This window comes from Ancylobacter sp. VNQ12 (genome assembly GCF_049445835.1).
GTDB lineage: Bacteria > Pseudomonadota > Alphaproteobacteria > Rhizobiales > Xanthobacteraceae > Ancylobacter.
This window is the reverse complement of sequence record NZ_JBMSDU010000019.1, coordinates 1-55862: the sequence shown is the minus strand read 5'-3', so window position 1 is coordinate 55862 and position 55862 is coordinate 1. Positions and strand designations below refer to the sequence as shown.

Below are 55862 nucleotides of genomic sequence, written 5' to 3'. Positions count from 1 at the left end.
AGTGAACTGGCTTGGCCATGGACTGTTCCTTTCGGCTATCCCGAGGCCCCGGATCGGCCCTGCCGTCCTTCCCTCGGGTGCGGTCAAAAAGAACCGGCGCCCGGCGGGCGCCTCAGGGTCCGGGGCCGCCAAAGCGAGCGGGGGCGGTTTGCGGCCAAGCGGGGCGTGAGCCCTGCGCAGGACGCGAGCCATCCCTGCCGAGCGCGGCGGTCCCGGCCGCAACGCGGCGCGCCAGCGGCCTTGAGGCGATCGCCAGCCGGTTTAGACCGCGCCAAACCCGAGGGGAGGTCGGCAGGGTTGGCGCCGCCATCGTTGGGTGCCGATGGATACGTCCACGGTCATGCCGCGCCGCCCCGGAACTCAGCCTGTCGATCCCGCAGCACCTGAGCCGAAATCGAACCAATGCCGCAGACCACCCGTGGAATGCACGAGCCGAAGCTGCGCCCCAATGACATGGCATCCTTGAGATGGCCGACCGCGCTCAATCGCCACGTCGAGATACAAGCGACTAGGCCGCATGATCGTGCGGGGGAGAACATCGCGCTCGCATGGCCTCGATCGCACGGTCCTGCCGCGCCAGCTTTCGTGATAGTGCGTCGATCTCCGGCTGCCGCTCGGCCGTGATGGCGGCAAGATGCGAGCGATAGCGCTCGAGGAAACCGCCCGGGTCGAGGCCATCGCCGCGTCTAAAGACGGTTCGCTTCGGCTTGAGCTGAGAGATCATCGCCGTCATGTGGCGGGTGATCTGCCGGTCGATCATTTCGAGCTGTTTCTGGATCTGCCGACGCGCCTCCTCCATGCGGTACAGCCGCACGGCTGGGTCGGAAAAAGCGGTCATCGCGCCGTCCTCCCCCGCCGCGGGAGAAAGCTCGACGGATCGTCATAGCCATGATGCCGCGCCTCATCGACGACGAAGCCGAAGGGGCCGCTGTTGTATTCCTCGGACGGAACGAGGAACCGACGCTCCTCGGCGCCGGGGCCGCGCTGGCCGCCTCTCGCGGCAACGACTTCGACGAAACCTTTCTCGCGGCTGGAGGTGATCGCCGAGGTCACGATCCAGTCGCCGGCATGCTGTTGCTCGAACGCCCGGCGATCCTTCTCGCGGGATTCTCCGGGGGCGAGAATGGTCCCGAAGATCTTCTCCCATGCCTCGGGCCAGCTGTCCTTGATCGTTCGCTCGGCGCAGCGCCGCTCGAAGGCGGTGAACAAATGCGGGAAGGTGATGGCGACGATCGCCCATGCTTCATCTTCCTCGTACCAGCCTCCCTCGGCGCGCAGCATGGGGTGGACCACGCGGTTGCGCGTCGCCGAGAGGTGGATGCCACCATGGCCGGCCGTGGAATGGAAGACGACATCCTCGGCATAGAGGGTCGCGCCCTGCGACGGTCCCCAGGGCGTGCTGGCAGTCGCGCGGATCTCGCGGCGGCCGAGGGCGCGCTTCTCGCGCTGATGCTCGGCGTTCTCCATGACCTTCGCGCGAAAGGCCGCCTCATCGGCGAGCTCACCGGAATGACCGTAGAAATCGGCGCGCGTCCACTGCTCCATGGGACGGCCGATGCGCCAGGCGCTCGCAAGATAGTGGCGCCCGTCGCGCGAGGGCAGCATGGCGAACGCGGTGTCGGCCACGCTGGCGACGGCAAAGCCGTCGGCGCTGCGGCCGAACGCCACCTCCGGAAATCCGGTGGTGGCACCCGCAACGTCGTTGGGAGATTCGAGCATGGTCATGCGACGATCCTCCCCTCGACGACGTCGGCGCCGACCTCGTCGGCGGTGACCTCCTCGAGCACGGCGCGCGGATAGCCATGACGGGAGAGCCATTCGTCGGCGGCCTGCCGGTGCGCGGCGAGATGGACGAGCTCGGCGCCGACGCCGGCGCGGTCGAAGACTCGGACCGAACCGATGGCCGGGCGTTCGAGGATCGCGAAGTGCAGCTTCGAACCCAGCGAGAAGGTTCGGTGGACGCGGATGGCGATGACGCCGCCAGCACCATAGTCCGCCTCGTGCAGGGTAAAGCTGGCAGACAGGCCGACGCCGGCGATCCCGCGTTCCCCCTGTTTCTGGATCAGGCGGCCCGTGCTGTTGTGGGTTTGCCAGGCGGACAGCTTCCTGCTGAAGCGCTCGGGCGGGCGCAGCGTTCCGTCGGACCAGGCGACGAGGGAGCCGATCGGCGCGTTGTCGTAGATCGTGTGCGCGGACATGATGTCCTCCGTGGTTGCGCAGGCGTGGAAACGAAAGCGCCGCCGGCGGTGCCGGCGGCGGGATAGGGTTCGCAACGGGGAAGTGAGTGCCGCCTATTCGGCCGCGACGCCGTAGGCCTCGTCGTCGGGTGTCTCGGCCGGCTCGGTGCTGTCCGGCTCGCCCGACCCCTCGTCGAAATCGTCGTCCTCGGTCGCCTCGTGCTTCACCAGCCAGCTCGCGAGCTTCGCCGTGTCGGGCGCGAACAGCGCCGACGGATGAACGAACCGCTCCTCCTTGAAGTGTTCGACGAGAGCGGCGCGGGTGTCCTTCACCTTCTGGCGCGGCAGGACATTGGTGTCCCTGCACGAGGCTTCGAGCGCAGCGCGGGACAGGCACGAGAGGAATTCGTCCGTGCCCATGTTCGGAAGGAAGCCGTCGGCGCCGATGGCGTCGCCGGCGAGCCGTGCGACGATGCCGGAGTCGGTGCGGTTCTCCCGGCATGACAGCACATCGATAAGGACGCCGCGGGCCGCCTGCTGCAAGGTCTCGCGGTCGAACTCGAGCTTGCCCTCACTGCCGACCAGCCGTGCGGCATGACGATCCATCCGGGCGTAGCCATAGACGTCACCCCCAGCACCGGACGCGATGGAGATGTTTCGGCCGGCGAACGCCAGGACGAGCAGCGCCAGAAGCGTGTCGTCCTCGATCGGCGCCCGGGCGAGCGCCTCATGCAGCGCATCGGTCCGGAAGTCGCCCACCATCTCGACGCCCTTGCGGGTCACGTCCGGGCGCGGCTTCGTAGCCACGATGGCGTCGTCACCAGCAGCGCCACCCGCCGGCCCGGCCTTGCCCTTGGCCTTCTTCGGCTCGGGCAGGCGGTAGTGGACCGTCTGCACCTTGCCCTCGCGATCGACGAACATCGCGGTGTGGTCCGACTTGCCGGGCTTGCCATAGACGCGCTCAGCCTTGGGAGGCAGCTTCGCGCGTCCCCAGGTGTCGGCCTCGACGATGACACCGCGCTTCGGCAGGTGGTTCGACATCCACTCCTGCTGGGCGCCGAGAAAGGCCTCTACATCGGTGGTGTAGCGGCTGTCCTCGTCGGCCGAGGCGAACAGGTCCTCGACCCAGGCGATGCCGTAGGCCTTGGCGAGCTCGTCGTCGAAGCTCGCATCCTTCGCGAACATCCGGGTCTTTTCCAGGCCGTTCGTCACGCTGTACCAGGCGACCTGCGGATCGGCCTTGGACGGCTTGTGCTTCTTCCAGACCTCGCGCTGCTCCTCGAGCGAGGCCGCCGCAATGGTGCGCAGCTGCTTTTCGTTGGGCATATCGCCCTTCGCCATGTGGTCGAGCATCGCCGGCAGGACGTTTGCCAGCAGGCGCAGCTTCTTGATCTGGCGAACCGGCAAGGCCAGCGCGACACCGATCGCCTCCTCGGTCCAGCCGAGCGCGACGAGGCGCTCGATCGCGCGCCACTGGTCGACCGGATTGAGCTGCTCGCGCGCGATGTTCTCCACCATGGAGCGCATCGCGCCATTGTCGTTGGCCGCCTCGTCGACGAGGACCTCGATCTCTTCGAGGCCGGCGGCGATGGCCTGCTTTACGCGTCGGTGGCCGCGATCGATGATGTAGCCGTTGCCGCCATCGGTCTGCGGCGCGACCACGGGGGGCTGCACGATGCCGACGGCCTTGATCGTCGCCAGCAGCAGGGCGTCCGCCTGCGGCGTGGACTTGGTCTGGCGCGAACGGTCGGGATTCTCCTTCAGCGCGCGCGGATCGACCTTCATGAGATGCATGGGACTGCTCCATTTCGGGGGTGCGGACGCGGCTCTCTCGCCGGTCCTTTTCCGTCTTCTTTCCGAAGACACCCCCCGGCCCGCGGAGCGGACGGGCCGGCACAAATGCGGGCGAGCATCCCTGCCCGGCCGAACGAGCAGGGCATTCAGCCCTGCGAAGGACGACGGGCCGGGATCGCGCAGCGCCGCGCTTGAGCGTCAGCGGTGCCGGTTCGGCCGGTCTGCGAGCAGGACTTGCCCCCCTCTTCCCCTTCTTGAACTCCGCCCCTTCTGACGCTATATTGCGTCAATATTATTGGCATAGAGACATGAGGATCTGAGCCATGGGCCTTGCCCAATACGCAGATGACGGCATTTTTGCCCCGCGCCGGATCGCGGAGGCCTTCCGCACGACAAGCGAAGAGATCGCTCGTACGGCCGGGCTGGGTAAGGATGCGATCCAGCGCAGGGACCGGATCCGTTCGGACAAGACGCAGCGCCGCCTGCGCGAGATGATCGAAGTGATCAACAAGGTCGAGCCGCGCTTCGGCACCGCGCTGATGGCCTATGCGTGGTATCGCTCCGAGCCGTTGCCGGGATTTTCTGGCCAGACGGCGATGCAACTTGTGCGCAGTGGCCGGGCCGACGATGTGCTCGACTATATCGACGCTGTCGACGCTGGCGTCCACGCCTGAACGTCCGCATGCGCTATGACGGCAAGCTCTTCCGGGCACTGAACCCGATTTATGCACGCGAGCCGCTATCGGGCCGCGGAGCCGAACTCTATGGCGGCCGGTTCAATCCGAAGGGAATGCCGGCCCTCTATACCTCCTTGTCCGTCATGACGGCACTGCGTGAAGCCAACCAGGTAGGAAACCTGCAGCCGACGACACTGGTCTCCTACGAGGCGGAGATCGACAGCATTGTCGACTGCCGCGACCTGGCAGCGCTCGCCGCGGAGGGAATGGACGCTGCGAGCATCGCGGACACAACCTGGCGCGATCAGATGAGGGCGAAAGGAGAGGCAAGAACGCAGGCCTTTGCCCGACGCCTGGCTGGCGCCGGCTACAACGGCCTGCTCGTTCCCAGCTTCGCCGCTGGCGCAACGGCCGAGGATCTGAACCTTGTGCTGTTGCGATGGAGCGACGGTCCGCCGGCACGTCTCACCCTCATCGACGACGAAAAGCGTCTGTCGCGCTAAGACGGCTCCGGTGCATTGCGGAAAGCGACAGCAAGACGCGCCGGCGTCCAGAAGGACGTCCGGCGCGCTCGCTGGTTGCCGCCTACGCTGCGATGGCGCGGCCATCGACGTCGAGCGCCTCGCTCGCAAGCAATCGCTCGACCTCCCCGAGCTGCCGACGTTTCTCCGCCAGATCACCGGCGAAGGCGAAGTCGCCACCTTCGCGCGATCGATAGGACACGAGACGCCGCCGCGCCTCGTCGAGCCGTTGCCGATAGCGGGCCAGCTCATCGTCAAACCCGGCAAGGGCGTGCTCGAGGCGTGCGATGGCGCCGAGCGGCGTCACCGTGACCGGCAGCTCGATCTCGTAGCTGGCACCCGTCCGCAGAAGCGTGGTGGCATAGCGATAGCCGTCCCGGCCGAAGCGCTCTCCCCCGTATTCGAGGTCGAATCCTCCGATCGACGCGATGACGCTCTCCCCCTCCTGCTGGAGCTGCACCAGCGTCAGGATCTCCTTCATCAGCGCGCGGCCAGCGAGCTTGCGCTCGACATACGCCTTGCCGTCGACGATCGCTTCGAACGCCTCCGCCGTTGTCGGTACGAGGCGGGCGATGTCCTTGCCGATCTCACCGATACGGCGCTCCGCATATTCGATATCGCGCTCCGCCTCGCGCACCTGCCGGCGGATCGCGAACTGATCGTCCTGGTGAGCGGCGCGAAGCCGTTCGAGGCGTGCGATGTCCGCCTCAAGTCCCGCCTTCTGCATCAGGCGCTGGTCGCCGCTGGCAATTGCCTTCGCCATGGCGAACTGGTTGGCCTGGCCTTCGCCGAGGTCTTCCAGCCGGCGGATCGAGGTGTCGCCGGATAGCGCCGCCGCGATGAAGCGCGCCTTGCGCTCATTGTTCTGCCACATCGTGGCGTCGAGCGAGCCCTCGGTAGCGTAGGCGTAAATGTCCACTTCATCGTGCTGGTTGCCTTGCCGCACGATGCGACCTTCGCGCTGTTCAATCTGGGACGGGAGCCAGGGCACGTCGAGATGATGCAGCGCTTTCAGCCGGAGCTGCGCGTTGACGCCCGTTCCCATGGTGTCTGAGGAGCCGACCAGGAAGCGCACCCTGCCGGCCCGCACGTCCGCGAACAGACGCTGCTTGGCCTCGGACTTCTTGTAGTCCTGCATGAAGGCGATCTCGGCCGCCGGCACGCCGCGGCGCACGAGCTCGTCGCGGATCCACCGGTAGGCCGAGAAGCCGCGCGTCCTCTCCACCGAAAGGGTCCCCAGATCGGAGAAGATCATCTGCGCCGCGCCGGCGAGCTCGAAGGGCTTGCCGTCCGGCTGGACATAGGCGTTTGCGGCAGTCTCGTGCCAGATCCGCACGGCAGTTCCGATCAGCAGGTTGAGCTTGTTCTCCGGCTCGTTGTCGTTGTCGGGATCGACGAGCCGGAGGTCGATCGCCGCGTGGCGGCCGTCGGTGATCACGGAAAGCAGGATGTCGTCGCCCGGCTCAGCCGGCCGGTCCCGCATCTCGATCGCCTTGATGCGCTCGTCGAGCAGGACCTGGTAGCGCCTGAAGGCTGGTGAAGGCTTGGCGGTGAGGATCTGGCGCTTTCCCGTCGCGATCGCCGGCACCTTGACGGTGCGCCGCAGATCTTCAGGCATCACGACATCCGCGAAGGATCGGAACATCGCGATGAGCTCCGGGACATTGACGAAGCTCGCAAAGCGCGAGACCGGCTTGTACTTGCCGTTGGGCTGCAGTTCGAGCTCGGTCGTGGTGTCGCCGAAGGTCGAGGCCCAGGCGTCGAACTCGTGCAGCCCACGCTCCGCCAGGGCCGCGTGGCCCATCAGGCGCTGCACCGAGAACATCTCGCCGAGCGTGTTTGTTATCGGCGTTCCTGAAGCGAGGACGAGGGCTCGTCCCGGGTTCCTCGTCTCGACAAAACGAGACTTCACATAGAGGTCCCAGGCGCGCTGCGAGCCATTCGGATCGACGCCCTTCAGCGTGCTCATATTGGTCGCGAAGGAGAGCTTCCTGAACTCCTGCGCCTCGTCGACGATGATCTGATCGACGCCGATCTCCGAGATCGTGAGCAGGTCGTCCTTGCGGGTCGAGAGCGCTTCGAGACGTTCCTTCAGCCCCTCCTTGAGCCGCTCGAGGCGCTTGCGCGAGACGCGGTCCTCGCTGTCGACCTTGGTCAGCAGGGTCTCATAGAGCTCCAGCTCGTCGTGAATCATTTGGCTCTCGAACGCCGAGGGGACATCGATGAAACGGAAAGCTGAGTGCGTGATGATGATCGCGTCCCAGGTCGCGGTCGCGGCGCGCGCCAAGAAGCGATGGCGCTTGTCTTTCGTGAAGTTGGTCTCGTCGGCGACCAGGATGCGGGCGTTCGGGTAGAGGGCGAGGAATTCCCGCGCCGCCTGCGCCAGGCAATGCCCGGGCACGACCATCATCGCCTTGGCGATGAGTCCGAGCCGGCGCTGCTCCATCACGCTTGCGGCCATGGTCATCGTCTTGCCGGCGCCGACGGCATGGGCGAGGTAGGTCGACCCGGCAGCAACGATGCGCCAGATGCCGCGCTTCTGGTGCTCGTAGAGCACGAAGGCGCCGGACGTGCCAGGCAGCTTCAGATGCGAGCCGTCGAAGGCACGCGGCGCGATGTTGTTGAAGCGGTCGTTGTAGATCCGCGCCAGCCGGTCGGTGCGGTCGGGATCGGACCAGATCCAGGCCTGGAAGGCGGTCTTGATCTTGGCGAGCTTTTCCTTCGCCGCCTCGGTGTCCACGACATTGAGCACCCGCCGCTCGCTCGTGCCGTCCTTGATCGTGTCGAAGATCTGCGGGACGCAGGAATTCAGGGCGTCGTCGAGGAGTTGGCCGGCATGGCGGCGATCGGTGCCCCATTCGGACGTGCCGGCCGCCATGTAGGCGAGCTGGCGTGCCTCGACCGTCCAGGATGCGAGCTCCGGCATATGATGGATGCGGATATCCGCGCCCATCATCTCCTTGACGAAGGCGACGACGTCGGAGGCGGGGATCCACGGCGCACCGAAACGGGCGGTGATGTCGGAGGGCGCGAGATCGGCCGGCTGCACGGCGACGAGCGCGCGAACGTTGCGCGCGAACGCCGGATCCAGCGCCGCGGCGGCCTCGGCCGCCTTCAGCTTGTCGCGAACCGGACCGGAGAGATAGGCGTCGGCGGTCTGCCATGATCCGTCGGCCGGGTCCCGGAAAATTGCCTCACCGAGCTCGTCGATCACTTCGGGCACGTCCCGATGGACCAGCTCCGCGATGTGATCGAGATCGACCCGGCCACGTTCGTTCAACACCACGATGAGGGCATCGGCGGCGCAGGTGATGGCAGGCGGGGCAGGGGGCGCGATGACACGCTCGCTGAAGAGCGGGCCGGGCTTGGCCGTGTCCGTGTCGAGGTCGTAATCCTCGATCGATGCGACCAGCCAGCAATCGGGGTCGTCCAGGAAGGGTTGGAGATTCGGCCTGCGATGGCTCTCGCGCACTTCGCCGGTCGTCTCGTCTTCCACGACCGACACGACGGTGTGGTTGATCGGCCCGAAATCGCGCACGAAGCTGGACCAGGCAATGCGAAGCCGGACCTGAGCGTCTTTCCAGGGCCGGTCCTGCTCCTGGCATTTGAGCACCTCGCGCACGGCATCGCGGATCGGGATCAGCTTGCGGATGATCCGGGCGGGCTTGTCGGGAATGCCCTCCGAGCTGCGCCCCTTGCGGGTCCTGATCGACACGGCCCCGCCGTCGACGAGCTGCATCAGGCCGTGGCGGCCGTCGAAGAAGTAGCTGCCCTCGCGGACGCGGGGCCCCTCAGGGCGATCAATGATCGGGGCCGGGCTCTCCTCGTCGTCGAGGCTGACCGGCTGGGGCTCTCCATCATAGACGGCTGTGGGAAGTGAGAGGATCGCCGGTCCCAGCGCCGCATCGAGGTCGAAGCCCGGCTGCGGCAGGCAGGTGTAGGTCTCGCCGAACGGGCCCGAGGACAGGGCATGGGTTCCGAGTACGCAGGCCGGATGGCGCGCGAGCCAGCGATTGACTAGGATCGCCCCTTCGTCGCCCGTGGCGGACCGAACCTCCTCCAGTTCGAGCCAGGTCCGGTCGCCCTCGGGCTCACCCGCCTTCCGCTTGCGGAAAAACAGGATGTCCACGACAACGTCCGTGCCGGCATCGGGCCGGAAGCTGCCGCCCGGCAGGCGGATGGCAGCAAGGAGATCGGCCGACAACGCAATGCGCTCGCGCGCGGTTCGATCCGCCTTGTCCAGCGTTCCGTGCGAGGTGACGAAGGCGGCAAGTGCGCCGGGCTTCAGGAGCTCGATCGCGCGCACGAGAAAATAGTCGTGCAGCCGCAGCCCGAGCGAACGATAGGCGCGGTCCGATCGGACCGTGCGGTCGGAGAACGGCGGATTGCCGATCGCCAGGTCGAAATTCGCCGGCAGCTCGGTGCGCGCGAAGTCGCCGGTGACGATCCGGGCGCGCGGATGCAGGAGCCGCGCGATGCGGGCGGTGACCGGGTCGAGCTCGATGCCGGTGATGTGCGCGCTGCCCCGGACGGGTTCCGGCATGAGAGCCGCGAACAGGCCCGTGCCGATGCCCGGCTCGAGGACGCGGCCGCCACGCCAGCCGAGACGCGCGAGCCCGGCCCAGATCGCCCGGATGATCGCCTCAGGCGTGAAGTGGGCATATTGCGTGCAGCGTGCGAGGGAGGCGTAATCGCTCTCCGACACGACATCCTGCAGCTCGGCGCCGATCTCTTCCCAGCCCTTTGCGAAACCCGTCTCGCCGGGCCGCCGGAACACGCCATTGGCGAGGTCGCCGCCGCCGAAGCCGATGAAGCGGATGAGCCGGCCCTGCTCCTCGACGGTAGCCGGCCGGTCGTTGGCCTCGATCTCCATGGCCAGGCGGATGGCGGCGATGTTGTCGCGGGCCCGCTTCGTCCAGCCCCGCGCGAGGCCGCGGCCGCCGGTGAGGTGGAAATTCTCACCGCGCGCCACGGGGAGGGCGGCCGGCGCCCGCGCAGCTGGGCCGGCACTCGGAGGCGTCGGGTCGGGCTCATCGTCCTGGTCGACATTGAGGTTGCCGGCGAAGGCGGTGACGCCAAGCCCGAGGCTGGAGGAGAGGGCGGTGTTGCCGAAGAGGTCGAGGGTGAAGGGATCGTCGTGCGCCATGGCGGCGGTCTCCTGTGATGAGGGCGCGCGCCATCGACCCCGCCGGAGGGCCGGGTCGAAAGCGCTGGATTGTCGGGAGAGGGCGGGCCTTGGCGGCCCACCGGGTCAGCGTCGGATCGGGGTGAGCACCAGGCTGGTGTCGGTCGTCGCGATTCTCAGGTGCGTGGCGCCCGGTGAGGCGGCGAACAGTCTGGCAAGCGCGGCCGCATCGAGAAAATCGATGCCGTCATCCGCGCCGAAATGCTGGCGCTTGTAGTGCCAGTAGTCGGGGTTGGTCTTCGGATCGCATTCCTCGGCATAAACGACCAGTGGGCGTTGGCCCTCGGCGAGCTTGCCGTTCGAGAGGAGGTAGACGCCCTCATCGCCGACCAGCCACAGGCCGGGCTGCTCGTCCTTGCCGGGAGCAAGGCCATAGTTCGGGTTGCGGAAGCCGCCATTGAGGAAGGCGTCGATGCGTCCGCGTGTGATGATGCTGTGGACTGCCGTCATGGAGAAGGTGAACATGGCGGCACCTACGCGGCGATCGTGTCGGGCAGGTAGCGCAGATGAACCGGCAGCTTGGCGGCGATCTGCGTGTTGGTGAGATGGTCGAGCAGCTTGAAGTCGCGGCAGCGATCCGCGCCATAGACGATGACGATGCGCTCGCCACGCAAGGCGTGGGGGAACCGCCCGTCGGCATAGCCGCGATAGTCGTCGTTCGTCACGCTCCAGATGTGCTCGAGGCGTTCCGCGCGGGTCATCGCCCTCACCGGCCTCGCCTCACGTTCTACAATCGCGGCGCGCAGCACCTCAGGCGAGCGCCGATCCGACACGTCGCAATAGCCGTGGAAATACCGTGGCCGGCCGTCAATCGTCAGCGCGAAGAAGACGCTGGTGATGCTGCCGGTCAGGAACTCGCGCATCGCGAAGATGTCCCCGCGCATCCACAGCGGCGGCAGAACGTCGAACATGTAGTTGTGCTCGGCTTCGCCGATCTCGAACCATTCGCCGCAATAGAGCGCGCTGTCATCGTTCTCCCATCGGCCAGGTCGCTGCGCGTGACGGTCGAACATGCGAAACATCTGGCGCCGGTCGGCGACGCCTTGGAACACCTTGCGGATGGGGGCGGAGAGGGTCATGGCGGGGCTCCTTCAGCCTCGTCGGGCGGGAGCGCGGCTCATCCTCTTGGATCGCCATCATCTTCAGCCCTTCAGGACCCCCTTCCACGGCCGCATCGTAGTCCGGCCGGGTCAAGGGCCGGCGCAGCCGGGCGAAGCTTCACCCTTGACGCGGCCGGCGAGCATGCGGCAGCGCCGTTCCTCTCGTTCGTTCCCCTCCCTTTCCTCCTCATTCTGCTCGCCGCGGATGCGAGCTTCACCCTGTCGCCGCGACCGGCTCGCTCGCCCAGCGCCGCATGAGCACCGCGAGGTCCTCGTTCCAGTCGTCACCCCTCGGCTGCGCACGGGCAAAGGCGGCGCCGGCCTCCTGCGCGAGGGCACGCAGGCGCCCGGCAAAGGCCTCGCCCTGCCGGTTGTGATCAGTGGCGGCCACGAGGGTGCTGCCACGCCGCCCTGCAAGGGCGCGGATGGCGCTGTCGGTCGCGGGAGACCAGCCGCCACCTGTGCTCACATAGAGGGTGTCCGGCCGAACGACCTCGATGGCGGCGAGGCTCAGGGCATCGATGGCCGCCTCGGTGACGCAGACCCGACGCGCTTCCACCGGACCGAAGCGAAACAGACGCTTCGCTCCGCCGGAAGCAAAGCCGCGCCATTCCGGCCCGCGCTCCTCCCAGCCGACGACCGCCCCAGCGTCGTTGGTATGGGCGGCCCACATGCTGCCATGTGGCCCCTCGCGCAGGCGATCGGCGCCGACGGCGCGCTCGATGACATGATCGGGAATGGCACGAGCTTGCGTGAGATACCGCCACGCGGACGAACCCGGTCGCGGCGGCAACCGCCAAGTCCAGCGGTTCGCGACCGTCGACGCCAGCAACTGCCGCGCTGGACGCCTCCATTCCAGTTGCGTGGGGATGAAGCCCACCAGCTCACCGACCTGCTTCAGCGCCTCGGCGAAGTCGCCAGCACCGAGATGGACCGCGAGCGAGAAGACGTCGCCCTTCGCGTCGGACAGAGGATCGAACCAGCCGCGTCCGCCATGAATGACGATGACGATCTCGCTGGCGCCGCGCCGGTACTTCACCGCCTTGCGCGTGCTCTCCTTGAGGTCGACGGCGAAGCCGCCCCTTTCCAATACCGCTGCGCAAGGGATCCTTTCTCGCAGCGCTTCGATGTCCCTCTTCTCCATCGTGTCTACGCCGAACCCGCCACGCAGGCATTGTCCAGCCCTTTCTTCGGTTGCCTTCCTTTTCCCGCATGTGCGGCACCAACCCCACCGGCCGCGAAGCCGGCCGGCCGCAAGGGCGCGCTGACCAACGATCCGTCATGCGGGATATCCGGCGCGGCGCAGCCTCCCTTGCGGCCGGCATGGCGCCAGCGGCAGCGCAAATTCGACGGTCTTGCCGACCGGGCGGGTTGGCCTGGGCGGCTTTCGTGGGCCGGAGCCGGCCGCGGGTGAAGGGCCGCGGCGAAGGCCGGTTCAATGAACCGGCCGCCCGCCTGCATAGGGATCATACTCGAAGAGGATGATGACATCGTCGCCGTCGAGCTCGTCGGACGGGAGGACGCCGAACTCGTCGCCGGAGCGGAAAAGCGTGACGGGGACCATCAGGGTGCGGGCAAGCTGGAAAGCGGCGTCTTGGGCGAGGGAAAGATCGTTCGACATCGTGAGGCTCCATCGGGAGCGGGCCAATTCCCGCTCGATGGCTCCCCAGTCGCTCCGCGTAGCCGACCCCGCAGCGGGTTGATCGTGGAAGATCCGGGAACGGGCCAGGAGACATCGCAAGAGAGCGGGATTGGGCTGTTTCCCGTTGGACCTGCCTCCCCGAACGAACACAGCGCCTGACGTATCGGCTTCGACGCCTGATGGTGCTTGTCGCGCCGGCTCTCAGGAAGAACCTTGCGAGGGCTCGTCCCCGCGCCGCAGCTCCTCGTCGACGATCGCCTGGACTCTTGCGAGATCCATCTCGGCGCGTGGCGAGATCCGCGCCACCTCCGCAGCGACCTTGGCCCAATGCGCGAACTCCCCGGCCCTTCCCTCGACCGTGGCGCGGCCCGCCAGGCGCTGTGCCTCATAATAGGCAGCGCGCTCATCACCCTGCACAAGACGGCAGGCATCCGCCTGCCAGCGACGGCGCATGGCGCGGCGCCGCTCCAGCCAGGATTTCAATGAGCCGAACACACCGTTCTCCTCTCCGACGGCGGCTCGATTAGGGTTTCTCCAGTTGCGCGTGCCACCGGAGTTCATAATGCGCACCGGTTCCCCCGGACCACGAGGAGACCATGTGTCCGGTTGTGGGCGTGTCGTTGCGACGCTCGGGTCGCGTTCTCGTCGCCGGCGAAGGCCGGTTCCGCGTCAGGGATAGCCGTCCGAACGGGGGAAGACCCGCGCGGGGCTTCAGCGCAGCCGCCAGCCCGGTCCCGACGGGGAGACGCCCATGATCCTTCAGAACGATCATGCGTTTAGCGATCTGAACTGGAACGCGCGCGCCTTGTGAAGTATGAGTCGCGTTGAGGCAGTACGCGCTGCCTCGGGGCGTCGAAACCCCTGCTAGCGGTTGGTGCCGGCCGTTACGGCACCAAACTCCTTGACCTTATGGTCGGGGAGCCTGCGGCGTATGCAACAGGTTCACCCGAACTAAAGGCCACAGGGCCGTCTAGCACGGTTTCGAACTCCCCGATCACCAAGAGTCAGAGAGATCGTTTGCGGGGGCGTACCGCAGACAACGGCTTCGGGGACCCGCAAAGGTGGATCCGCACGACCTTCTCCGCAAGACGCTGGAGCAACGCACGATTGCGGCCCATCGCGCCTATATCGATGCGCTGGTCGCCTGGGAAAGCGCGATCCGGGCGGCAGCGCCTGAAACTGGGTCGCGCGAAGACCGGGAGCGCCGATGCGAGAGCGCGAAAGCCGAGAAGGAACGCTGCCGGGTTGCTTTCCGTGACCTGTGCAACAAGCTCGGCTACGTGCCAAGCGGCCACGGAGTCGGCCTTCCCACCGAAGCAACAACGAGCAGCGAAGGCCGTTTTCGCTGAGCATGATGCGATCTTGTAGGGGGCTGCAGCAACGAAGGCCCTCAGGAAGTCGCCAGAGATGGGGCGGGTTGCCTTGTCGCTTGATTGCACAAAGGTGAACTTGGACACGCGATCGATGGCTACCAGAAGATAGAGCTTGCCCCGCTCGATGGCTCGATATCCGCTTGGCGAAGGCCGATTATCCGGGTCGCGGCCCTCAGGGTGGACCGACACACCGTCTGTGGACAGGATTGCCTACAGAACTGTCGCTCCGAACACATGGCGGGTCGGTGCTGAAAGGCGCCAGCGTCAAAAACACGCGACGCAGCCGCCCGCCCCCCAGCAAACGCGTGATCGCCCCAGATCGAGCGTTTACATAAGGCCAAGATCCTTTCGCGGCATTGCCACTAGCGATAGGATTTGCTCGCCGCCGAGAGTTGCAACGCGAGCACGAGGCTTGCTGGCCTGGATTTTTAGGGGGATGATTGGTGGTGCACTGTTGGAGTTCCTCGCTCCGGGGCACGATACCATGATTGTCTCTAAGCATTCGTTGGCACCACAGTATATTCCATATTTCCTGCATCGGCCGGGCGAAGTGGACTATCTCCTGATAGCTATGGCCATTTTCCTCGTGGTCTTTGTGCTAGCCCTCGGCATCCTCTACCTGCGGCTGCATGCCCTCCCGGACCAAATCGCTCATAGGTCCCAGAAGATTCAGTATCAGATTGTCTGTGTCTTGGGCCTGCTAGCGATGTTCACTCATGTCAATGCTTTTTGGATCGCCGGGCTGCTACTTGCACTGATTGATATACCTGATTTGGAAACGCCCCTAGCACGCATTGCCGGAGCACTTGAAAGGCTCGCTATGTTCGAGCGTCGCCCACTACAACAGGTGACCAGCCGCCTTCTAAGGTCAGATGAAGCTTCCGGTGTACCACCGGGCGCATCGCTTTCGCCCCGCCCCTCACCGATCAGTAACACTGCTAAGCTTAACGATGAGCGCTGAAGCTCCCATTCCTGCCGGATGAAGATGCTTCGGGCCACTGTAACCCTGCTCTGCCCAATGCTGAGCAAGGACAGCTTCCTACCCAACCAAGACACTCGTCGTGCTGAACGCCTTGAGTTCTAGCACCCAATAGAGGCGCTGGCCGCCTTCACGTGCGCGCCGCAGCCGCAGTTTCGGACGCAGGTCACGGTCATTCTGGGAGGGGCTACGCTGCGCGGGAGGGGCGCGAGAAGAGGAGCGCGGCTGCTCCGGCGGCACCTGCCATCAGCGTCGGCGGTTCAGGTGCGATGTCTGCGTCGTCAGGTTTCTCCTTGCATTGACTTGCCGATTGCTGCGGTCAGCAGTTGGGGCTGGTCCGGGCCATGATCCCGCGCTGCGTCGGGAAGATGATCGAGGTGCAGAGGAGCGGGCGGAGAGAATGCATAGCTCACCTCACCGGAAGAACACGTATTTCACCAGCGCGGCAATGACCAGCACCGCGATCGCGATGCCGATCATGCCGGCGAGGCCCATGAGCCAGCCCATGCCCGCGTCCATGCTGCTCATCATGTCGTGCATCATCGGAGCCTCCTCTCACTCTGCCGCGGCCCCGAGCCCTTCCGTTTCGGGCCCGACCGCGGCCTCGCCGGACATGGCCCGCGACAGGTTCCAGCCCTTGACCAGCGCATAGATCGCCGGGATGACGACGAGGGTCAGCAGGGTCGAGGAGACCATGCCGCCGATCATCGGCACGGCGATGCGCTGCATCACTTCCGAGCCGGTGCCGGTGCTCCACAGGATGGGCAGGAGGCCGGCCATGATGGCGACGACGGTCATCATTTTCGGCCGCACCCGCTCGACGGCGCCGAGCATGATCGCCTGGTAGAAATCGGCCCGCGTGAAAGGCCGTCCTGCCGCCTCCCGCTCGGCCTTCAGCTCCGCCATCGCCTGATCGAGATAGATCAGCATGACGACGCCGGTCTCGGCGGCGACGCCGGCGAGCGCGATGAAGCCCACAGCGACGGCGACCGACATGTTGAAGCCGAGCCACCACATCAGCCAGATGCCGCCGACCAGCGCGAAGGGCAGCGACAGCATGACGATGAGGGTTTCGGTGAGCGCCCGGAAATTGAGATAGAGCAGCAGGAAGATGATGAGCAGCGTAACCGGCACGACGATCTTCAGCCGGGCCTCGGCACGCTGCAGATATTCGAACTGGCCGCTCCACGCGACATAGGTGCCGGGCGGCAGCTTCACCTCGCTCGCCACCGCGGCTTGCGCGTCCGCGACATAGCCGCCGAGATCACGGCCGGCGATGTCGACGAAGACATAAACGGCGAGCTGGCCATTCTCGGTACGGATCGAGGTCGCGCCGCGCGTCAGTCCGACCTTGGCGACCTCCCCGAGCGGCACCGTTCCGCCACCCGGCATGGGCACCTGCACATCGCGGGCGATCGCTTGCGCATCGCTCCGGAAGTCGCGGGGATAACGGACCGTGACGGCGTAGCGCTCGCGCCCCTCGACCGTGGTGGTCACGGTCTCGGCGCCGAGCGCGCTCGCGATGACGCTTTGGACGTCGCCAATGGCGAGGCCGTAGCGGCCGAGCGCCTCGCGATCCGGCACGATGTCGAGGTAATACCCGCCGATGACACGCTCGGCATAGGCGCTCGATGTCCCGGGCACGGATCGCAGCACCTGCTCGATCGCGCGCGCGGTCTGCTCCATCTGGCCGAGATCGGTGCCTAACACCTTGACGCCGACCGGGGTGCGGATGCCGGTCGCCAGCATGTCGATGCGGGCGCGGATCGGCATGGTCCAGGCATTGGAGACGCCGGGGAATTGCAGCGCCTGGTCCATCTCGGCCTTCAGGCTGTCGACGGTGACGCCGGGTCGCCATTGGTTCTTCGGCTTCAGATTGATGATGGTCTCGAACATCTCGGTCGGCGCCGGATCGGTGGCGGTGAGCGCCCGTCCCGCCTTGCCATAGACCGTATCCACCTCCGGGAAGCTCTTGATGATCCGGTCCTGCGTCTGCAGCAGCTCGGCCGCCTTGGTGACGGAGATGCCCGGCAAGGTGGTCGGCATGTACATCAGCGTGCCTTCGTCCAGGCTCGGCATGAACTCGGAACCGAGCTGGCGCGCTGGCCACACGGTGATCCCGAGCACCACGAGCGCGACGAGGATGGTGAGCATCTTCGCCTTCAGAACGCCGCGGATCACCGGGCGATAGACCCAAATCAGGAACCGGTTGATCGGGTTCCTGTGCTCGGGGACGATCCGCCCGCGCACGAAGACCACCATCAGCGCCGGCACCAGCGTCACCGACAGCAGCGCCGATGCCGCCATGGCGAAGGTCTTGGTGAAGGCGAGCGGACCGAACATCCGGCCTTCCTGCGATTCCAGCGTGAAGATCGGCAGGAAGGAGACGGTGATGACGAGCAGGCTGAAGAACAGCGCCGGTCCGACCTCGCTGGCCGCCTCGATCAGGATCTCGATCCGCGGCTTGTCCGGCGGCGCGCGCTCCAGATGCTTGTGGGCGTTCTCGATCATGACGATGGCGGCGTCGATCATGGCGCCCACGGCGATGGCGATGCCGCCTAGACTCATGATGTTGGAGCCGAGCCCGATCGCCTTCATCGCCGCGAACGCCATCAGAATGCCGACCGGCAGCATCAATATAGCCACCAGCGCGCTGCGCAGATGCAGCAGGAACACGACGCAGACCAGGGCGACAATGATGCTTTCCTCGACCAGCGTGCCCTTCAGCGTCTCGATTGCGCGCTCGATCAATCCGGAGCGGTCATAGACCGGCACGATCTCGGCGCCCTTCGGCAGGCTCGATGCGATCTCGGCGAGCCGCGCCTTGACGTTCTCGATCACGGTCAATGCATTGGCGCCGAAGCGCTGCAGCACGATGCCGCTGGCCACCTCGCCCTCGCCATTGAGCTCGGTGATGCCGCGCCGCTCATCCGGGACGATCTCGACGCGGGCGACATCCTTCACCCGCAACGGCACGCCGCCATCGGTCTTCAGCACCACATTCTCGATATCGGCGACGCCGCGCAGATAGCCGCGGCCGCGCACCATGAACTCGAACTCGGAGAGCTCAACGGTGCGCCCGCCGACATCGGTGTTGCTCGCCTTCACGGCGTCGCGCACCTTGTCGAGCGGGATGCCCAGCGCCCGCAGCCGGTTCGGATCGACCACGATCGAATATTGCTTGACGAAGCCGCCGACGCTGGCGACCTCGGCGACGCCCTCCGCCTTGGAGGCACCGAAGCGGACCACCCAATCCTGCAACGAGCGCAGCTCGGCAAGCGTCATCTGCTTGGCGACGACGGCGTATTGGTAGACCCAGCCGACACCGGTCGCATCCGGCCCGAGGGTCGGCGTCACCCCCGCCGGCAGGCGCTGCGCGGCGGCGTTGAGATATTCCAGCACGCGGCTCCGCGCCCAATAGGGATCGGTGCCATCCTCGAAGATCACATAGACGAAGGAGACGCCGAAGAAGGAAAAGCCGCGCACCACCTTCGACTTCGGCACCGTCAGCATGGACGTCGTGAGCGGGTAGGTGACCTGGTCCTCGACCACCTGCGGCGCCTGGCCGGGATAATCGGTGTAGACGATCACCTGGACGTCGGAGAGATCGGGAATGGCGTCGAGCGGTAGCGTCTTCAGCGCATAGAGGCCGGCGGCGACGGCGAAGGCGGTGCCGATGAAGACGAGCACGAGGTTTCGGGCGGACCAGCCGATGAGGCGGGCGATCATGGCTGTGTCTCCGCAGGTGTCAGGCCGCGCAACGCCGCCTTCAGATTGCTTTCGGCGTCGATCAGGAAGTTCGCCGCGACGACGACCCGATCCCCCTCGGCGATCCCTTGGCGGATTTCGGTGAAGCCCTCGCCGCGCAGGCCGATCTTGACGTCACGCGGCTCGAACCGGCCTTCGCCGCGGTCGAGGATCACCACCTGCCTTGTGCCGGTGTCGATGATGGCGTCGTCCGGCACGGCGACGACCGGCGTGGCAGCGCCGGTGCCGATCTCCACCTCGGCATACATGTTGGGCAGCAGGGCGCCGTCCGGGTTCGCGATCTCGATCCGCACCCGCGTCGCTCGCGTGACTTCGCCAACCTGCGGATAGATCAGCGACACCCGGCCGTCGAGGCTGCGTCCCGGCAGGCTCCGCACCCTTATCGTCGCTGGCGCACCGAGCCGAATGGCACCGAGATCGAATTCCGGCACATCGGCCAGCACCCAGATGGTCGAGATGTCGGCGAGACGGAACAGCACATCTCCGGGCGCCGCCTTCATGCCGTCGGCGACGTTGCGCTCGAGCACGACGCCATCGCTCGGCGCCCGCCAGACCATCGACAGCGGCACCTTGCGGGTGCGCTCGATCTCGGCGATCGCCTCGGGCGGAAGGCCGAGATTCTCCAGGCGCTGGCGGGCGCCTCCCAGAGCGCTGTCGCGGCCGCCGCTGTTGAGATCGGTGAGGAGCTGCGCGCCGGCAGTGGCGATGTCCGGCGCATAGAGCCGGAGCAACATCTGGCCCTTCGTCACCCGGTCGCCCGTGGTGACATTTGCCACCTCGTTGATGAAAGCGTCGCTCCGGGTCGCCACCACGGAGACGCGCCGCTCGTCGAGCTGGACGGTTCCCGGCACGCGCACCAGCCTGCCGACAACGCGCCGCTCAACCAACTCCGAACGCACGCCGGTTCGCTGCAGCTTGCCGAGCGAGACCTTCACGACTGCGCCGTCATCGTCCTCGCCCTCATGGACGGGGATATAGTCCATCCCCATGGAGTCCTTCTTCGGCACCGGCGAGGTGTCTGGAAGGCCCATCGGATTGCGGTAGTAGAGGACGCTCCGCGGACTTGCCGGGGCGGCCACCTCGGCTGCTGCTGGCGGCTTGTCCTCGAAGCTCACATCCTCGCTGGCGTAGACCGCGCGGAAGTCCCGGCCATCCCCGGTCTGCCGCGGGGTCGCCGAATAGGTCGGCCTGCCATCGGGATCCTGATAATAGATCACGGCCCCTGTGCCGGCCGGTTCAGCCACAGCCGGAATGCCTACGGCATCGAACAATGTGCGAAGGCCGGGCGCGGAAATACCCCGTGCGCCGGCCCAATAGCCTCCGACCCCCGCCGCCATGATGGCGGCGAGGGTGAGGCCCGTGAGGGCGATCCGTTTCATGGCACGGCCTTCAGGACCAGCTTGTTCTCGATGGTGCCGGTCTCGCCCTGGATCTTGGCGCCGAGCGACAATTGCCAGCCGCCGGCCATCATCAGATTGGCCTTGAAACGGTAGACGCCCGGCTCGGTCGAGGGCAGCGCCTCGATCGGCGCGGTCATGGTCGGCATGCCGTCGGGCGCCATGTCGATCCGGGTGGCGAAGATCACCGCATCCGGAACCGCCGTGCCGGAGCGCTTGTCGATCAGCCGGACGGCGACAATAGCGCCATTGCCCTGCTTGACGTCGGTTTGAACCAGCCGGAACTCGTAATTGGCAATGTCGGCGTGCGCCGTCGAGAGAGCCGCGGTGGACAGCGCGGCCGCAAGCGCCGCAGCGGCGGCGCGCTTCGTTTTGAACGTCGTCATTATCTGAAAATCCCAGAACTATCGGAGCGCCGTGCACATGGCCCGGCATCGCGTGGCTTATGGCCACGCACTCTTGGCCGCCCGAGCTTCGCCGGGGGGCGGCACGAGCCGGCGTCGAAACGCCGGCGATGTTCTAGGTTCGCGGAGGTCGGGCTGGAGGCTCTATCGCGAGCGTAGCGCCCATCGTGTCGCTGCCCGGGCGCATGGCACCGCCCTCGCGCAGCACAAAGGCCGGACTCGCCAGCAGCGGCGCGACCGAGAAGCACTTCGCCATGCAGATCGCCAGCAAGGGGCAACTTTTCTGGCAATCGGGAACGGCCGGCGCCTCATTCGGGCAGCACGGCATGTCGCCCGGCATTTCCGCCATGGTCGAGGCAGCCGCCATCGTCGGACCGCTCACCGGCGCGGTGAGCGGTCCGACGATAAGCCCCATGATCGCAAGGATCGGGAGCAGTCTACGGAGCCATATGCTGACTTGCATTGGCGATACATCGCACAAGAGAGCAAGCCAAGGAAGGAGGCTATCAACAACGTCCGCGTGAGCAATCTCGATTTATCGAGGTCCGCGAACCATTGGGCTTGGCTTCTAGGCGGCAGCTGCAAGGCAACTCCTCCTAGGTCCAGGCAAGTGGTCTTGGCAGTATCAGGCCTCTTGCCGGTATCAAGAGCGGGTTAACGATCCTCGCTTGCGACGATTCGATAGCTGTAAAGCCGACTTCGTTCCCATGGCCTTGTCGAGTGCAATTTCCGCTATTCTCAAGACGCTACCAGCCAGTTTCGTCTGAAGCGATTGGCCGACGAACCGGCACGCCCCCCGATCCGTTCAAGTGGCCAAAACTCGGCCAATCGTTGGATCCGCTCTCAGAAGCGCTCGTTTTCCCTGATCCCCAGATTATTAATCTTGGTCTTTCCCATCGTTCTGAGGAGGAGGTTCCGGCATGTGCGCAAGGCGGGGTAGACGATGTGGGACGATTGCCTAGATCGAAAAACGAGATGCGTCAGTTTGTTGAACAGGTCCGATCGACTGCTTAAAGCCGCAAGGGCGTGGATAGCGTCGCTGCCATAATAGAGTTGTCCACCTTTCTTGACGACCATCCCCTGGTCGATGTCCAGCCCTGCCTCAGTGATCTCGATCATCGCGCTGGTTACTTCACGAGCATTGACGAGACGAAGTCTGCCAGCCGACGGCGCAATGCGCACTCGGCGGCAGTAGGTATCGCAAGCCGGACACTCCCAATCATAGATCAGCAGGACTTCATCGGTCGCACTGGGTGTGTCCGCCTCACGGTCATCGCGGCCGGACCTCAGGCGACCGGCCGATGTGTCGTTCATGTGATGCCGCCTTTTCTCGGTCGGCTTCGACGCTCTGAGCCAACCTAACGCCTCGAATGTCCGCCGGCAGGCCGGTCTTTCAGACACTCCGGCTACCATATCGCTCGCGGGTAGCGCAGCGTACGTTGAACGATGGAGATCCTTGAGACAGTAGACCTTACTTCGCGTTTGCGCCGCCTTCGATTGCGTCTACGGGAATGCTCCTCGCCGCAACTCAACACTCCGCACACCCGAACCGCTCGCCGTCAGGAGGATCACGATCAGCACTCGCGGCGGGCGCACCTTTAATGCAAAACCGCCACAGTAGCATTGGAACCGCATGAAAGTGCGGTATCTTCCATATAGAAGATGCCCGACTTCACCGTTACAGCAAACGACCTCTCAAGGCCGCTGTGCAATGTGACGACTATGCGTCCAGGCTTTACCTTGTAGTGACCATCGTTCTTCCAGAGACCGTCATAATTATACTCACCATGGGCCCCAAACGAGAATTTCGATCCGGTCCGTGTCGTGCACGTCTTGCCCTGCACAGTTTGCATGATCTCTGCGATCCCAGTCGGGCTTGCGGCCGAGCGAGCATAGCCGGGACCCATCTGGAGAGCGAAAGCGAGCGTGGCAGTAGCTGCGATGAAGGCAAAGTGAACGCGTTTCATTGTTTCCTCCGTTGTTGGAGCCGGTCCGCCCTTCTTCGTTTAAAAGCACGCACGTTGGTGATGTCTCATTCTCCTCTGGGAAAAGGCGTTCTCTGCAGAGCAGAGCGCCAAATAAATGACAGCCTAACTGTCCCTATTTTCTTTGTGAACTCGACGACACTTAAATTATCATAAAGAAATGGAATTCGCCCTCCCAACCGCAACGGACAGCGGGAACTATTGATACTTAACGCATATGTGAGCGAACATGGCAGCTTGGCGCGATTACCGCCACGCTGCGGCGTAGCTCGGAAAAGCATTGGCTCCCATCGTTCCATGGGGGCGTCGTCGCAGGCGACGGGAATGTGATTTGGCCGCGCGGCCTCCAGCACTCAGGGTGTTCGCAATCTGAAACCGGCTTGGCATCTCCATTGCGCCCCAATCCGGGTGATAATGATTCCTCGAATCAGTGGACGTCCGTAAGGTCAAGATGCGCTCGCGCAATCTCAAGCGAATGATGGCTCGCGCGATCTGCGTGCTTTTCGGTGTTGTGCTAGTGATTGCTGGCACGGCAGCGCATGGCCGCGATGGATCCAAAATTGGTACGCTCGCTGCTGGCCAGACTGCTGCTATCGTTGTCGCTCTCGGGGTTGAGGCCTGTGTCGACGGTCTCGCCGGTGACTGCGATTCGTCAGCCGATCACGATCGAGCGCCATCCGAGTGCTCTGTTGCGACTTGCTTCCTGATCATGCCACGACAATCGGTCGGCGCAGGTGCGACCGATAGCATCGTCCGGCTTGCGCCACCCCTCTGCGATACCGTTGCTGACGGACGTATTCGTGAGCGTCTGGACCGACCGCCGCGCACCGTCTGACCGTCGAAAACAGGTGCGAGCATTGCCGGGCATGAGGATGTTGGCTGCCATCTAACCAATGGCGGTCTGCGCGAATGAGCTGCGTCATCCCGGATTCGCTAACAGGTGAGCAATTTTTGGCTGCGGCGCATGCGCGAGGCGGAGACGCTCGGCAGCGTCGCGAGCATCAGCAACATGGCGTGAACATGGACTATCATTCCGCAATCTCCCTTCCTTCCAGGGTTTGGGAGCAAACCTCGTTGCTCGACGTTCTCGAAGAACGCGCCGTCGATCTTTCGGCAAAACGTCTGAAAATACCAAAAGCTCGGCATCTCGGAGGCTCCACCGCCGTGGCGTCGCCGGTCCTGATCCTCATTACAGGCCGCCTGACCGTGTACGCCGCGACACTAAAGGGCGTTGACGTGTTCGTAACCGACTTGGAGCCTGGCGAAATCGTCGGCGAGTCAGCCGCGCTCGGAAACGATGCATTTCCGCTGCTCGTCCGAGCGTCTGAGGAATCGCAGGCTTGGGCGATTGATCAGCGAAACTTCGTGAGTGCCCTGACGACACATACGGACTTCGCAGTGTCAGTGACGCGTGCGATGTGTCGGCGGCTGTGCCGCATAAATCAACGGCTAGTGGATCAGGTAAGCCTGCCGATGCGAGATCGCTTGAAGGCGGAGTTGTTGCGGATGGCCACCACGGAGCCCGACGGTGCCCTCGTCATCAATTCAATGCCCACTCACGACGAACTAGCGTTGCGGGTCGCTACGCAGCGTGAGGCAGTGACGAAGGAACTCGCCAGGCTCGCGCGGATCGGTGCTTTGGAAAAACGCGGGCGGAGGATCCGCATTCCCAGCCTGCTGCATTTCGCCGCCTAGCTCCCGGTGGAACTGTAACCGCGCCCCCCCAAAAGGGCGCGGTCATGGGGTTCGGGCGACATATGGACGTCGTTGACTAGGTTGATGCTATGGCTTTGAGGGTGTCAAAGGCGGTCATGTGGCGCCGCAAGCGCATAGGTCGGGTGGCATCCTGCTCCTCGAGAGGGATCTTTCTCGCTTCTCATCGCGGAATTTGCGCTGGGTTTACAGGTTCGGGTTTGCAGGTTCGCGCGGAGATCGGGTGAATCGTAATGCGTCGGCTGGGCGGCCCGTCTGTTCGAATCGCACCAGCCCTTATAAAAAAGGGCCATGAGGTGGAAAAATCCACGACAGAGCTGACGACAGTTTAGCTAGTATACCAGCACGAGCACGTGCTCTTCAGCCTATTGGCGGAAAAGTACAAATGCCGCCACTCTCACTGTAGCAAATCGGCAGCACTTTCATACGTTTCGACCTTCGGGTCTCTCCTCTGACTTGACATTCCTGTCGAGTCACCTATCCCTGAGTTGCGATGCTACGACAGATGCGCCATATCATCATACTTCTGGTCGCGCTCACCTTTTCGGTGTCGAGCGTCGGTTGGAGTGTGGCGAGTGTCGTGTCCGGGGGAATGCCGGGGAAAGGGCACCACTCCGCGATTGGGGTCCCCCCAGCCGGGCAAGTCGATCTGCATGGCGACACCGGACATGAGCATTCATCGAGCGCAAGTCACGCAACGTGCGATGAAACCAGCGGGGTGGAGTGCCGATCCGATCCACAGGAGAGCGGAGAGGCGAGCTCATGTTGTGCTGCGGCTTGCCACACGGCCATGTTGACCGGCCATGACGTGCAGGCTGTGCATATGCTCTCGCATGTGGCCGACCATGCTCCTTTGATAGTCGGCATGAATGGGGCCGCAGGCGTCCGTTTTGAGCGGCCGCCGAGATCCGCCGACATCTGATCGTCGGCTGATTCCCTTCGCGTCATTTGACCGCTGACGGACTGAATCCGTCTCCATTTGCGCTTGGTTATCTGTCAACGCCCTTTGCCGCGTGCGCTGCGCGTTGCGAAGCCCGCTGTTCGATGCCGTGCGGAATAACCGCTCAGGCCGATCCGGTCGATTCTGAGGATTTCCATGAAGCCTGTTCTCTTGACGGCCCTCGCCGTCATCCTGTCCGCATGCTCCGGACCGCCCGATATCGAGACGGCAGCCCATCCGTCCGATGCGAGCGTGCCGGTGCCGGCCCTACGCTACGTGCCCGTCACTGCTGGCACCGTCGATTACCGGCCGGTCGATCCAAAACCTTGGACCGAACGCAACGAGCGTGTCGCGCCCAAGACGGGGAGCGAATGATGGCGAGCGGGATCTTTGACCCAGCGAAAGTCCCAACCGGGCGCCGTCTCGTGCGGTATGCCGCGATAGGGACGCTTGCCAGCGCGCTTGGCGGCTGTGCCACATTCACACGGGATGGCGGCATGAGCCCAGTGGCGAACCAGGTCACGTCTGCGATCGGCATGGATACCGTAAAGATCGCCTCACCGGCCGATGCGGCATCAGTCGAAAGCCGCGTCAAGGTCCTCCTAACCAGGCCCCTCACGGCCGATGGTGCCGTCCAGCTGGCGCTAATCAACAATCGCGGTCTTCAGGCCGAGTACAATGTGCTCGGAGTTTCCGAGGCCGCATTCGTCGAGGCCAGCTTGCCGCCGAACCCAGTCATCGGCGTCGAACGTCTGGCGACGGGCGGAGAGCTCGAGATCGAGCGCCGCGTCATCGCCAACATCCTAGCGTTGATTACGCTCCCGGCGCGCAGCGACATCGCAAAAACGCAGTTCGAAGCGGCGCGGCAAAAGGCAATTGAAGCCACCTTCCGCACCGCGGCAGATACACGTCGTGCCTACTATCGCGCCGTCGCGTCACGGCAGACGGTGTCATTCCTCGAGCAAGCACGGGTCTCGGCCGATGCCGCCGCTGACCTCACGCGCAAGCTTGGAGAGACCGGCGCCGCGAAGAAACTGGACCAAGCCCGGGCGGGTGCCTTCTATGCCGAAGTCTCCAATGAGCTTGCGCAAGCTCGGATGAACGCGGGCACGGACCGCGAGGCGTTGACCCGAATGCTCGGCCTGTGGGGTAACGACGTCGGGTACAAGCTGCCTGGACAGCTCCCGAGCATGCCCCGCGTCCGGACGGTACAGCAGGTCGAGGTCGATGCGGTTCGAAAGCGGGTGGACCTCATCGCAGCACGGCTGGAGCTGGACGCGCTGCGCAAGACGCTGGGCCTGACCGAGGCGACCCGCTTCATCTCGATGCTCGATGTCGGCTGGCGCGGCAATTACGAGCGTGTGAGCGAGGACGGCGTGCGCGAAAGCGCTTCGCCGCGCGGCTTCGAGCTCGAAATCCAGATCCCGATCTTCGACGGTGGCGAAGTCAATGTCCGCCGTTCGCGCGAGACCTACATGGAGGCCGTCAACCGCCTCATGGAAAAAGCGATCAATGTTCGTTCAGAAGCGCGTGCGGCCTATCTGACCTATCGCGCCAGCTACGACATCGCCCGACAGTATCAGAACAGCATCCTGCCGCTGCGCCGGACGATCAATGAGCAGGCGCTGCTCGAATACAACGGCATGCTGATCGATGTCTTCGAGCTACTGACGACGGCGCAGGAGAGCATCGACAGCAACGTCGCGGCGATCGCGGCCAAGCGCGACTTCTTCATCGCCACCGTCGACTTCGAAACCGCCATTATTGGCGGAGGCGGCTCGTCCGGCTCGACGGGCGAAGGACCTGCTGTCGCGACTGCCGCTGAAGGCGGCGGGCATTGATCCGAGAAAGGTGGACATCATGACGGTCTCCCGTCGCAATTTCCTCGGCGCCTCCAGTGCGGCGGCGCTGATCAGCGTGGGCGCGGTGTCAGGCCGTGTCCAGGCAGCCTCGATCCCCGAGGCTGCCACAATGAAAGAGCCGACCATGCAGCCGCCGCTCGTCCCGACGAGCGGCCCAGATTACCAGCCGGTCGTTACCCTCAATGGCTGGACGCTGCCGTGGCGGATGAACGGCGACTGGAAGGAGTTCCATCTCGTCGCCGAACCGGTGGTACGCGAGTTCGCACCCGGAATGGTCGGCCATTTGTGGGGGTATAACGGCCAGTCGCCCGGCCCGACCATCGAAGCAGTCGAAGGCGACAAGGTGCGTATCTTCGTCACCAACAAGCTGCCGGAGCACACCACCATCCACTGGCACGGCCAGTTGTTGCCATGCGGCATGGACGGCGTGGGCGGTCTCACCCAGCCTCACATCAAGCCAGGAAAGACCTTCGTTTACGAGTTCCAGCTGCAGAAAAGTGGCACCTTCATGTACCACCCCCATGCCGACGAGATGGTCCAGATGGCCATGGGCATGATGGGTTTTTTCGTGGTGCACCCGAAGGATCCAACTTTCCGCCGTGTCGACCGCGACTTCGTCTTTCTCATGGCCGCCTACGACATCGACCCCGGCTCCTATGTGCCGAAGGTCGCGGAGATGACCGACTTCAACATGTGGACCTGGAACAGCCGGGTCTTCCCAGGCATCGACCACATCGTCGCGGCCAAGGGCGACAAGGTCCGGATCCGTTTCGGCAATCTCACCATGACCAACCATCCCATTCACATGCATGGCTACGACTTCAAGGTCTCGTGCACCGATGGCGGTTGGGTGCCGGAAGCCGCCGCGTGGCCGGAGGTCACCATCGACTGCGCGGTCGGCCAGATGCGGGCCTTCGATTTCGTCGCCGACAAGCCGGGCGACTGGGCGATCCACTGCCACAAGTCGCACCACACCATGAACGCCATGGGCCACGACATCCGCAACTTCATCGGCGTCGACAAGAAGGAGATCACCAAGAAGATCCGTAAGCTCGTGCCCGACTACATGCCGATGGGCACCGCCGGGATGGCGGACATGGGCGAAATGGAAATGCCGCTGCCCGACAATACCCTTCCGATGATGACGGGCTTCGCGCAGTTCGGCGCTGTGGAAATGGGGGGCATGTTTTCGGTCGTGAAGGTGAGAGAGGGGCTCGCCGCCAACGACTACAAGGATCCCGGCTGGTTCAAGCATCCGCAAGGAACAGTCGCCTTCGAGTGGAAAGGCGAGCCGAAGAATGCGGTACGTGCGCCCTCTTCCGATTTAGACAAGACCACGGCCGTGGAATTCAACGTCGTAAAGCCCGGCAACAAATCCCCTCATGACAGTCACTGAAAAGGAATACTGCATGCAGACGAAAATCTTGCTCGCCGCTCTTGCGGTCTTATCGCTCTCAACCGCCGCTTTGGCGGACGCTGGCCATTCCCATGGTGAAGAACGCGCCTATGGGGTGCCTGGGGACCCCGGGAAACCTGGCCGCGTCATTCAGGTCACCATGCGCGAGACGGAGGGAAAAATGGAATTCGTCCCGAGTCGTCTCGAAATCCGGAAGGGGGAACAGGTTAAATTCGTCCTCCGCAACAATGGAGAGATGGACCACGAGATCGTTCTCGCGACGCTCGAAGAAAACATGAAGCATGCGGTCGAGATGGCAAAGAATCCCGACATGGAACACGACGATCCCAACGCCAAACGCCTTGCTCCGAAGAAAACCGGAGAGATCGTTTGGCGCTTCACCAAGGCTGGTGAGTTTGACTTTTCCTGCCTGATCCCTGGCCACCGCGAATCCGGAATGTTTGGCAAAATCATCGTCAAGTGACGCCTTCACAAGAGAGGAGCAAATCGATGCGTAAATTCGTCATAGCGGCAGCCATCTCGGCGTTCGCCACAGTTGCGTTGGCCCAAGCCGCAACGGTGGATGGGCAGGTTACCAAGATCGACGAAGCGCAGGGCAAGATCACGCTCAAACATGGGCCCATAAAGAATCTCGACATGGACGGGATGACGATGGTCTTTGCGATTGGTGATCCTGCTCTGCTCAAGACCGTAAAGCTCGGTGATAAGGTCAAGTTCGAGGCCGATCGGGTCAATGGCCGCCTGACAGTCACGAAGATCGAAAAATCGAAGTGATACCGATGGGGCGCGCCCGAGGCGCGCCCCATCCATCAGTAGGCCGAAGTGATCGATCTTAGACTTGTTTCGCGCTGTGAGCTCCGTAACCCTCTGCCGGTCAGCATTTGCTGCTTGCGAAGATCCACTCTGTGCATGCGCGCTTGAGCCGACCATACGGCCACCGGTCGTTTTCCCACGAAGACCATCAAGAGCCGCGGGTCAGTACTGCCAGACGCGATCCTTTCAGGAGAGATTGATGCTGCGCTCACTTCATGATGCTAGCAACAGGTTGTCCGGTGCGACCAACGATAGAGCAGACCGTCACCGGCGCGGCCCACCTGCAACGCAGTGGGTCAGTATCTTTGTGCGCCCAGCTCTCCTCGTCACACTCGCCGCGTTGGTCGCCGCGTGCGCCGGCATACCCATTGACGATCGCGCCGAAGCGCCCATACCTGCGGAACTTATGCGGCAGATGGCGGAGCGTGGCATGTCCCCAGCCGACCCAATCCTCATCCGGATCTACAAGAAAGAGAGTGAACTCGAAGTTTGGAAACGAGATTCGTCGGGTCGCTACGCACTACTCAAGAAATATCCATTGTGCCGTTGGTCGGGAAAGCTCGGACCGAAGAAGCAGGAGGGTGACCGTCAGGCGCCCGAAGGCTTCTACTCTGTAGCAGCAGCCCAATTGAACCCCCGATCGCAATATTACCTATCGTTCAATCTAGGATATCCGAACCGTTTAGAAAAGGCGTTGGGATACGAAGGTAGCGCTCTAATGGTTCATGGAGCTTGTACATCGTCTGGTTGTTTTGCGATGACAAACGACGGCATTACTGAAGTATATGCACTCGCGCGCGAAGCACTAGCGGCGGGGCAAGTCGGCTTCCAAGTGCAGTCGCTGCCGTTTCGAATGACCCCTCGAAACTTCGCTTTGCATCGCGAGGATCCCAACATTGCCTTCTGGCAAAATCTAAAGGAAGGTACCGACATCTTCGCGGTGACCAAAGTGCCTCCACGAGTGTCCGCGTGCGGAGGACGGTATCGATTTTACGGCGCAAGCGAGACTGTTACGACCGACGGCAATCCGTTGGCCCCATGTCAAGCTACCCCAAACGCTGATGCTGATGAGGCGTCGCTCGTTGCACGACATAGGCTCGAGGACGCGACCGCAATCGCGCGCTTATCGCAAAGCGAGCCAGCGGTGCGCTCGGCCTATGCAGACGGCGGCATGCACGGGACATTCCGTCAGTATCTGCGCAGATTCGGACCGCAAAAACTCGCCTCGGTCACATCTGCAAACATTGAGGTCAGTCGACCTGACGCTGCATTGGCGGATCCGTTTGTGGGTCCGGATGATAGCAACGATCCGGAATAGAGGCCGTATATTCTCTATTATCATTCGGGCGTACGCACGAAGATCTTACTTTTCGGGAAAGAACTCCCTTCCGCCAAGCCACTCGCTGCGCGCGTTCAGAGAAACGGTACCACAATTCCTATGCGATGAGCATCCGCCGAACCACATGGTTGTGCGCCCCGAATCGATGTAATCAATTGGATCTGGCTGTTCGGAATCAGGATTGGAACCTCCAATGTGGCTGTCGACCCAAATGCGCCGAGTGCCCAGAAAGAGTGAGCGCTTCCGACCGTCATTGACCATCTCGCGCGAACATGCAGCTGGCTAGCGAAGTGGATCCGCTGACGAGCTAGTGATGTATCACCTCGCCAAATGTGATCAGAGACTAGGCACCTTGTTCGACCGTGAGGCAAGCCCGGACGGCAGGTGGAGCGCTCAAGCGTGTGTAGACGAGATTAACGACCGTCACTAAGCCTGAAGGGCACGCCGCCGGCGCGCCCTTCATCATCACCTGATTTCCAGAAGAAATTCCGAACACGAGCCTCAGCCAACGTGGGCGGCCCGTAGACCGACGTTGTTCCCAAGGATCGGGACCGCTTCCGGCTGAACTAACTTGCCGCATGCCGCAGGATCGTTATCTCAGTGCCGCGGGTCGCCCATCCTACTAGATCGTGCCCGACCTAGCCGCGAACCCGGACAGGCAATGCGATCAGAACTTAGGCTGGCAGCATCAGCGGCCGAGCTGATCCTGACTGACGGGTAGGCTAGACGGCGCGGGACCTGACGGATAACTCCCCTGCTGGACGTCCCTGAATTCGTGGCGCTGTTGAGCGTCTGCCGAGAGCGTCGGCGAATAATAATCGGCCATGACTCCCCCAGAAGTGGCGATGATGATTGCAGTGCACGCCATTATGATCTTGATCATTGGATTCACCTCGATGTTTCATATTTAGCTCTATCGAGCACGAAACTGAGTACGACAGCGCTTCCGCTCAAGATGTGAAATTAATCACAGCTACAATCACGAAAAATTTAGGGGTAAAATACAGACTCAACAATGTCATAAATTATCTGTTTACATTTGACTTCAGCGCTCCATCCATCCACGTCTGTTCCACTGGACCAATACACGGCAGGGGCGGAAAACTGCGTGCTGACGGATGCCCGCTCGACGTCCTCTCTCGTCAGCGCAACGCGACCCTAGGGCACTCACCACTGAACTAGGTCGCTGCGGTCAAATCCCGCAAGACAGTCAAGATACGTTCGGCCCTCCTAGTAGAGGACGCGGTGCAGCACGGTAGGTCCCATTTGGAGCGACAGTTCAGCTTCCTCTTCCGACCGGCCCTGTGCACAACCCGCGAGGGCGAAACAATGGTCGTTTGTGACCATACCGCGAATTTTTCGAGCATGAACAACTCGGCTTGAACAACAAGCCGAGGAACCTGTCATGCTCTTGGTCATTCCCGGCTCGGACGTCGAGCGCCACACTGCGCTGATGGACCGAGCCTATCGCCTGCGTCATGCAATCTTCGTCGAGGAAAAGGGATGGGAGGATCTGCGCCATCCTGACGATCGCGAGCGCGACCGTTTCGACGACGAGCACGCCATTCATCAGATCTGCCTGCATGGCGACGAGATCGTCGGCTATCAGCGCCTGCTGCCGACTACGCGGCCCCATCTGCTCAGCGACGTGCTCGGGGATCTGTGCCGGCGCAAGGCGCCACGGGGGCCCCGCGTCTTCGAGTGGACCCGCTTTTGCGTGGCGCCCGGATATCGGGAGATGCGCCCGCGCGGCACGGGTCCTTTCCTCGAACTTGCACAAGGCGTCGTGGAATGGGGGATGGCCAACCGGGTCGACACGGTGACGGTGGCGATTGACTGGCGGCTGATGGTGATCGCGATGCAGCTGCGCTTCTTCGTCCGACCGCTCGGCTTTCCCAAGCGCATCGGTCGCGACGAAGTCGTGGCGCTGCGAATGTCGTTCAATTCCGAGACCCTCGCGGCGATCCACGAGGCCCGCGGCACGACGGAGCCGGTCCTCGGCAGGCCGCCCTGGCCGGTCGCCGCATGACGACGTCAAAAACAACGGAGGAAACCAAGTGATTCGGACTGCCGATACCAAGATCGTCGCCCATGAACTGCACGCTCGCTACGATCCCGCACGCGCGGTGACCCTGATCGGGCGCACCTTGCAGAAGGCGCTGTTTGCCGGGCGTTCAGATGAGGTTGTCTTCTGGGCGCTGGTCCACGCGCACTATCGTGGCGGCGATCTGTGTGAATCGACCGAGGAGCAGCTGAGCGCCTTCTCTCCCTTCATCATCCGCGACCCGGGCGAGCTGAACTGAAGGTCGTCGTTTCCAGGGTCACGGCTGCATCCAAGCCCTCGATCAGCCGCGACCGGCCGTCCGAGAACTGCGGCCGCGGATGATCGCGGATGTGAGCGGCAAGAGGGGAAATCCGCAGGGGGCGCCATTTCGGATGGATATGGTCCGCTCAACCTGCAAGCCCTGATCCTCGTTCAGACGATGCGCTGCCCGCGTGTGCCGTCGCGTCGTCGAAGACGATTCCAGCCGGGTGACTTCCTCGGGCAATAGGTCCGGGGAAGTCCGGTTGGCAGAGCGCTGCTTGTCCAGATCCCAGCGGCCATCCTGTAGTGCTTCAAACTTGGCTTGGCGCCACAATGACGTTCGCCTGCTCGGCCGTCGGCGCATTGGCAGCGAGACCGGTCGAGGTCGAGAAATCGCCGGGGCCCATTGTGCAGGCTTGTGTTCCGCACGCGGATGCCAGCAGCGCCGGGTCACTCTTGAGGCTTTGGTTAGCCGCGGCAACACCCTTGGCCCATCCGGCCTGCTCCCCGGGCCGGGGCGATCCGTTGTAGCGGGAAGCCAGGCAGCTATAGTCGTAGCCGCATGCATTGTACGCGGCCTTCAGCACCTGCATGCCGCCGAGAATATTCTCCTGGTTGATGTCGCGATTATACCCGTATTGCGCGCCGGTCTTCTTGGTGAGCTGCATCGGGCCTTTGACCCCGGTGTCGGAACCAGCGCATGAATTGAAACCGACCGATTCGTGGTAGCTCACCGCGAGAGCGAGGTCGGTCGGCACGCCGGCGTTCTGCGCGGCGGCGTACACCATCGCGACGTTGTTCGGCTGGTTCTTCATGGCGGTGGGCAGAGAGCCGCCCGACTTGCTGGTGAAGCCGTCGGGGCAAAGCGAGTCCAGCGAGTCACGATTTTGCAGCATGCGATCGCCGTCGGCGCAGTCAGAGGCAAGCGCGACCGATGCTGCGAAGCACAGGAGGAGGGGGGCCGTCAGTCGCCGTCTCATGGCGCCTCGCAGAAATTATAGCGCGTGTTGTTGTAGTCGAACGCCCGGCTCGAGCGCGCGACGATGGTCGCATCGGCAGTTGTACGGTCGGGATCCTTGTCGATGTCCTCCAGCTTCGGTTGGTCGGCGCCCTGCGCTTCGACGCAGGTCGAGCGGTAGCCGTTGCGCCGAGCCAGCGCATCCGTGCGGCAAAGCTGATAGTGGCCGGAGAAATTCTTGCCATCGAAATAGAGCTCGCCGGCGCCGCCGATGCCCTGGCAGCCTATGTCGGCGGGAAGGTAGACGCCCGGCCGCAGGGAGCTGATCTCGACCGCCAAAGACGGGGTGGCGAGGAAGGTGAGAACGAGGGAAGACGCTGCGATACCCATGGCTAGCCTCCTGGCGATGCCGCGAGAGCCGGCCATCCGGCCGAGGCCGGTCAAGGCCACGCGGAGCGTGCCCGTAGGGTTGCCTTGACCGCGACGCAGGCCTGTGTGGCAGGCTCCGCCCGCGATCGGCAGACGGTCTGGGCAACGCCGCGCTCTAGAAGCGATCCCCGTCATCACTCTCTCCGTGGCGGTCGCGGCGATCACGGCAGGTGCTCCGCGAGTGGGATCGAATTCGAGCAGCCGTCTACCGCCTGGTGCGCGACGAGCATCCCGATCTTCACGGTCTTGGTTGCAACGTCGTAGGAGGCATAGGGCGCCGATGCGGACGGATCGAGCGTCGCACCGGGCGCGGGTTCGAGGAAGCAGCCCCGACCGGCATCGAGCGTTCGCACCCTGACGCCCTCGTAGATCGCCACGCGCATCGGGCAAAGTTTCACCCGCGCGGCCGCGTCACGGTTCTCTTGCTTCATGACGCAGCCGCTCGCGGTGTTGAGAAGGCTCACCACGACCGATCGTGCGCGGCTCCAGATCACGAAATGCGCCTCGGTGACGGGTGCATTGCCGCCAAGAAACCGGCGATCGCCGCTTTCGCGATAGAGCTGGTTGTTCTTGTCGATCTCGTCCTTCCAGATTTCGGCGTAGATCGCGGTGTCAGGCGCCGGGCCTTGCAAGTTGGCGTAGGACATTGGCCGCCACGCCGCAGGGTCGGGAGTGAGGGATTGCGCGTGAATGCCCATGGCCGTCACCATTTGCAGCAGAAGGCTTAAAAGGGTCGCGCGGCACAATGGCGCCAAGAGCCCTCGCCGACTTGTATAATATCTAATATAATGTCTCAACCCGGCTTGCTTCGCCATCAGGGAATTCGCTACTCGTAACGAGGTCGGCCGGCCAGCCACGACCAGAAGTCCTTGGGCGAGCCCTCGCGCCCGCGCCAGGCGACCGGGGTCCGCGGGGGATAGACTGGATCCATCGTCCAAAGCTTGCGGTCGTAGTAGAAATTCGCGGTCTCGCGCCAAAGCCGTGCGCCGCGCTCGTCCAGGAAGTCGGTGGCGCAGTGCACCACGGGACCGCGATAGCGCGTGACCCTGGCGGTCTGCGGGTCCAGCGCGCCGGGCTTGCAACCGAACAGCCAGATCGATGACGGATAGCTCCGGCCGGCCGGCGCTGCAGCGATCAGGCGGAGATAGGCGGCATTGGCCTGCGGTTGCGTCGGATAGTCGAAACGCTCCGTCAGCACCGGGGCGAAGGTCGTCCGATCCGGCGCGTATTCGAGACGGCCTGGAACAACCCGCATCGGCGCGTACAAGGCGTCGGGCCCGAGCGGGGGAGGGGCAATAGTGACCGGCCTCGGCTCGGCGCAGCCGGCGACGAGGATCAGAAACGGCAGGAGCTGGGCGAGCCTGGCGGTCATTGCCGGGCCTCTTCGGCAACCGCCCGTCGACCCTCGCCGTGTTGCGCGCGCCAGTCCCACGGCATCTGGAACACGCTCGACCACAGGCCGCGATAGGCCTTTCGTGCCTGCTGCTCGGCGAGCGAATAGGACGCGATGACGGGCTCCTCGGGGCTGGATGGCGCCAGCACCGCCACGCCGTCATGAAGCATCCCGGCGGCGAGATCCGGATAGCTCGCCGACGCGCAGCGGGCGACGCGCTCGCCGCCGTTCTCACGAACGGTGACACAGGCGAGCCACTTGTTGAGGGTCGCATTGACCAGCCATGCGGTCGCCATCGTCCCGCAGGGCCAGGGCTGCCGGCTGAGCCGCGCGAGCTGACCGGGAGCGCAGGTGTCGATGCCGGAAAGGCGGTAGACGTCGCCGGTCTCGATGTCCCGGAAGTGGGTGCCGTCGATCACCTCGACCCGGATCGGGGAAACCTGCGGGGCCATTTTTGGCCGGTACAGGTTGGGGGTTGGGCTCGCGCTTTGCGCAAGGCAGGGCGCCCCCGAAAACAGGAGGCAGGCTCCGAGCATGAGCTGGCCCGCCCTACGCCGCGGCATCGTCGCGCGCGCCGAGATCGAGCTTGTGGAAGGCGCTGGCGATCACGTCTGTGGTGTAGACCGTCTCACCGTCCTTTCCCTTGTAGGATCCATCGGCGACCCGGCATTCGGCGTAGACGGCGTCGCCCTTCGCGACATTGGCGATCGCCCATTCGGCGACCCGCTCGTTGAGGATGGTGACGGTCACCCAATCGGTCTCCTCGTGGCGCTCGCCCTTGGCGTCGGTCCAGATGCGGTCGGTCGCGACATTGATCTTCGCTGCCTTGTTGAAGGCCTTCGGTGTCTGGCCGACATGGCCGCGGACAATGAACAGGTTGGTGGTTCGCAAGGGGCTCTCCTTTTGGTTCGGGAATCACGGGGCTGGCGCGTTCGGCGGGGGGAGGCTTTCCTGCCGCAGCGCGCGCAGGATGATCGCGTTGGGATCTGGCAGGTCGGGGAACGCCCAGAGGCCGGCGCGGGTGGATCGGGCGAGCGCCTGTGCCTCGAGATAGGGAGCGTGGACCGGCGCGCCGTCGGGCTTGAGCGCGGCGAAGGCGAAGCCCGTCGCGATCAGCGCAGTGCCGAGGTCGATGCGCGATCCCTTGCCGGCTCCCTCCATGCGGGTCGCGACACAGAAGACGAACATGGTCCGCGTTTGACGAGCCTCGGCCGCGTCGTAGCACTGAGGTCGGAGATCCCGGATCAGCGCGATCAACATGGCGAGCGAGGCTTCGCCGCAATCGCGCCTGACCCCGTGCGTGTTGGTGAAGCTGGTGCCGCGCAGGCAGGATTGCACACCATAGAGCCGGAAGGTCGTGCCGCCGTCGGACCAGCTGTCGCCGGTCTGGTAGACGGCGGTGTCAGGCACGGGGAACCACCGGGAGGAGGCCGACTGGGCCAGCGCTGCGCCGTCAGCCAGGCTCAACGCTGTAAGTGCGGCGGCAAGCGACGTCCCGCGCATGCTCAATAGCCCTGCAGCGAGAAATAGAAGCGTTGCGTCCCGTTCGCCGTCGTGATGTCGACGAAATAGGGCTCGCTGCGCAGCGGTCGCGCCGTGGTGGGATAGCTCGTGCGGCAGCCATCGTCGCCGGAGCAGATCCGCCGCGGTTTCGACAGGTCGGCGCAGAGATCGCCGTTCGGGCTGGCGGAGAACCCATCGGTTCCATCAGCATTCATTTGTCCGGCGGTGCGGCCAGCCGGGCAAGCTTCGAAGCGCTCATATCTGAGCCCGCTGGTGTTGCCCTCCGGACAGGTCGGCCAGCCGCCGCCGCGGGCGAGCTGGCGAAACAGCTGCTGCATGACCGGAACGCAATAGGCGATGCCCGACCAGGACGGGTTGGTGGCGGCGGCGCACAGCAGCACCTTGCAGCCGAACGAAGCGTCCTGAGCCGCCGCGCGCGGCGCCGGGCCGAGCGCCGCAGCGGCCAGGACCGAGATCACCAAACCAGCACGCCGCTGCATCTTTCCTCCGGGATCAAGACCGGCCGCAGATCCGGGAACGAGCCTGTTGCCAACGTATCAACATTCAATATATTGTCTATTAGAAAATGGAGACGGCTGGGATGTCGATTCGCGTGGCCGCGGTGGTGTTGAGCGTGATGGCGACGGTCTCAGGAGCGCATGGCGAGGATCAGCGCAGCGCTTCGCCCAGGATCGCATCGGTCGACGCCAGAGGCCGTGTCACGCCGGTCCAGGACGAGCAGCCGGCCAGCCAGCGGATCGATGCGTCCACATCCGGCGCGCCGTGCAAGATCGGCGAGCCGATGGCGACCGACGAAGCGCGGGCACTCGTCCTGAAGATCGCCACCGAGGAGGGTTTCTATCCGGATTTCGTGCTGGCCGTGGCGAAGAACGAGAGCGGCTTCAACTCGATCACCGTCTCTGAAAAGGGCGCGGTCGGCCTGATGCAGCTGATGCCGGCAACTGCCCAGCGCTTCAAGGTCGATCTGTGCGATCCGGCAGGAAACGTGCTGGGCGGAATCCGCTTCCTGCGGGCGCTGCACGAGAAGTACCGCAACCCCTTCTACGTGCTGGCGGCTTACAACGCCGGCGAGGACGTCGTCGAGAAGAGCCGGGGCGTGCCCGCCTACACGGAGACGGTGCGCTTCGTCGCGCAGGTCATCAACGATGTCTACGCGCTGCCGACGCCTGGAACGTCACCGCGGCGCGGGTCGCGCAGGCTCGGCCCCGATACCCCAGACCTGATCGAGCCCGCGACGCCGAGCGCGGCGGCGAGCGCACCCGACGCGCGGCCGCGCGCCGCGTGGGACGACGGCTTCGTGATGCACATTGATTGAAAGGAAGAGCTGGATGAAAGCCTTGAAGTCTCGCGCTGCGCTCGCCACCGGACTGGTGCTTCTCAGCGTGGCGAATGCTGCCGCCCAGAGCGGGGGAACGCTGCAGCCAGTTCAATCGACGCTGCAGCAGCTCGTCTCGACGCTCACCGGACCGATCGCGACGGCGCTCGCCACGCTCGCCGTGATCGCCTGCGGCCTGTTCGCGTGGTCGGGTCGGCTGACCTGGGGGATCGCGGGCAGCGTGATCTTCGGCATCGTGCTGGTGTTCGGCAGCGCGCAGATCGTCCAGTTCTTCCAGTCGGCAGTCGGCCAATGACGGAGGACGAGCTCGAGCAGCCGCTGATCACCCCGCTCGTCCGGGCTCTGACCCGCGCACCGACGCTGATGGGGGTGCCGTACATGTATTTCATGTTCAACGGCGTCGTCTCCAGCATCTGCTTTCTCGTCTCGCACAACCTGCTTCTGCTTCTGGTCGCGATCCCGCTGCATCTGTTCGGCTACGTCATGACGCTCCGGGACGATCGCATCTTCGAGATCCTGTTCGTCAAGTCGGCGCGATGCCCGCCGCGATCGCGGTCCTTCTGGGCCGCCGACAGCTATCGCGTGTGAGGCACCGTCATGGTCGCTAAGGCGCTCCTCGATGAAATGACCTTCGGCGCCGTGTCACGCCGCGAGCGGCCGGTCGGTTCGCACGTGCCCTACACGCGCCACGTCGACGATCACATCGTCAAGACGCGCGACGGCCTCGTGCTCACCATCTTCAAGCTCGACGGCTATTCGTTCGAGACCTCGGATATCAGCGAGGTCAACGCCCGCCTCCTCGGCCGCAACGACGTGGTGCGCACGCTTGCCAATTCGCGCTTCGCGCTCGCCGCCCACATCATCCGGCGCGAGGTGAAGCCGCACATCGAATCGACCTTCGACAATCCGTTCTGCGCCGAGCTCGACGCGCGCTACAACGAAGCGCTCTCCAAGCGGCGGATGTTCGTCAACGACCTCTATCTGACGATCGTTCGGCGCCCTCTCCAGGGACAGGCCGGCACCTTCGACGTGATGCTGACCAAGCTGCTCGGGCGCAAGGATGCGGCCGGCGAATCCGTCGCCCGGCAGACCGCCCTCAATGAGCTGCGCGACGTGGCGACTGCGGTGCGCGAGAGCTTGGCGGGGTACGGCGCCCGGCAACTCGGCGTCGTCAGCCGCGACGGAGTCTGGTTCTCCGAGCCGCTCGAATTCCTGGTTCAGCTGCTCAATGGCGGGATCGCCCGACCGATGCATCTGCCGCGCATGGACCTTGCCGATGCGCTCTCGCTGAAGCGCATCTTCTTCGGCCGCAATGCGATCGAGATCCGGGGCGCGGGCCCGGCGGACACGCGCTTCGGCGCCATGGTCTCGATCCGCGAGTACCCCGCGCAGACGGGGCCCGGCTCCTTCGACAATCTGCTGCGGGTCCCGCACGAGTTCATCGCGACGCAGACTTTCGCGATCGTCGATCGGCCCGAGGCCGCCAAGCAGATCGACCGGGTCGCGCGCCAGGTCGACATGTCGGACGAGGCGGGCTCGATCGTCGCCGAGCATCTCGATGAAGCGCGCGACGAGCTGCTGGCTTCGGAAGCCATCTATGGCGAGCACCACATGACGGTGATGTGCCTCGGCCGCGACCTCGCCGAGGTCGGCGCTGCCGTGACCGCCGTCGGCGCGGCGCTGACGGACCGCTCGGTCATCTGGGTGCGCGAGGATCTCAACTGCGAGCCGGCGTTCTGGGCACAGCTCCCGGGCAACTTCGCCTATATCGCGCGCAAGAGCGTCATCTCGTCGAAGAATTTCGCGGGTTTTACATCGTTGCACAATTACCCGAGCGGGCGTCCTTCCGGAAATCACTGGGGTCCGGCGATCTCGGTCTTCGAGACGACCTCGCAAACGGCCTATTATTACAATCACCACGTCCGCGACATCGGCAACTTCACCGTGGTCGGCCCGACTGGGTCGGGCAAGACGGTGTTCCTCTCCTTCATCGCGGCGCAGACACAGCGCATCCTGCCCCGTCCGAAGCTGGTCTTCGTCGACAAGGACCGCGGCGCCGAGATCTTCATTCGCGCGCTCGGCGGCCAGTACGCGACGCTCGTGCCTGGCGAGCCGACCGGCTTCAATCCGTTGTCGCTGCCGGACACGGCGGCGAACCGGGAATTCCTCTACCAGCTATTCGCCTTCATGCTTCGGCCGGCCAGCGGCACCGAGCTGTCGGCATCGGAAGAGCAGGTGATCCGCAACGCGATCCACGCCTCCCTCGGCGCGGGTCCCGCAGGGCGGACGCTGAAGGCGTTCTCGACCCTGCTGCGGGGGCGTATTCGCGCCGGGGAGGGGGATCTTCTCGCCCGGCTCGAAAGCTGGATGCGGGCCGACCAACGCGGCTGGCTGTTCAACAATGAGGAAGACCAGTTCTCACTATCCAGCGTGTTCGGCTTCGACATGACGCGGGTCCTCGACGATCCCGTCATTCGCACCGCAGCGCTCATGTACATCTTCCATCGAACCGAGGAACTGCTGACCGGCGATCCGGTGATGATCTTCCTCGACGAGGGGTGGCGTCTGCTCGACGACGACGTCTTCGCCTTCTTCATCCGCGACAAGCTCAAGACCATCCGCAAGCAGAACGGCATCATCGGTTTCGGCACTCAGTCGGCCGCCGACATCGTACGCTCGAAGGCGTCGAACACGCTGATCGAGCAGACCAGCACCAACATCTTTTTTCCCAATCCCAAGGCGGATGACGAGAGCTACCGGCAGGCCTTCCGCCTGTCCGGCCGCGAGGTCCATTGGATCCGCTCCACCCCGGCCGAAAGCCGCTCCTTTCTGATCAAGCATGGCCGCGACAGTGTCGTCGCCCGTCTGAACCTCGGCGGTATGGCCGACCTGATCAAGGTGCTCTCGGGGCGCACCGAGACGGTGGCCGAGCTCGAGGCGCTACGCGCTCGCGTCGGCGGGGATCCCTCCGTCTGGCTGCCGATCTTTCTGGGGAGGGCCGAGGCATGAAGCTTCTGTTCATCGCGATCGGATTCATTCTGGCGGCGAGCGCCACGCCTGTGTTCGCAAACGTGCCCGTCAATGACGCTGCTCAGCTCACCCAACGTTCGGAAACCGCGGGCACGACGGTGACGCTCGTTCCGATCACCACCCAACGGCAGGACGCCAACAAGGGCGTGCGATGCGCGGTGACGACGGGCAAGAAGGCCAACGTCACCAACCCGACCGTGCAACCGTCGGCCGGCGCCGGCGCGCAGGCGATTCAGGCTTACGGGCCGAGCCTCCCGGCGACGCCGGATGCGAATGCGCAGGGCGCGGCGCTCAATCTGCAGACGCTGTTCCAATCGGCCGGCGGCGTCGTCGGCGGCGTCGATGCAAGCCGCTCGACCACGGTCGCCGCCCAGTCGGCGTTCCGCACTGCGAGCCAGGAAGTGGGAACGGCCGACACGGTAATGGGCGCGCTCGACATGAACAGCGCGGCACGGCTTCAGAACAATCTCGGATGGAACGGTGTGATCGGCTCCACCAATCTGTGGCTGACCGCGCTGAACGCCCTCAACATCGCGGCGACCAGCGACACCAGCCGCGCCGCGGGCGGCATGCAGGCTGCTGTGACCACGCAGCAAACAGCCTCGGGTCAGGTCTGTCCGGTCGGTATGATCGGCGCGGGGACGGCGGCGGACCCGTGCCGGGTGACGACCGTCAGCGCGCGCTACGTCGACACCGACAGCAACGTTCTTTCGTACCTCGATCAGATCCAGGACGCGGCGAGAGCCGCGTCCGCCAGCAGCCAATAGGAGGGGTGGATGCGAAGGCTCGCGCTGCTCGCACTTCTTGCCGTCGGTCTTTCGGCGCCCGCGTTGGCGCAGGTACCGACGATCGACAATGCGAACCTGGAGAAAGCGCGGGAGATCGCCTCAAGCACGCAGCAGATCCTCGACGCCGATCGCCAGATCCTGCAGTTCACCCAGAAGACCCTGCAGGCGGTCACCGGCGACCGCTCGTCCCAGGCGCAGGGCTCGCTGGCCCAGATGGCACTCGGCGGCGGATTCTCGATGTCTCAGGCCCCCTCGCTTGGCTCGGTGATTTCCGGCGGAGCGCTGTCCTTCGCGGGCATGGGCGCCGGCTCACAGAATATCGTTTCCACCCTGATCAATGGCCTGCAGCTCGTCGAGACCATCACCGGGCTGACGAGCGGCCAGAGCCATCCGGTCGATGCGGCCTACAAAAACTCGGTCAATGTCGCGGCGACGCTCTCGGGCCTCATCAACTCGACACAAAGCGCGGTGCAGACGCGATCGCAAGCCTTCACCCAGGGCGGGCAGCAGATCGGGCAAGCGCCGGACCTGAAGGGCAGCGTCGACCAGAACACCCAAGTCCAGATCCAGACCGGACAGACCATCAACGAGCTCAACGGTGTCGTGAACAATGCGGCCGCGGCGGCCAACCAGGCCAATCTCGACCGTATTGCCGCGGAGTCGGCGGCGGCGCGCGCCATGAGGTTCACGCAATGAGACGTCCCGCCCCCAAGATCATCGGAGCCGTCATCGCCGCGCTCGCCGTCGCCTTCATCGCGGCCGCTGTCGGCATCTGGGCCGGCCGGGCGCCTGGTCCTACCGGCGGCTCGGCCGCGACGCAGGACGAGGCGGCCAAGGCCGCCTCCCGAGCGATGACGTTCACACAGCCGGAGACGCCCTCGAAGTGACGCCGATCCTGCGCCTCTGCGCCATCGCACTTGCCGTGTCCTGCCTCGCCGGCTGCGCTTACAAGCCTCTGAAAGCACCCTGCTCGGCCGATGAGGGCGGCACCGCGCTTTCCTTTGCCGAGCAGCCCCAACCACGAGCAGCCGAGGCCTTCACGGCCCTCGACAGCTGCGGCCCCATGCGGCCGATCTGAGAGGGGCGATGGGCAACACCTTCAACATCACCTCGCTTCTTCAGTCGGTCGACCAGCTTGGGCAGAACTATGTCTCCAGCGCCTATCAGGCGATCGCCAATGCGGCGACGTCGGGCGGCGCTACGGGCGTCGCCGGCCTGCTGCTGACGCTTTACGTGATCTTCTGGGGGGTGGGCATCTGGCAGGGCACAGCGACCGGCGGGCCGGCGGACCATGCATTCCGCCTCTTTCGCGCCTTCGTCATCTACACGCTGGCGACCAGCTGGGGCGACTTCCAGACGCTGGTCTACAACGCCCTGAACAATGGGCCGTCGGCGATCGGCAACGCCTTGCTGAGCGTCGTCACCACCGCAAACAACACCGGCACCTCGGCCAATCTCACCTCGGTGAACGGCGTGCAGAATGCCCTGCAGAATATGTGGGATACGACCAACTCGGCGACCGAGGCCTTTCTGCAGAATGCCGGCATCACCAATTGGGGACCGTACATCTTCGCGGCGGTGTTCTATGTCGTGATGGCGGTGCTGATCGGGTTCGCGATCTTCCTGATCGTGCTCTCCAAGATGTTCATGTGGCTGCTGCTGGCACTCGCGCCGGTCTTCATCATCCTGCTGCTCTTCGGCGTGACGTCCCGCTTCTTCAGCGGCTGGCTTGGCTCGATCGCGCAGTATTTCGTGGTGCAGGTGCTCGTCTACGCCTTCCTCGCCTTCTATGTCTCGCTGATCCAGCAATCGATCGACACGCTCAACGGCGTCGCCAACTCCAAGTCGGCGACCTGGGCGACGATCGGACCGGTCGTATTGCTCGCCATCATCGGCATCCTTCTGCTCAGCCAGATCAACAATGTCGCGGCCGCGATCGCCGGCGGCGTCCCGGTTCACGCGCCGCGGATCGGCACCGTGCTTGCCACCGCCACCGGCTACAGGCTCGGCCTTGCCGCCAATCGCGGGCGCCTGGCGCTGCGCAATCCGTTCAATCCGGCCTCGACATCGCGGCGTGAAGAGCTCGCGGCGCGTCAGCGCGCCCGGGTCGGCATGCGCGCCACCTCCTGGGCGCAATCCGCCGAGTTCCGCCGGCTCGCCGACCAGATCCGCAATCCCGGCACGCCGCCGAGCCAAGGCGGGGGAGGGCGGCCATGAGCGAGGCTGCAGCATCCGAGCCGGCACGCGTCGATCCCCGCTATTATGCCGACGGCGCAACCTGGGAGCAGGACATTGCGCGCCGCAACCGCAATTCGCGCGCGCTGGCCTGGATCGTCGCCGCGGTCATGACGGTCGTGGCGGTGGTGGCGCTCGGCGTCATCGCGCTCCTCGTCCCGCTCAAGACCTACGAGCCCTACATGGTGGTCGTCGACAAGGCGACGGGCTTCGTCGAGGTCAAGCGGCCGATGGCCGAGGGCGCCCTGACGCAGGACGAGGCCGTCACCACCTTCAATGTCGTGCGCTACGTCAAGGCGCGCGAGACCTACGACCCGCGGGCGCTCAAGGACAATTTCGATCTCGCGCAGCTGCTTTCGACCGGAGATGCGGCGCGCGAGCTCACCGAGATCTATTCGCCGACCAATCCGAACAATCCGGTGAAGGTCTTCGGCTCCAACGCCGAGGTCGCGGTCAGCATCAAGTCGGTGACCTTCCCGAACAACCGCACCGCGCTCGTCCGCTTCTCGACCGAGGAGAAGACGGCGACCAATGTCGTGATCCGCAACTGGGTGTCTCTCGTGCGCTTTCGCTACACCGCCGCACCGATGCGCAATCAGTGGCGCTTCGACAATCCCCTCGGCTTCCAGGTCCTCGAATATCGCCGCGACCAAGAGACGGCGCCCTCGCCGGGAAGCGTCGGGACGTCGCCATGATCCGGCACGGCGTTTTGCTCGGCCTGTGCCTCGCCCTTCCGGTTTCCTCCGCCTTCGCGGAGGCGACGCCTCGCCCCGGGCGCGTGGATTCGCGGGTGCGCGACGTCGTCTACAACAAGGACAACGTCACGGCGATCGACGCGAGCTACGGTACCTCGACGATGATCCAGCTGCAGGCCGACGAGAAGATCGAGACGCTGGCGCTCGGCGATTCCGTTGCCTGGAAGGTCGAACCGAACCGGAAGGGCGACATCATCTTCGTGAAGCCGATCGAGAAGGATGCCCAGTCGAATCTGAACGTCGTGACCAACAAGCGCATCTATGTGTTCCTGCTGAGGTCCAACACGCGGCCCGCCCAGAGCCAGATCTATGCCGTGCGCTTTCGCTTTCCCGACGACGAGGCCAACGCGAAACTGCTCGCCGAGGCCAAGGAGCGCGCTGCCAACCCGAACCTCAAAGATCTCAACATCGCGAACGCCAATAGCGACTACGGCTACAAGGGATCGTCGGCCAACAAGCCGATCGCGGTGTTCGACGACGGCACAAAGACCTGGTTCCGCTTCGAGGGCGAGACGCCCGCGATCTTCATCGTCGACGCGGACCGCAACGAAAGCCTCGTCAATTTCCGGACCGAAGGCCCCTATGTGGTCATCGACAAGGTGTCCGCACAATGGACGCTGCGCAACGGACAGGACTCGACCTGCGTCTTCAACCGCCGGCTGACCAATGTGCACGAACCGAGCGGCCTCGAGCCCTACGCTCCCCAGCGCATCGGGCTCACCGCGAACGCGGGAGGGTAGTGGCCGATGCCGACCCCTGACAACTATCGTTCGTTCGAGTTGGAAGCGGCGGCGGCGACCTCCGTCGCGCGCGGCCGCACCGCGCTCGGCCGGCTCCTAACCTTCGGCGTGCCGCTGGGTGCGGTGGGGGTCGCGGCGTGGTTGATCTACAACTCGGCGGGTCAGCGAACCACGGTCATGACGACGCCGGACCGGGAAGAGTTCACCACGACGCAGTTCCCGGCGCCATCGCTGTCGGCGCCGCGACCCCAAACCAGCCAGGGCACGATCGTCATCCCGCAGGCCCCGGTCGAGGCGCCGCCACCTCCGCCTCCGCCGCCCCAAACCCTCCAGCCCCCACCGGCGCCCGAGCCACCCCTGGTCTCGGCGCCGGCGAATGACGACGAGGCCCGGCGGCTCGCCGAGCTCGAGCGGCGTCGGCAGGAGGAGGAAGAGCGCCGCAGATGGGAACGGCTGCGCGCGCCGCAAGTCATCTCCGACAATGCCGCAGCAGCAGCGGCGGGCACCAATCCCGACGGCAGCGGCGCGACCGCGGCCGCGCCGGACGAGGATCCGAACCGCCGTTTCCTCGCCTCCGTTTCGGCCGCCGGCGTCGATGTCGCCCGCGCGACGAAGAACGACCGGATCGACGCTCTGGTCGCGCAGGGAACGATGATCCGCGGCGTTCTGGAGACGGCTCTCCAAAGCGACTTGCCGGGCATGGTCAGGGCCATCGTCAGCGAGAATGTCTGGTCCTTCGACGGCCGGCGCGTGCTGATCCCGGCCGGCAGTCGCCTCGTCGGCGAATACCGCTCCGGGATCGCACAGGGTCAGACGCGCGTCTTCGTCGTGTGGACGCGCCTTCTGCGATCGGACGGCGTCTCGGTGCAGCTCGGGTCGAACGGGACGGATGATCTCGGCCGTGCCGGCAATGCCGGCTTTGTCGACAACCATTATATCGAGCGTTTCGGGGCGGCGATCATGCTCTCGGTGGTGGGCGGAGCGGCGCAGTTCCTCAGCGGCTATGGCCAGAACTACGGCAACAACGGCACCGGCACGATCATCACGACCACCGATCCAGTGACGGGCGCCGTCACCCAGACCCAAACCGGTGTGAACCAGAACCAGCTCACGCTGCAGGCACAGCAGATCGCCGCGCAGAACGTCTCGCAGACCCTCACCAACATTGCGCAAGAGGCGCTTCGCAACTCGATCAACATCCCGCCGACGATCTACCTCGACCAGGGGTCGCGCATCATCGTCTTCGTTCGCCGCGACCTCGACTTCTCTGCCTTCTATCCCGATCCCGTAAGGGAGGCTCTCCAGGAGATCAGGCGTGAGCGTACGAAGCCTGACGGTCTTCATTGATCGCGCTCTCGAGCCGGTCCGCAGGTGGCTCGACGACAATCAAGTTGTCGAAATCTGCGCAAACGGTCCGGGCGAGATCTGGGTCGAGCGCTTCGGCGAGGCGGCCATGGAACGGCACGAGCTGCCCGAGCTGACGGAGCACGCGATCCGGCACCTCGCGGAGCGGGTCGCGGGCTATTCCGGGCAGAGCATCAATGAGGAGCATCCCCTGCTCTCGGCGGCATTGCCGAGCGGCGAGCGGTTTCAGGGCGTCATCCCGCCGGCAACCACTGCCGGCGGTGCCTTCGCGATCCGCAAGCAGGTGATCAAGGACATGCGCCTCGACGACTATCGCGCGCTCGGCTCTTTCAGACGCGTCGAAACGGCCGGGGAGGGCGACCTCTCGGAGATCGATCGCCAGCTCTGCGCCGATCTCGACGCCGGCCAGATCGAGGCCTTCATTCGTCGTGCTGTCGTCAACCGCTACTCCATCCTGCTGTCGGGAGGCACGAGCTCCGGCAAGACCACCTTCCTTAACGCCATCCTCAAGGAGGTGCCGGAGGACGAGCGCATCATCACCATCGAGGACACACGCGAGGTCAAGCCGATCCAGCGGAACTACCTTCCGCTGGTCGCCTCAAAGGGCGACCAGGGCGAGGCCCGCGTCAGTGTCGAGATGCTGTTGCAGGCTTCGCTTCGCCTGCGTCCCGATCGCATTTTCCTCGGCGAGATCCGAGGATCGGAGGCGTACTCATTCCTGCGGGCGATCAATACCGGCCATCCCGGCAGCATCACCACGGTCCATGCCGATAGTCCGGCCGGCGCCTTCGAGCAGCTGGCGCTGATGGTCATGCAGGCGGGCCTCGGGCTGAAGCGCGAGGAGATCGTCGCCTACATCAGATCCGTTCTGCCGATCGTGATCCAGCAGACCAAGCTTGGCGGCTGGCGCGGGACCTCCGCCATCCATTTCTCGCGCATGAGCGAATGGCGAAAGGAGAGGACAGGGGAGAGCCACGAGCATGGCACGCATTCTGGTCTATAGGCTCGGCATCGCCGTCCTCTCGCTCGTCGCCTTCTGGCTGCTGTGGAGCCTTGCCTATGAGGTCGTCGTCGGGCTGCGCTGGGCGCCGAACCGCTTCCCCAGCGAGGGTGCTAGTCGCTGGGCGCTCCTGCGAATGCAGAACGCCGACCGTTCCGCCGGCTTTTTCCTCATCGCCTGGCAACACTTCTACGAGCGGGTGCTTTATGCCCCGACCCGGGTGGAGGCACTGATCCGCGGGGGATACGCCGCCGGCAGCGTGTTCGCTTTAGGTGTCGCCGGCGTGATTTTCGGCCTCGTCAATCGTCGGCAGATGCCCTACGGGGCGGCGCGCTTCGGCTCGCTCATGGAGGCGGCAAAGCAGGGGCTGACGTCGCGGCGCGGCATCGTGCTCGGCACGCTGGGCGGCGCCACCATTCGCTCCGACGAGCCGGCCCACATCCTCGTGGTCGGCCCGTCGCGCTCCGGCAAGGGAACGGGCTTCGTCCTGCCCAACGGCTATCTCTGGCAGGGATCGGCGGTGTTCTTCGATCCGAAGCGCGAGAATTTCGACGCGCTCGCCAATCACCGCGCCACGCTCGGCAACAAGGTCTTCATATTCTCTCCGGGCTCGCCGGACACGCACCGCTACAATCCGCTCGACTTCGTGCGGCGCGACGAGCGCATGGCGACGGACTGCCTGGTGGTCGCGTCTTTCGTCATCCCCGAAAAGGCCGACGATACGTGGGCGGGCGCCGGGCGCCTGCTTCTCTCGGCGTTGATCGGCTATGTGCTCGCGTCCCCGCTCACGACAGGGGCGCAGCACATGCGCACCGTCGCGAGGATGACGACGACGGGCAAGGACATCTCGACCGTGCTGCGCGCCATCGTGAAGACCGAGCGTCCCCATCTGCCGACCTGGGTGGTCGACAGCTTCAACCAGTACATCGCGCTAGAGCCCGAAACGCGCAACAGCGCCGTGTTCAACGTCAACATGGCGATGAGCCTGTGGAACAACGGGCTGATCTCGGCAGCGACGGAGACATCGGATTTCGACATCCGCGAGCTCCGCCGGCAACCGATGACGATCTTCATCGGCTGCACCATCGCCGAGCTCTCCATCTTCCGGCCGCTGATCCGCATCCTCTTCCAGCAAATCCACGATCTGCTGATGGACAGGATTCCCGGGCCGGACGAGCCGCACCAGGTGCTGCTGATGCTCGACGAGTTCTACCATGTTGGGCGGATGGATTCGCTGATCTCCAAGATCACCATCAGCGCCGGCTACGGCTTCCGCATGGCCATCATTATGCAGGACATCGCCCAGCTCGACGAGCTCTATGGCCGGAGCACGCGGATCACGACGGTGTCGGGCTCGCAGATCAAGCTTTTCATCCAGATCAACGACCTCGACACTTCCGAATTCGTTTCAGAAATGCTGGGCGAGACGACGCAGGTCTACAAGACGCCAGTGATGCGGCCAGGGCAGGGGATTTTTGCCCCGCGCGTCTGGGCACCGCACTACACACCGCGGCCGCTCCGCAGCCCGCTCGAGCTGCGCGAGATGTCGGCGCGGCTGTCCATCCTGATGGTGAAGAACTCGCCATCCTTCGAGCTGACGAAGATCCGGCATTACCTCGACAAGCCCTATCGCCCTCTTTTTGAGGCCGCAAAGGGATCACCGCCGCCTTTGCCGCAGCTTCGGGCCTGGCAGGATGAGCCGCTGGTCGGCGCGATCAGCCCCGCACCGGAGGAATTGCCGGCAGACGAGACGGCAGAGGCGGCTGCGGCGCCGGCAAGACCCTCACCCGCCCGCGGTCCCCACAAGCGCAAGCCCCTGAAGGCAAAGCCGTCACCGGCGCCCGAGCCGCAGACTGGCCCGCTCACGCTGCCTTCATCGTCGGCCGGCGCGGCGGCGGCGCGCAAAGTCCGTTCGCTCGGCACCGCACCGGAACGGGCCGGGGAAAGCTGCGACCTTCGAGATATCCTTGCCTTGGCGGCTATCGACCAAGACGACGGCTTTGCGGCGATGGTGTCCACGTTGCGAAGCGTCTCAGGCGAGACAAGCGCGGTTCAGTCTATGAGGGAAACGCTCACCGCGCTGAACCGCTCGTTTGGAGAAAATGGCGATGGGTAACGGCGGTGCGGCCGTCCGGTCAGAATAATTTTTGATAATTGAAACAATTACTTAGTTCCATGATGTGGACTATGCGAAACTCGTGGGCATGACGACCACGCTGATTGGGTGAGAGGTCGCAAAGCGTTTTGCAAGCAATCATCCTATTGGCATCAAGCGTGTGGCTCCGTCGATCCTGCGACGATCGCAGCAGCAGGCACGTGCGACTGTAAGAGAAGCCCATAATCTGAGTTAAAGACATGGGTTTCCCTCGCTGTCAGTGTACCCTGAGTGTCGTGCGCATCGTGAGACCACGGAGTGTGAGGGTTGTGACAGATAATCAGCAAGAGCGGGAGCATGGGGCCCGAGGCGACAAGGCTGATCAAACCACAGAACCTTATGATAGCGCGGTGCAAAGGGCACTGGTGGAGGCACAGCAGCAGATACTTCAATTTCTCCAGCATCGGCTGGGCGATCATGACGCGGCGGACGAGGTCCTTCAACGCTTCTCGCTCCGCGCTTTGGAAAAAGCGTCGCAGCTTCACGATGTTCGAATGGTGCGCGGATGGCTTGGCCGAATCTTAGCGACGACAATCGTCGACCATCAGCGCGAAACAGCAAAACGTCGGCGGCGCGAAATCGTCATCGATCAAACAGAGGTTGAGAACCATCCTGTCGATGAGGAGCTCGACGCAGCGATCTGCAACTGTCTCTACCGCATATTGCCGACGCTGAAAGCCGAGTACGCCGACATCATCTGGCGCGCTGATATCCTCGGTGAGCCACGTGACCGCCTGGCCGCTAGTCTGGGAACGTCGTTGAACAACGTGACCGTGCGACTGCATCGCGGCCGGCAAGCCCTGCGGAAACGCCTCGAAGAGATGTGCCGAACGTGCCCTGTTCATGGCTTTTTAGATTGTCATTGCGAAAAGGCTGAGCAGTTTCGCAAGGCGTTCGCCGAAGCCAAGGCCAAGAGCGCTCCTTAAAGCGACGCCGGACCTGGCGGGTATTCGATCCCCCAAACCTTGGCTGCCACAAACAACGCCCCGCCGCGGAGCCACGTTCAACGGGTGACCGCCTAAGGCCGCCCTTCCTCACGAAGCGTTGCACTGTCAGGGCACTTGCATCAACGGGTATCCGGCCTCGTCCGCGGCCATTCTCTCAGTGCCACAATCCAGAGACCCACCAGATTGGCAACCGGCACGAAAGCAAGAATCGACCAAAACGGCGAATATCCAAGTCGAGCCAGGATCCGACCGATCGGGTAAATCACCACGGCTGCAAGCAAGACAAAAGCCATCCAGTGCCAAGCTGGCCAGTAATTGATCATCATATACGAGTGATCCATCATCGGAACGTCCTCAAGTAATAAACTGCGGAATCATACTCTGCCGTACCGCCGTATCAGGGAGAATGACGAAATCCGCGAGTGCCGCTTCACTCGGCAATTTGACCGTTCGTCAGAGCAGCCTTGTCGTACGGGAACACCACATTCGGATCGGGGAGATCTCGCGCACGGTCCTTTCCGCCGAACTCGAAGCGCGTCAGCAGGTCTCGGATGACGTTGAGCCGAGCCTCTGATTTGTCATCCGCGCGCACCACGGTCCACGGCGCGAAGGGCGTGTGAGTACGAGACAGCATCTCGTTGCGGGCTGCGCTATAGTCATCCCAGTGCTTTGTCGCCGTGTCGTCGATCGGACTGAGTTTCCACTGTTTCAGCGGATCGTCTTGTCGATCCTTCAGCCGACGTTTTTGTTCGGTTCGCGAGATGTCCAAATAGTATTTGAGGATGGTGACGCCGCAATGGGCGAGAAGCTGTTCGAACAGCGGCGCCGTCACAAGGAACTCATCATATTCCTCGTTACTGCAAAATCCCATCACGCGCTCGACCCCTGCGCGGTTATACCAACTGCGATTGAACAAAACGATCTCTCCGCCCGCCGGGAGATGTGGCACCCAACGCTGGAAATACCAGGACTTCTGATCGCGGTCAGATGGCTTGCCGAGTGCGACAACGCGGGTCTCGCGTGGACTGAGATGCTCGACGATTCGTTTGATCGTTCCGTCCTTGCCGGAGGCATCTCGTCCTTCGAAAATCACCAGAACTTTTTTGCCGGTTTTGATGACGTGCTTTTGGAGGCGCGACAGGTCAACCTGGAGATCGTGAAGTATTTTTTGGAAAGCTTCGCGCTTTTCTTTCTTGCTCATCTGAAAATCCTGTCGTGAAGCGCGACGCGCGTCCCGTGGTCGCGGGTGATTGCCTTGGCCTGAATGCTTTCCAGGCTGACGTGTCTCTTGTCGAACTGACCATCGCCGCGTCAGCAAGGAGGTCAGCGCCGTCGTCACTAGGGTCGTGTCGACGCGACTTACCGATCACGGCCATCCGCCAGCCTCGCCGTTGGCTATGTCAACCACCGCAGCAGCCGGACTTATTTCGATGATGACCGGCGTGAGTGCGGCTCTGACGCACAGTACTCGTGGCTGTCGTGGTATGGGCGCGTTCGTGCGTTGCGCATGAGCCGTGAGCGTGCGTCTGCTCACCGCTGTCCGCGTTTGCATCACCCCCGCAACAAGGCGAGGCATGCGCTTCCGACGCCTTGGGGCCAGTTTTGGTTTCGTCGACAGATGAGGTGCTCATTCCGGTAACTCCTGCTCGGGGACATAACACTAGAGGGCGTCATACTCGGCTTTCGGTTCGATCCGCCGCTACGCTCCGCATCATCCCGCAGCAGGTTAGCCATGCCTCAAGCCCGACATCTTTAATCTCGATTAAGGAGCGGCAATCTGGATCGCGCGCATAATACTTTTAGTTCACGACCGCCTGATCGCTAACTCAGCTAATTGCAAACATCATCGACGATGGAAGCTCTCGCAACGTGATGCTCTCGAATCTGGCCGTCTTCGTGGCCTGCGGGTATCGGCACTGCTCTCGTCGCAGTACCTGCCATTCATCGGCATCAACCCAACCGGGGTCGCGGGCGCAATTCGGAGATCACGGCGAGCCGACAATGCGCACGCGTCAGTTTGGACCGTGTCGTAGGTCCCGGATGTCCTTCTCGTCCGTTCCGGCTGCCGGTGTCTATGACGTCGGCGCTATAGGGAACCAAGGTCGGAAAACGCTATGTCCACGGCCGTTGTTCAAGCCAGCCTGCCGCCGTTTCAGGGTCGACGCCGGCAACCTCTATCAGTCGATCCGGGTCCAATATTCGCAATCGGCGATAGTGAAATTGAACAATCCCCTCCTTCCGCAACGCGCTTAGGACTCGGTTCACGTGGACAAAGGTCAAGCCGGTGGCGTCACCTATCTGCTCCTGCGTCAGCGGAAGCGTCATCTCTTCGATACGATTGCCTGGCCATTGCACGCGGTAGCGTGTGAACAGCTCCAGGAGTAGGTGCGCCACCCTCTCGCGCGCCGACCGGCGCCCAATACTGGTGAGATGGTCGAACGCCAGATTGCAATCGCGAGCCAGCGACCGAACGATGCGCAGGCAGATCTCCGGTTCGGTGCGCGCATGGGACGTCAGGACAGATGCTGGGATGACCGAGACCGTCACGTCCGTCAGTGCTTGAGCGCCGAACGTCGCCGGGCCTCGTCGGGACGGTAGGACCCCGAGGATCGCGCCCGGCAGCGCGAACTGAACGATTTGTCGCCGACCATCTTCGAGAAGCATGTAGACGGCTACCCATCCGTCGAGGAGATTGAAAATCGATTTTCCCGTCCAGCCGACGCTGAACAGGTCGCTGCCCGCTTCAATTTTGCGATCACCCGAGTGATAGCGGGGGATCAGCCGATGTTGCTCCATCGGTGAAGCAGCCCCGACCGCTGCGCCTTGTGGCACGCCGTCCTGCGACTCCTGGCGGCGCCCAAGGCGCCGGCTCAACTCATCGCCCCGCGTGGAGACCCAACGGCTCGCGTCGGCCCACGATAACTCAGATAATAGCAGTCCATTCCGCTCACGCTCGACGGTTTCCCAATCGTCGCGGCGGAGCGACCGGGCTGTCCTTTCCGTAAAAGACGCTCGATCCAAGCTCATATTACACCTCCCGGGCGGCGAGCCCGTTCCGGCGGCTGCTGGCGCAGCCGATCAATCTTTCGATGAAAAATGTTCCTGATGCCCATTGGCGGCAGTGCACGCCGGGGCACTTCGTGCAACGCAACCAGACGCGACCGTGCCCCTAGACGAGACAACGGGTTGCGCGCCGGCTGGTGGCTCTCAGAGATAGCGAGGACGCGGGACGGGAGGATCTCTGCCGAGCAGAATAAGCCGCGCGAGATCCTCGCGCGAAGGCAGCAATACGAAGGATTCGAGCCAAATGGTCACGAGCCCCTCATGCCGAGGCGGCATGGGCAGATAACACACGGCGCACATGCTCTTTTTGCAGCAGCGCCCTTGGAGGAAACAGCAATCAGCCTCACCCGACGCAGCGACGCGTAACTCGGTGGGGATCGCGCGGCTCTGCAACCTGGCTTGGCTCACAGGCTCGGCATGAGCCTGTGCAGGTACCGCTTGCGTCAGCAAGGACGCACAGAAGATCAGCAATGCCAGTATCTTAAGCATGCTTTCGCCCCTACACGCCTTCCGTCACACTGCACCGTGGAGCGCGACCCGGGAACCATATTCCATGCTGCGGCGCGAAAACACCGGCCCGCAAAAACATCACACTCCAGGCCTACACGTATTGATCAAGATCAATGGTAAGCGCTCATTTCAGAGCACGTCGTAAACCGGCTTGAAGCGGTTCATGGTTCATGCGTTCATGCCGGCTGTTTTTTGAAGTTGAAGGGCAGCAGGTCGTCGATATCGGCGTCTCCGGGACGCTGC

General features: G+C 64.0%; 58 protein-coding genes and 1 pseudogene (1 of these 59 running past the window's edge). 28 read left to right on the top strand and 31 right to left on the bottom strand.

Going from position 1 to position 55862, the window contains the following annotated elements; all coding sequences use genetic code 11:
* From ACO2RV_RS20425 to ACO2RV_RS20405, 5 genes are all read right to left on the bottom strand, one after another.
* Positions 1-19, bottom strand: partial view of a hypothetical protein gene (locus tag ACO2RV_RS20425; RefSeq protein WP_423296089.1) — the beginning only. 569 nt of this gene lie to the left of the window's left edge; 19 of the gene's 588 nt are visible here — the first part of the coding sequence; it begins with the start codon at positions 17-19; its stop codon lies off the left edge, out of view.
* A 489-nt stretch (positions 20-508) separates the two neighbouring features.
* Entirely contained in the window at positions 509-838 is a 330-nt protein-coding gene (locus tag ACO2RV_RS20420) for a hypothetical protein (RefSeq protein WP_423296088.1), read from the bottom strand.
* Complete coding sequence (locus tag ACO2RV_RS20415; protein ID WP_423296087.1) at positions 835-1725, bottom strand: DUF7007 domain-containing protein; 891 nt, start codon at positions 1723-1725, stop codon at positions 835-837. The genes ACO2RV_RS20420 and ACO2RV_RS20415 overlap by 4 nt, the downstream gene beginning before the upstream one ends.
* Entirely contained in the window at positions 1722-2198 is a 477-nt protein-coding gene (locus ACO2RV_RS20410) for a hypothetical protein (protein WP_423296086.1), read from the bottom strand. The genes ACO2RV_RS20415 and ACO2RV_RS20410 overlap by 4 nt, the downstream gene beginning before the upstream one ends.
* A gap of 93 nt (positions 2199-2291) precedes the next feature.
* Positions 2292-3971, bottom strand: a complete 1680-nt coding sequence (locus ACO2RV_RS20405) for a ParB/RepB/Spo0J family partition protein (protein ID WP_423296085.1) — start codon at positions 3969-3971, stop codon at positions 2292-2294.
* 323 nt (positions 3972-4294) lie between these two features.
* On the opposite strand from ACO2RV_RS20405, the gene ACO2RV_RS20400 reads away from it, so the two are divergent.
* Together ACO2RV_RS20400 and ACO2RV_RS20395 are read left to right on the top strand one after the other, a co-directional pair.
* On the top strand, positions 4295-4645 hold the full coding sequence (locus ACO2RV_RS20400) for an MbcA/ParS/Xre antitoxin family protein (RefSeq protein ID WP_423296084.1): 351 nt from the start codon (positions 4295-4297) through the stop codon (positions 4643-4645).
* An 8-nt stretch (positions 4646-4653) separates the two neighbouring features.
* A complete protein-coding gene (locus tag ACO2RV_RS20395) occupies positions 4654-5151 on the top strand; it encodes an RES family NAD+ phosphorylase (RefSeq protein WP_423296083.1) in 498 nt (165 codons plus the stop codon).
* An 82-nt stretch (positions 5152-5233) separates the two neighbouring features.
* On the opposite strand, the gene ACO2RV_RS20390 is transcribed toward ACO2RV_RS20395, so the two are convergent.
* The 6 genes from ACO2RV_RS20390 to ACO2RV_RS20365 form a co-directional block, all read right to left on the bottom strand.
* Entirely contained in the window at positions 5234-10315 is a 5082-nt protein-coding gene (locus ACO2RV_RS20390; protein ID WP_423296082.1) for an N-6 DNA methylase, read from the bottom strand.
* A 105-nt stretch (positions 10316-10420) separates the two neighbouring features.
* Complete coding sequence (locus ACO2RV_RS20385; protein WP_423296081.1) at positions 10421-10819, bottom strand: DUF3085 domain-containing protein; 399 nt, start codon at positions 10817-10819, stop codon at positions 10421-10423.
* 8 nt (positions 10820-10827) lie between these two features.
* Positions 10828-11433: a DUF1419 domain-containing protein gene (locus ACO2RV_RS20380; RefSeq protein ID WP_423296080.1), complete on the bottom strand. Its 606-nt coding sequence runs from the start codon at positions 11431-11433 to the stop codon at positions 10828-10830.
* 235 nt (positions 11434-11668) lie between these two features.
* Complete coding sequence (locus ACO2RV_RS20375; protein ID WP_423296079.1) at positions 11669-12598, bottom strand: DUF3991 and toprim domain-containing protein; 930 nt, start codon at positions 12596-12598, stop codon at positions 11669-11671.
* A 291-nt stretch (positions 12599-12889) separates the two neighbouring features.
* Positions 12890-13075 carry a hypothetical protein gene (locus ACO2RV_RS20370; RefSeq protein ID WP_423296078.1) on the bottom strand — a complete coding sequence of 62 codons (186 nt, stop codon included), beginning with the start codon at positions 13073-13075 and terminating at the stop codon, positions 12890-12892.
* A 222-nt stretch (positions 13076-13297) separates the two neighbouring features.
* Entirely contained in the window at positions 13298-13591 is a 294-nt protein-coding gene (locus ACO2RV_RS20365) for a hypothetical protein (RefSeq protein ID WP_423296077.1), read from the bottom strand.
* 566 nt (positions 13592-14157) lie between these two features.
* Between ACO2RV_RS20365 and ACO2RV_RS20360 the strand changes: the two genes are divergently transcribed.
* Complete coding sequence (locus ACO2RV_RS20360) at positions 14158-14445, top strand: hypothetical protein (RefSeq protein WP_423296076.1); 288 nt, start codon at positions 14158-14160, stop codon at positions 14443-14445.
* A gap of 9 nt (positions 14446-14454) precedes the next feature.
* On the opposite strand, the pseudogene ACO2RV_RS20355 reads toward ACO2RV_RS20360, so the two are convergent.
* Positions 14455-14592 (bottom strand): annotated as a pseudogene (locus ACO2RV_RS20355) (IS481 family transposase); the annotation flags it as partial.
* A gap of 289 nt (positions 14593-14881) precedes the next feature.
* Between ACO2RV_RS20355 and ACO2RV_RS20350 the strand changes: the two are divergent.
* Positions 14882-15430, top strand: a complete 549-nt coding sequence (locus ACO2RV_RS20350; RefSeq protein ID WP_423296075.1) for a hypothetical protein — start codon at positions 14882-14884, stop codon at positions 15428-15430.
* 432 nt (positions 15431-15862) lie between these two features.
* Here the strand turns inward: ACO2RV_RS20350 and ACO2RV_RS20345 are convergent, their stop codons facing one another.
* The 7 genes from ACO2RV_RS20345 to ACO2RV_RS20315 all read right to left on the bottom strand — a co-directional run bounded on the left by ACO2RV_RS20345 (position 15863) and on the right by ACO2RV_RS20315 (position 22984).
* Positions 15863-15991 (bottom strand): hypothetical protein, encoded by a 129-nt coding sequence (locus ACO2RV_RS20345; protein ID WP_423296074.1) that lies wholly within the window; start codon positions 15989-15991, stop codon positions 15863-15865.
* A 12-nt stretch (positions 15992-16003) separates the two neighbouring features.
* Positions 16004-19177 (bottom strand): efflux RND transporter permease subunit, encoded by a 3174-nt coding sequence (locus ACO2RV_RS20340; RefSeq protein ID WP_423296073.1) that lies wholly within the window; start codon positions 19175-19177, stop codon positions 16004-16006.
* Positions 19174-20595, bottom strand: a complete 1422-nt coding sequence (locus tag ACO2RV_RS20335; protein ID WP_423296072.1) for an efflux RND transporter periplasmic adaptor subunit — start codon at positions 20593-20595, stop codon at positions 19174-19176. The genes ACO2RV_RS20340 and ACO2RV_RS20335 overlap by 4 nt, the downstream gene beginning before the upstream one ends.
* Positions 20592-20999, bottom strand: a complete 408-nt coding sequence (locus tag ACO2RV_RS20330) for a FixH family protein (protein WP_423296071.1) — start codon at positions 20997-20999, stop codon at positions 20592-20594. The genes ACO2RV_RS20335 and ACO2RV_RS20330 overlap by 4 nt, the downstream gene beginning before the upstream one ends.
* A gap of 133 nt (positions 21000-21132) precedes the next feature.
* Complete coding sequence (locus ACO2RV_RS20325) at positions 21133-21432, bottom strand: hypothetical protein (RefSeq protein ID WP_423296070.1); 300 nt, start codon at positions 21430-21432, stop codon at positions 21133-21135.
* Between the two features lie 428 nt (positions 21433-21860).
* A complete protein-coding gene (locus tag ACO2RV_RS20320) occupies positions 21861-22331 on the bottom strand; it encodes a DCC1-like thiol-disulfide oxidoreductase family protein (protein WP_423296069.1) in 471 nt (156 codons plus the stop codon).
* A 284-nt stretch (positions 22332-22615) separates the two neighbouring features.
* Complete coding sequence (locus tag ACO2RV_RS20315) at positions 22616-22984, bottom strand: hypothetical protein (RefSeq protein ID WP_423296068.1); 369 nt, start codon at positions 22982-22984, stop codon at positions 22616-22618.
* Between the two features lie 927 nt (positions 22985-23911).
* Here ACO2RV_RS20315 and ACO2RV_RS20310 point away from each other — a divergent pair.
* From ACO2RV_RS20310 to ACO2RV_RS20280, 7 genes are all read left to right on the top strand, one after another.
* Positions 23912-24697 (top strand): Crp/Fnr family transcriptional regulator, encoded by a 786-nt coding sequence (locus ACO2RV_RS20310; protein ID WP_423296067.1) that lies wholly within the window; start codon positions 23912-23914, stop codon positions 24695-24697.
* A gap of 1114 nt (positions 24698-25811) precedes the next feature.
* Entirely contained in the window at positions 25812-26030 is a 219-nt protein-coding gene (locus ACO2RV_RS20305) for a hypothetical protein (protein WP_423296066.1), read from the top strand.
* A gap of 122 nt (positions 26031-26152) precedes the next feature.
* Positions 26153-27496 (top strand): TolC family protein, encoded by a 1344-nt coding sequence (locus ACO2RV_RS20300; protein WP_423296065.1) that lies wholly within the window; start codon positions 26153-26155, stop codon positions 27494-27496.
* A 19-nt stretch (positions 27497-27515) separates the two neighbouring features.
* Positions 27516-28913: a multicopper oxidase family protein gene (locus tag ACO2RV_RS20295; RefSeq protein ID WP_423296064.1), complete on the top strand. Its 1398-nt coding sequence runs from the start codon at positions 27516-27518 to the stop codon at positions 28911-28913.
* Between the two features lie 13 nt (positions 28914-28926).
* Complete coding sequence (locus ACO2RV_RS20290) at positions 28927-29397, top strand: cupredoxin domain-containing protein (protein ID WP_423296063.1); 471 nt, start codon at positions 28927-28929, stop codon at positions 29395-29397.
* A gap of 26 nt (positions 29398-29423) precedes the next feature.
* Positions 29424-29708 (top strand): copper-binding protein, encoded by a 285-nt coding sequence (locus ACO2RV_RS20285; protein WP_423296062.1) that lies wholly within the window; start codon positions 29424-29426, stop codon positions 29706-29708.
* A gap of 238 nt (positions 29709-29946) precedes the next feature.
* Positions 29947-31065: a L,D-transpeptidase family protein gene (locus ACO2RV_RS20280; protein ID WP_423296061.1), complete on the top strand. Its 1119-nt coding sequence runs from the start codon at positions 29947-29949 to the stop codon at positions 31063-31065.
* A 709-nt stretch (positions 31066-31774) separates the two neighbouring features.
* Here the strand turns inward: ACO2RV_RS20280 and ACO2RV_RS20275 are convergent.
* Entirely contained in the window at positions 31775-31969 is a 195-nt protein-coding gene (locus ACO2RV_RS20275; RefSeq protein ID WP_423296060.1) for a hypothetical protein, read from the bottom strand.
* A gap of 522 nt (positions 31970-32491) precedes the next feature.
* On the opposite strand from ACO2RV_RS20275, the gene ACO2RV_RS20270 reads away from it, so the two are divergent.
* Positions 32492-33115 carry an acyl-homoserine-lactone synthase gene (locus ACO2RV_RS20270; RefSeq protein WP_423296059.1) on the top strand — a complete coding sequence of 208 codons (624 nt, stop codon included), beginning with the start codon at positions 32492-32494 and terminating at the stop codon, positions 33113-33115.
* 28 nt (positions 33116-33143) lie between these two features.
* Entirely contained in the window at positions 33144-33389 is a 246-nt protein-coding gene (locus ACO2RV_RS20265; protein WP_423296058.1) for a hypothetical protein, read from the top strand.
* Between the two features lie 313 nt (positions 33390-33702).
* Here the strand turns inward: ACO2RV_RS20265 and ACO2RV_RS20260 are convergent, their stop codons facing one another.
* From ACO2RV_RS20260 to ACO2RV_RS20225, 8 genes are all read right to left on the bottom strand, one after another.
* Complete coding sequence (locus ACO2RV_RS20260) at positions 33703-34287, bottom strand: transglycosylase SLT domain-containing protein (protein ID WP_423296057.1); 585 nt, start codon at positions 34285-34287, stop codon at positions 33703-33705.
* An 80-nt stretch (positions 34288-34367) separates the two neighbouring features.
* Positions 34368-34739 carry a hypothetical protein gene (locus ACO2RV_RS20255; RefSeq protein WP_423296056.1) on the bottom strand — a complete coding sequence of 124 codons (372 nt, stop codon included), beginning with the start codon at positions 34737-34739 and terminating at the stop codon, positions 34368-34370.
* A gap of 200 nt (positions 34740-34939) precedes the next feature.
* The gene (locus ACO2RV_RS20250; protein WP_423296055.1) at positions 34940-35425 is read right to left on the bottom strand and encodes a hypothetical protein; all 486 of its coding nucleotides are present in this window, start codon (positions 35423-35425) and stop codon (positions 34940-34942) included.
* A gap of 179 nt (positions 35426-35604) precedes the next feature.
* A complete protein-coding gene (locus ACO2RV_RS20245; RefSeq protein WP_423296054.1) occupies positions 35605-36150 on the bottom strand; it encodes a hypothetical protein in 546 nt (181 codons plus the stop codon).
* On the bottom strand, positions 36147-36707 hold the full coding sequence (locus ACO2RV_RS20240; RefSeq protein ID WP_423296053.1) for a thermonuclease family protein: 561 nt from the start codon (positions 36705-36707) through the stop codon (positions 36147-36149). The genes ACO2RV_RS20245 and ACO2RV_RS20240 overlap by 4 nt, the downstream gene beginning before the upstream one ends.
* Positions 36708-36720: 13 nt before the next feature.
* Positions 36721-37062 (bottom strand): single-stranded DNA-binding protein, encoded by a 342-nt coding sequence (locus ACO2RV_RS20235; RefSeq protein WP_423296052.1) that lies wholly within the window; start codon positions 37060-37062, stop codon positions 36721-36723.
* 24 nt (positions 37063-37086) lie between these two features.
* Entirely contained in the window at positions 37087-37674 is a 588-nt protein-coding gene (locus tag ACO2RV_RS20230) for a thermonuclease family protein (RefSeq protein ID WP_423296051.1), read from the bottom strand.
* A 2-nt stretch (positions 37675-37676) separates the two neighbouring features.
* Positions 37677-38174 (bottom strand): hypothetical protein, encoded by a 498-nt coding sequence (locus ACO2RV_RS20225; RefSeq protein WP_423296050.1) that lies wholly within the window; start codon positions 38172-38174, stop codon positions 37677-37679.
* Between the two features lie 101 nt (positions 38175-38275).
* Here ACO2RV_RS20225 and ACO2RV_RS20220 point away from each other — a divergent pair, with 101 nt between their 5' ends.
* The 15 genes from ACO2RV_RS20220 (at position 38276) to ACO2RV_RS20150 (ending at position 52025) form a co-directional block, all read left to right on the top strand.
* Positions 38276-39010 (top strand): lytic transglycosylase domain-containing protein, encoded by a 735-nt coding sequence (locus ACO2RV_RS20220; RefSeq protein WP_423296049.1) that lies wholly within the window; start codon positions 38276-38278, stop codon positions 39008-39010.
* Positions 39011-39023: 13 nt separating this feature from the next.
* Entirely contained in the window at positions 39024-39326 is a 303-nt protein-coding gene (locus ACO2RV_RS20215; protein WP_213375938.1) for a TrbC/VirB2 family protein, read from the top strand.
* Positions 39323-39619 carry a type IV secretion system protein VirB3 gene (locus tag ACO2RV_RS20210; RefSeq protein ID WP_213375937.1) on the top strand — a complete coding sequence of 99 codons (297 nt, stop codon included), beginning with the start codon at positions 39323-39325 and terminating at the stop codon, positions 39617-39619. Before ACO2RV_RS20215 ends, ACO2RV_RS20210 begins: the two co-directional genes overlap by 4 nt.
* A gap of 9 nt (positions 39620-39628) precedes the next feature.
* Entirely contained in the window at positions 39629-42040 is a 2412-nt protein-coding gene (locus ACO2RV_RS20205; RefSeq protein ID WP_423296048.1) for a VirB4 family type IV secretion/conjugal transfer ATPase, read from the top strand.
* On the top strand, positions 42037-42828 hold the full coding sequence (locus tag ACO2RV_RS20200; RefSeq protein WP_423296047.1) for a hypothetical protein: 792 nt from the start codon (positions 42037-42039) through the stop codon (positions 42826-42828). The genes ACO2RV_RS20205 and ACO2RV_RS20200 overlap by 4 nt, the downstream gene beginning before the upstream one ends.
* A gap of 9 nt (positions 42829-42837) precedes the next feature.
* Entirely contained in the window at positions 42838-43545 is a 708-nt protein-coding gene (locus tag ACO2RV_RS20195; protein ID WP_423296046.1) for a conjugal transfer protein, read from the top strand.
* The gene (locus ACO2RV_RS20190) at positions 43542-43736 is read left to right on the top strand and encodes a hypothetical protein (RefSeq protein ID WP_423296045.1); all 195 of its coding nucleotides are present in this window, start codon (positions 43542-43544) and stop codon (positions 43734-43736) included. The genes ACO2RV_RS20195 and ACO2RV_RS20190 overlap by 4 nt, the downstream gene beginning before the upstream one ends.
* Entirely contained in the window at positions 43733-43927 is a 195-nt protein-coding gene (locus tag ACO2RV_RS20185) for a hypothetical protein (protein ID WP_423296044.1), read from the top strand. Before ACO2RV_RS20190 ends, ACO2RV_RS20185 begins: the two co-directional genes overlap by 4 nt.
* An 8-nt stretch (positions 43928-43935) precedes the next feature.
* Positions 43936-45066, top strand: coding sequence for a type IV secretion system protein (locus tag ACO2RV_RS20180; RefSeq protein WP_423296043.1), 1131 nt, complete (start codon positions 43936-43938; stop codon positions 45064-45066).
* A complete protein-coding gene (locus ACO2RV_RS20175; RefSeq protein WP_423296042.1) occupies positions 45063-45779 on the top strand; it encodes a virB8 family protein in 717 nt (238 codons plus the stop codon). Before ACO2RV_RS20180 ends, ACO2RV_RS20175 begins: the two co-directional genes overlap by 4 nt.
* Positions 45776-46579, top strand: coding sequence for a P-type conjugative transfer protein VirB9 (gene virB9 / locus ACO2RV_RS20170; RefSeq protein WP_423296041.1), 804 nt, complete (start codon positions 45776-45778; stop codon positions 46577-46579). Before ACO2RV_RS20175 ends, virB9 begins: the two co-directional genes overlap by 4 nt.
* Before the next feature lie 6 nt (positions 46580-46585).
* Positions 46586-47926, top strand: coding sequence for a type IV secretion system protein VirB10 (gene virB10, locus ACO2RV_RS20165; protein ID WP_423296040.1), 1341 nt, complete (start codon positions 46586-46588; stop codon positions 47924-47926).
* A complete protein-coding gene (virB11, locus tag ACO2RV_RS20160; protein ID WP_423296039.1) occupies positions 47895-48947 on the top strand; it encodes a P-type DNA transfer ATPase VirB11 in 1053 nt (350 codons plus the stop codon). Before virB10 ends, virB11 begins: the two co-directional genes overlap by 32 nt.
* Positions 48925-51060, top strand: a complete 2136-nt coding sequence (locus tag ACO2RV_RS20155) for a type IV secretory system conjugative DNA transfer family protein (protein ID WP_423296038.1) — start codon at positions 48925-48927, stop codon at positions 51058-51060. The genes virB11 and ACO2RV_RS20155 overlap by 23 nt, the downstream gene beginning before the upstream one ends.
* Positions 51061-51368: 308 nt before the next feature.
* On the top strand, positions 51369-52025 hold the full coding sequence (locus tag ACO2RV_RS20150) for an RNA polymerase sigma factor (RefSeq protein WP_423296037.1): 657 nt from the start codon (positions 51369-51371) through the stop codon (positions 52023-52025).
* Positions 52026-52165: 140 nt separating this feature from the next.
* Here the strand turns inward: ACO2RV_RS20150 and ACO2RV_RS20145 are convergent, their stop codons facing one another.
* The 3 genes from ACO2RV_RS20145 to ACO2RV_RS20135 all read right to left on the bottom strand — a co-directional run bounded on the left by ACO2RV_RS20145 (position 52166) and on the right by ACO2RV_RS20135 (position 55073).
* Positions 52166-52390 carry a hypothetical protein gene (locus ACO2RV_RS20145; protein ID WP_423296036.1) on the bottom strand — a complete coding sequence of 75 codons (225 nt, stop codon included), beginning with the start codon at positions 52388-52390 and terminating at the stop codon, positions 52166-52168.
* An 86-nt stretch (positions 52391-52476) separates the two neighbouring features.
* A complete protein-coding gene (gene ppk2, locus ACO2RV_RS20140) occupies positions 52477-53247 on the bottom strand; it encodes a polyphosphate kinase 2 (RefSeq protein ID WP_423296035.1) in 771 nt (256 codons plus the stop codon).
* A 911-nt stretch (positions 53248-54158) separates the two neighbouring features.
* Positions 54159-55073 carry a Crp/Fnr family transcriptional regulator gene (locus ACO2RV_RS20135; protein ID WP_423296034.1) on the bottom strand — a complete coding sequence of 305 codons (915 nt, stop codon included), beginning with the start codon at positions 55071-55073 and terminating at the stop codon, positions 54159-54161.
* Between the last annotated feature and the right edge of the window lie 789 nt (positions 55074-55862).

Excerpts from the sequence above, each read along its gene's own strand:
- ACO2RV_RS20400 (WP_423296084.1), top strand. The coding sequence starts at position 4,295 with ATGGGCCTTGCCCAATACGCAGATGACGGCATTTTTGCCCCGCGCCGG.
- ACO2RV_RS20210 (WP_213375937.1), top strand. The coding sequence starts at position 39,323 with ATGACGGAGGACGAGCTCGAGCAGCCGCTGATCACCCCGCTCGTCCGG.
- ACO2RV_RS20390 (WP_423296082.1), bottom strand. The coding sequence starts at position 10,315 with ATGGCGCACGACGATCCCTTCACCCTCGACCTCTTCGGCAACACCGCC.
- ACO2RV_RS20145 (WP_423296036.1), bottom strand. The coding sequence starts at position 52,390 with ATGATGGATCACTCGTATATGATGATCAATTACTGGCCAGCTTGGCAC.
- ACO2RV_RS20410 (WP_423296086.1), bottom strand. The coding sequence starts at position 2,198 with ATGTCCGCGCACACGATCTACGACAACGCGCCGATCGGCTCCCTCGTC.
- ACO2RV_RS20220 (WP_423296049.1), top strand. The coding sequence starts at position 38,276 with ATGTCGATTCGCGTGGCCGCGGTGGTGTTGAGCGTGATGGCGACGGTC.
- ACO2RV_RS20205 (WP_423296048.1), top strand. The coding sequence starts at position 39,629 with ATGGTCGCTAAGGCGCTCCTCGATGAAATGACCTTCGGCGCCGTGTCA.
- ACO2RV_RS20240 (WP_423296053.1), bottom strand. The coding sequence starts at position 36,707 with ATGCTCGGAGCCTGCCTCCTGTTTTCGGGGGCGCCCTGCCTTGCGCAA.
- ACO2RV_RS20295 (WP_423296064.1), top strand. The coding sequence starts at position 27,516 with ATGACGGTCTCCCGTCGCAATTTCCTCGGCGCCTCCAGTGCGGCGGCG.
- ACO2RV_RS20260 (WP_423296057.1), bottom strand. The coding sequence starts at position 34,287 with ATGCTGCAAAATCGTGACTCGCTGGACTCGCTTTGCCCCGACGGCTTC.
- ACO2RV_RS20155 (WP_423296038.1), top strand. The coding sequence starts at position 48,925 with ATGGCACGCATTCTGGTCTATAGGCTCGGCATCGCCGTCCTCTCGCTC.
- ACO2RV_RS20180 (WP_423296043.1), top strand. The coding sequence starts at position 43,936 with ATGGGCAACACCTTCAACATCACCTCGCTTCTTCAGTCGGTCGACCAG.
- ACO2RV_RS20420 (WP_423296088.1), bottom strand. The coding sequence starts at position 838 with ATGACCGCTTTTTCCGACCCAGCCGTGCGGCTGTACCGCATGGAGGAG.
- ACO2RV_RS20200 (WP_423296047.1), top strand. The coding sequence starts at position 42,037 with ATGAAGCTTCTGTTCATCGCGATCGGATTCATTCTGGCGGCGAGCGCC.
- ACO2RV_RS20380 (WP_423296080.1), bottom strand. The coding sequence starts at position 11,433 with ATGACCCTCTCCGCCCCCATCCGCAAGGTGTTCCAAGGCGTCGCCGAC.
- ACO2RV_RS20315 (WP_423296068.1), bottom strand. The coding sequence starts at position 22,984 with ATGAAACGCGTTCACTTTGCCTTCATCGCAGCTACTGCCACGCTCGCT.
- ACO2RV_RS20275 (WP_423296060.1), bottom strand. The coding sequence starts at position 31,969 with ATGATCAAGATCATAATGGCGTGCACTGCAATCATCATCGCCACTTCT.
- ACO2RV_RS20385 (WP_423296081.1), bottom strand. The coding sequence starts at position 10,819 with ATGTTCACCTTCTCCATGACGGCAGTCCACAGCATCATCACACGCGGA.
- ACO2RV_RS20395 (WP_423296083.1), top strand. The coding sequence starts at position 4,654 with ATGCGCTATGACGGCAAGCTCTTCCGGGCACTGAACCCGATTTATGCA.
- ACO2RV_RS20230 (WP_423296051.1), bottom strand. The coding sequence starts at position 37,674 with ATGCGCGGGACGTCGCTTGCCGCCGCACTTACAGCGTTGAGCCTGGCT.
- ACO2RV_RS20405 (WP_423296085.1), bottom strand. The coding sequence starts at position 3,971 with ATGCATCTCATGAAGGTCGATCCGCGCGCGCTGAAGGAGAATCCCGAC.
- ACO2RV_RS20305 (WP_423296066.1), top strand. The coding sequence starts at position 25,812 with ATGAAGCCTGTTCTCTTGACGGCCCTCGCCGTCATCCTGTCCGCATGC.
- ACO2RV_RS20195 (WP_423296046.1), top strand. The coding sequence starts at position 42,838 with ATGCGAAGGCTCGCGCTGCTCGCACTTCTTGCCGTCGGTCTTTCGGCG.
- ACO2RV_RS20325 (WP_423296070.1), bottom strand. The coding sequence starts at position 21,432 with ATGGGGCTTATCGTCGGACCGCTCACCGCGCCGGTGAGCGGTCCGACG.
- ACO2RV_RS20255 (WP_423296056.1), bottom strand. The coding sequence starts at position 34,739 with ATGGGTATCGCAGCGTCTTCCCTCGTTCTCACCTTCCTCGCCACCCCG.
- ACO2RV_RS20290 (WP_423296063.1), top strand. The coding sequence starts at position 28,927 with ATGCAGACGAAAATCTTGCTCGCCGCTCTTGCGGTCTTATCGCTCTCA.
- ACO2RV_RS20175 (WP_423296042.1), top strand. The coding sequence starts at position 45,063 with ATGAGCGAGGCTGCAGCATCCGAGCCGGCACGCGTCGATCCCCGCTAT.
- ACO2RV_RS20335 (WP_423296072.1), bottom strand. The coding sequence starts at position 20,595 with ATGAAACGGATCGCCCTCACGGGCCTCACCCTCGCCGCCATCATGGCG.
- ACO2RV_RS20225 (WP_423296050.1), bottom strand. The coding sequence starts at position 38,174 with ATGCAGCGGCGTGCTGGTTTGGTGATCTCGGTCCTGGCCGCTGCGGCG.
- ACO2RV_RS20340 (WP_423296073.1), bottom strand. The coding sequence starts at position 19,177 with ATGATCGCCCGCCTCATCGGCTGGTCCGCCCGAAACCTCGTGCTCGTC.
- virB9 (WP_423296041.1), top strand. The coding sequence starts at position 45,776 with ATGATCCGGCACGGCGTTTTGCTCGGCCTGTGCCTCGCCCTTCCGGTT.
- ACO2RV_RS20280 (WP_423296061.1), top strand. The coding sequence starts at position 29,947 with ATGCTGCGCTCACTTCATGATGCTAGCAACAGGTTGTCCGGTGCGACC.
- ACO2RV_RS20300 (WP_423296065.1), top strand. The coding sequence starts at position 26,153 with ATGAGCCCAGTGGCGAACCAGGTCACGTCTGCGATCGGCATGGATACC.
- ACO2RV_RS20330 (WP_423296071.1), bottom strand. The coding sequence starts at position 20,999 with ATGACGACGTTCAAAACGAAGCGCGCCGCCGCTGCGGCGCTTGCGGCC.
- ACO2RV_RS20250 (WP_423296055.1), bottom strand. The coding sequence starts at position 35,425 with ATGTCCTACGCCAACTTGCAAGGCCCGGCGCCTGACACCGCGATCTAC.
- virB10 (WP_423296040.1), top strand. The coding sequence starts at position 46,586 with ATGCCGACCCCTGACAACTATCGTTCGTTCGAGTTGGAAGCGGCGGCG.
- ACO2RV_RS20345 (WP_423296074.1), bottom strand. The coding sequence starts at position 15,991 with ATGATGCACGACATGATGAGCAGCATGGACGCGGGCATGGGCTGGCTC.
- ACO2RV_RS20310 (WP_423296067.1), top strand. The coding sequence starts at position 23,912 with ATGAGCTGCGTCATCCCGGATTCGCTAACAGGTGAGCAATTTTTGGCT.
- ppk2 (WP_423296035.1), bottom strand. The coding sequence starts at position 53,247 with ATGAGCAAGAAAGAAAAGCGCGAAGCTTTCCAAAAAATACTTCACGAT.
- ACO2RV_RS20215 (WP_213375938.1), top strand. The coding sequence starts at position 39,024 with ATGAAAGCCTTGAAGTCTCGCGCTGCGCTCGCCACCGGACTGGTGCTT.
- ACO2RV_RS20190 (WP_423296045.1), top strand. The coding sequence starts at position 43,542 with ATGAGACGTCCCGCCCCCAAGATCATCGGAGCCGTCATCGCCGCGCTC.
- ACO2RV_RS20415 (WP_423296087.1), bottom strand. The coding sequence starts at position 1,725 with ATGACCATGCTCGAATCTCCCAACGACGTTGCGGGTGCCACCACCGGA.
- ACO2RV_RS20270 (WP_423296059.1), top strand. The coding sequence starts at position 32,492 with ATGCTCTTGGTCATTCCCGGCTCGGACGTCGAGCGCCACACTGCGCTG.
- ACO2RV_RS20135 (WP_423296034.1), bottom strand. The coding sequence starts at position 55,073 with ATGAGCTTGGATCGAGCGTCTTTTACGGAAAGGACAGCCCGGTCGCTC.
- ACO2RV_RS20245 (WP_423296054.1), bottom strand. The coding sequence starts at position 36,150 with ATGACCGCCAGGCTCGCCCAGCTCCTGCCGTTTCTGATCCTCGTCGCC.
- ACO2RV_RS20285 (WP_423296062.1), top strand. The coding sequence starts at position 29,424 with ATGCGTAAATTCGTCATAGCGGCAGCCATCTCGGCGTTCGCCACAGTT.
- ACO2RV_RS20375 (WP_423296079.1), bottom strand. The coding sequence starts at position 12,598 with ATGGAGAAGAGGGACATCGAAGCGCTGCGAGAAAGGATCCCTTGCGCA.
- ACO2RV_RS20370 (WP_423296078.1), bottom strand. The coding sequence starts at position 13,075 with ATGTCGAACGATCTTTCCCTCGCCCAAGACGCCGCTTTCCAGCTTGCC.
- ACO2RV_RS20320 (WP_423296069.1), bottom strand. The coding sequence starts at position 22,331 with ATGAACGACACATCGGCCGGTCGCCTGAGGTCCGGCCGCGATGACCGT.